This is a genomic window from Actinomyces denticolens, assembly GCF_002072185.1.
GTDB lineage: Bacteria > Actinomycetota > Actinomycetes > Actinomycetales > Actinomycetaceae > Actinomyces > Actinomyces denticolens.
Genome location: NZ_MVIW01000007.1, coordinates 1 through 57,671 on the forward strand (window position 1 = coordinate 1; position 57,671 = coordinate 57,671).

Here is a 57,671-nt window from a genome sequence, read left to right on the forward strand (position 1 = left end):
CTCGCGGGGCTCGGTCCAGCTCCCGGGCTGGCCGGTCTCGGGGTCGGGGACCTGGTCGAGCGTGACGGCGTCGGGGTCGAGGCCCTTGCGCTCGGCGTACTCCTCGATGAGCTGGTCGGCGCGGTAGCGCTTGTGGGTGTGCAGGGACTCGACGAGCGGGTCGGTGAAGGCGCCCACGTGACCGGAGGCGACCCAGGTCTCGCGGGGCAGGATGACCGAGGAGTCCAGGCCCACGACGTCGTCGCGGGAACGGACCATCGCCAGCCACCACTGCTTCTTGATGTTCTCCTTGAGCTCGACGCCGAGCGGCCCGTAGTCCCAGGCGGAGCGCGTGCCGCCGTAGATCTCGCCGCAGGGGAACACGAAGCCGCGGCGCTTGGCCAGATTGATGACGCGATCGAGTGTGGAGGAGTTCTGTGCCACCGGGTGTCTCCTGAATCATTCCGTCGTTGTCCGCACCTGGATGGTGGGAACGAGTGCCGACAGTCTAAGCGCAGCGCAGCGCCTCCCCGGCGACGCCCCGCCCGGCCTGCCGGGAGGCGGTCCTCGCCTGTGACGGGCATTGCCGCGCCGAGGCGCCGGTCGGTGAGATGATGAGGGCGGGCCGGCGCTGGGCGCGCTCTCCCGCCAGGCCCCGGTATCCCTTGAGCACTGGCGCGATCGCGCCGACGATGAGAATCGAGGACTCATTGTGAGCAGGACGGCGGACGGCACCCCCTCCAGGTCCACCGCGGGCTCGACGGCGGCCAGGCCCCGCGCCACGCGCCAGCGCGCCGCCGTCGCAGGGATCCTTCAGCGCACCGCCGAGTTCCGCTCCGCCCAGCAGATCCACGCCGCCCTGGAGGCGGAGGGCACGAAAGTGGGGCTGGCCACGGTGTACCGCAATCTCACGGCCCTGGCGGACAGCGGACAGGTGGACCAGGTCCGCAGCGCCGACGGCGAGGTCCTCTACCGCTCCTGCGAGCGGGTGGGGCATCACCACCACATCGTGTGCCGCAACTGCGGGCGCACCGAGGAGGTCGCCGGAGAGGAGCTCGAGGCCTGGATCGAGAGGGTGAGCGCGGCCGCCGGGTTCACCCAGATGGAGCACGTGGCGGAGTTCTTCGGGCTGTGCCGGGACTGCTCGGCGCGCGCCGAGGGCGACGACGCCTGACAGACCCGCACTGACCTGCACTGACCCGCACTGGACTGCGCTGGACTGCATTGACTCGCGCCCACAGGATAATGACAATGAGTCCCGTGAGTGCTTCTCATCTCCGCCGCGCCTGCGCCATCGCCGGCGCGCTCGCCCTGACCGCCTCACTCGCCGCCTGCGGCGGGGACTCCACCTCCTCGAGCTCCGGGAGCCCGGACGGCGCGCTGAAGGTGTCCACCTCCTTCTACCCCGTCGAGTACCTCGCCAAGACCATCGGCGGGGACCACGTCACCGTCACCTCCGTGACCCCCACGAACGTCGAGCCGCATGACTACGAGCTCGCCCCCGCCGACGTCACCGCCTTGAACGACGCCGATGTCATCGCCTACGTCGCCGGCTTCCAGCCCTCGATGGACGACGCCGTCGCCCAGGCCTCCGGGCCCGCCGTCGTCGAGCTCTCCGCCTCGGTGGACCTCACGCATCACGACGGCGTCGAGGAGGAGCACGAGGACGGCGAGGGGGCCCACGACGATGCCGGCGCCGGAGAGGCCGCCGACCCGCACTTCTGGCTCGACCCGACTCGCATGAGGTCGGCCGCCACCGCCATCGAGGCGGCCCTGGCGACGGCCGACCCCGACCACGCCTCCGATTACGAGGCCAACCTCGCCACCTTGACCACCTCGCTCGACGGCCTCGACTCCAGTTACAGGACAGGCCTGGCCCAGTGCCGGCGCACGACTCTCGTCACCTCCCACGCGGCCTTCGGCTACCTCGCCGAGGCCTACGGGCTCACCCAGGTCTCCATCTCCGGGGTGGATCCCGACTCCGAGCCGAGCCCCGCGGACCTCGCGGGCGTCAAGAAGGTCGTCCAGGACACCGGCACGACGACGATCTTCACCGAGGAACTCGTCTCCCCCGCCACCGCCCAGACCGTGGCCGACGAGACCGGCGCCACTACCGCCGTGCTCAGCCCGATCGAATCCGCCCCCTCCGGCGGCGACTACGCTAGCGCCATGACGACGAACCTGGAGGCGCTGCGCACCGCGCTGTCCTGCCAGTGACTCCCCGCCCAGCCGCGGACCCGCATTCAGACGGCCCGCGCCAGCCCGTGCCGGCCCGCGCCGGCCCGCGCCGGCCCGCGCCGGGGATGGAAAGGATCGCATGAAGCATCCTCGCTCCGCCCAGGAGCCGACGACGACGCCGTCCGGGACCACCCGGGCGGCGTCGTCCGGTGCGCCCATCATCGAGGTCGACGACCTGAGCGTCGTCCTCGGCTCCGCCCTCGTCCTCGACCACGTCGACCTGACCGTGGGCGCCGGTGAGTCCGTCGCGCTCCTGGGGGCGAACGGCTCGGGCAAGTCCACCCTCGTCAAGGCGATCCTCGGGCTCCACCCCGCCCACTCGGGCAGCGCGCGCCTCCTCGGGCACGACGTCGCCCGGCGCTCCAGCATCGACTGGCGCCGCATCGGCTACGTCCCCCAGCGGGTCGGGGCGGCCGCCGGGGTGCCCGCCACCGCCCTGGAAGTGGTGCGCTCGGGCCTGCTCGGACCGCGCCGTCCCCTCGCCGATCGGGGTCGGCGCGCCCGGGCGGTGGCGATGGAGGCGCTCGACGCCGTCGGGCTGGCCGATCGCGCCGACGACCACGTGCAGGTCCTCTCCGGGGGCCAGGCCCAGCGCGTCCTCATCGCCCGGGCCCTCGTGCGCCGCCCCGACCTGCTCATCCTGGACGAGCCCCTGGCGGGGATCGATCGCTCCAGCCGCGAGTCCCTGGCCGCGATCCTGGCCTCCCAGCGCTCCGAGGGCCTGACCCTGCTGACGGTCCTGCACGAGATGGGCGAGCTGACGGGGATCGTCGAGCGCGCAGTGGCCCTGGAGGAGGGGCGGGTGGTGTTCGACGGTCCCGCCGGCCCCATGGCGTCGACCACGTCCAATGAGGGGAGTCACTGCTCATGACCACCGCCGTCGCGGGACTCGGCGCGGCCAGTGCCCTCAGCGCCCTGGCCGCCCCCGCCGTTCCCGGCCCGCTGGCCGAGATGCTGTCGGCCCCCTTCATGCAGCGCGCCCTCATCGTCGCCGTGCTCGTGGGGCTCATCGCACCGATCGTCGGGACCTACCTCGTCCAGCGCGGTCTGGCACTGCTCGGGGACGGGATCGGGCACATCTCGCTCACCGGCGTCGCCCTGGGCTGGCTGGCCGGCTCCGCCGCGGGCACGAGCCCCCGGGATGCCTGGGCGGTCCCCGGCGCCATCGCGGCCTCGGTACTGGGGGCCGTCCTCATCGAGCTGATCCGCGCCCGCGGGCGCACGCGCGGCGACGTCGCCCTGGCCATCCTCTTCTACGGCGGCATCGCCGGGGGCGTCATCCTCATCAAGGTCGCCGGAGGCACCTCGACCAATCTCAACTCCTACCTCTTCGGGTCACTGTCCACGGCCTCCCGCTCCGACGTCGTCCTCACCGTCATCCTGGCCCTGCTCGTCCTGGCGGTGGGGGTGGGCCTTCGCGGCCCGCTGTTCTCCCTGTGCCACGACGAGGAGTTCGCCCGCTCCATCGGCCTGCCCACGGGCCTGCTCAACATCACGATCGCCGTCATGGCGGCGCTGACGGTGAGCGTGTCGATGAGGGTGGTGGGCTCGCTGCTCGTCTCGGCCGTCATGATCGTCCCGGTGGCGATCGCCCAGCTCCTCACCCACTCCTTCGGCCGCACCATGGCGCTGGCCATGGGCATCGGCGTGGCGTCCTGCGTGGCCGGACTCGTCATCACCTACATCATCCCGGTCTCGCCAGGAGCGATGATCGTCGTCCTCCTCGTGGGCGGATACGCCCTCACGGCGCTCATCGGTGCGATGATCTCTGCTGTTCGCTCCGCACCCCGCCGTCAGGAGGCAGTTGATGATCGACGAGCGCCCGGGCCGATCCCCCCGCGCTGACAGACCCGTCCCCGCGCGGCCCCTGCTCGTGGCCGTGTGCCGCGAGCCCGGGCCCATCGCCGACGACGAGCTCGCCACGCTCATCGAATGGGGCGGTCTCGACCCCGAGCGCGGCATCGAGACCATTCATCTCCTGGAGGCGGGCGCCCCCGAGCCCGAGGAGATCGACCTGGACCGCTACTGGGCGGTGGCGATCACGGGATCCCCCTTCGGCATCCGGCCCGATCCGGCCCACGACGCCGCCCACCCTCCCGCCGGGGGGCCGGCGGCGCTGGAGCGGATGCGCCGTCGCGCGGTGGCGCTGGCCGGGAGGCTCGTGGCCGAGGACCGTCCCACCCTCGCCCTGTGCTTCGGGCTCCAGGCGATCGCGCTCGCCCTGGGCGGCGGCCTCACGAGCACCCAGGCCGAGGACCTGAGCGCGCCGCGCCTGAGCCCCACCGAGGCCGGGCTCGCCGATCCGGTCGCGGGCAGGCTCCCCGCGGCGCTACGGGGCTATGTGGGGCACGCCGACTCCCTCGCCATCGGGCCCGATGGCACCCTTCCCGGCGGCGGAACGATCCTGCTGACCGGCACCACATGCCAGGTGCAGATGGCGCGCTGGGGCGAGCACGTGTACGGCACCCAGTTCCACCCGGAGATCACCACCGCGGGCATGCGCATCCGCATCGCCCAGTACGGGGGCGCCTACTACCCGCCCGAGGAGCGCGCCGCCGTCATCGAGCGCTGCGACAGCGCCGACGTCACCGGCGCCAACGCGCTCATCACCGCCTTCGCCAGCCGCTACGCGCACAGCCCCATCACGTAGGAGGGACCCGCCATGTCCCTGAGATTCGCAGCCTCGGACCGCTCCACCATCGGGGTGGAGTGGGAGTTGCAGATCATCGACCCCGCGACGCTGTGCCCCATGCCCTGCGCCCCGGAGATCCTCGCCGAGTTCGCCCACGCCCACCCGGCCCATGGCCGGATCCATGCCGAGATGCTGCGCAACACCCTCGAACTGGTGAGCAGGCCCCGGCGGACGGTCGCCGGGTGCGCCGAGGATATGGGCATCGCCCTGGACATGCTCGCCCCCTTCGTCGAGGCGCATGAGGCCGTGCTGGTGGGATCGGGCACGCATCCCTTCGTCTCACCGGCCAGCCAGGGCGTGTCCGAGTCCGAGCGCTACGGCGCGCTGGTGGACCGCACCCGGTACTGGGGCCGTCAGATGCTCATCTTCGGCACCCATGTGCATGTGGGAGTGGAGGATCGGGCCAAGGTCCTGCCCATCGGCGAGCACCTGCTCGCCCACCTGCCCCATTTGCAGTCGCTGGCGGCGGCCTCGCCGTTCTGGGATGGGGAGGACACCGGCTACGCGGACAACCGCGCCTGGATCTTCCGCCAGCTGCCCCACGCGGGCCTGCCGGAGTGGCCGGAGGATTGGGAGGGGCTGGAGGCCCTCACGGAGTCGATGATGCGGGCGGGGGCGATCAGGAGCTTCAACGAGCTGCGCTGGGATGTGCGCCCCTCCCCCGGCTTCGGGACGATCGAGGCGAGGATCTGCGACGCCTCCTCCAACCTCCTGGAGGTGCGGGCGATCGCCGCGCTCACGCAGTGCCTCGTGGAGTCCGCCTCGCAACGGCTCGATGAGGGGCTCCCCCTGGCCCGCCTGCCCCGGTGGTTCCTGGCGGAGAACAAGTGGCGCTCGGCCCGTTACGGACTGGACGCGACCATCGTGATGAGCCCCGACGGCGAGCAGATGCCCCTGCGCCAGTCCCTGAGCACCCTCGTGACCGAGCTCGAGCCGGTGGCGCGGCGACTGGGCTGCCTGGACGATCTGGCGCTGGTCGAGGGTGTCCTCGGCGGCGGTGCGGGGTACGAGCGCCAGCGGCGGGCCCACGACGACGCCGGTCTGGGAGGCGTCGTCGAGCAGCTCATCGGTGAGATGAGGGCGGGGCGCCCACTGCCCTGAGGCGGCGGCCGACCGGCGCTACTGCCCGCTCCCCGTCTCGCCCGCGATGGCGTCGATCGCTCCCCCGAAGCGGCGGTTCCTGGAGGCGTAGGCGACGCAGGCCCGCCACAGCTCGGCCCGGTCGAACTCGGGCCAGGGCAGATCGGTGAAGTAGAGCTCGGCGTAGGCCGAGGACCACATGAGGAAGTTGGAGGTGCGCTGCTCACCGGATGTGCGGATGAAGAGATCCACGTCGCGCATGGCCGGGGAGTAGAGGTGCCGCTGGATCGTCTTCTCCGTGATTGAGCCCGGCTTGAGGCGGCCGGCGGCGATCTCCTCGCCGATGGCGCGGGCGGCGTCGGCGATCTCGGCGCGGCCCCCGTAGTTGAGGCACATGTTGAGCACCATGGTGGAGTTGCCCGCGGTGATGCGCTCGGCGCGGCGCACCTCCTTGAGGACGGACTTCCACAGCCTGGGCTCGCGGCCGACCCACCGGACCTGCACGCCCCAGGCGTTGAGGTCGTCGGTCTGGGCGCGCAGGACGGTGCGGGCGAAGCCCATGAGGAAGCGGACCTCGGCGGGGCTGCGGCGCCAGTTCTCCGTGGAGAAGGCATAGACGCTCATCTCCTTGAGACCGAGCTCGACGCCGCCGGCGATGACGTCCATCATGGTGGCCTCGCCGACCCGGTGCCCCTCGGTGCGGGTCAGGCCCCGGCTGTTGGCCCAGCGGCCGTTGCCGTCCATGACGAGGGCGACGTGCTCGGGGAGCGCAGCCGCGGGGATGACCGGAGGAGTCAGCCCGTCGCGGTGCAGCGGAACGGATTCGGGCGCGGCGGTGGGGTCGGGGGCAGGAGGCATATCAGGCTCTTTCGACGAGGGCGAGGGAGCGCAGGCGGCGCTCCAGGTGCCAGGTGGTGTAGGCGGAGACGAGGCCGGAGGCCTGGGCGCGATCCCGGGTGGTCGAGGCGTCGGCGAGGGGCCAGTCGCCGGACAGGAGGGCCCCCATGAGCGCCATGGCGCTGGGGTCGACGGTGACGCTCCCGGCGGGTCGGCAGCTCTCGCAGACGGCACCGCCGGCCTGGACGTGGAAGGCGGTGTGGGGCCCGGGGGCACCGCAGATGGCGCAGTCGAAGCACGATGGCGCCCAGCCGGCCAGGGCGAGGGCGCGCAGGAGGTAGGAGTCGAGGACGAGGCCGGGGGCGTGGCGCCTGCGGGCCAGGGCGGCGAGGGCCCCGTAGAGGAGGAGGAACTGCTGTGGGGATTCGCCGGTGCCGAGGTCGCCGTCGTCCTCGGTGAGGCGCTCGGCGGTCTCGGCCATGGTCTGCGCGCAGGTGAACATGGCGTAGTCGGTGGCGATGGGGCGGCTGAAGGGGTCGAGGGTCTCGACCTGGGTGACGACGTCGAGGCTGCGCCCGGCATGGAGCTGGACGTCGATCATGGAGAAGGGCTCGAGGCGCGCGCCGAAGCGGGAGGTGGTGCGCCGCACGCCCTTGGCAACGGCCCGGACCTGCCCGTGGTGGCGGGTGAGCATGACGATGATGCGGTCGGCCTCACCCAGCTTGTGGGTGCGCAGGACGAGGGCCTCGTCGCGGTAGAGCCTCTGCACGGGCCAGATCCTCTCACGCGCCGCGCCGTCCCGGGGCGAGGCGGAGCCGTGCCCCGCCCCGGGGGCCGTCCAGTGGGCGGCCTCAGCGCAGGGCGCGGTTGACGGCGGAGATGATCGCCTTGAAGGATGCGGTCGTGATGGAGGGGTCGATGCCGACGCCCCACAGGACCTGGCCGTCCACCTCGCACTCGACGTAGGAGGCGGCGGTGGCGTCGCGGCCCTCGGACAGGGCGTGCTCGGCGTAGTCGAGGATGCGGATGGACACGCCGGTCTGCTCCAGGGCGGAGGTGAAGGCGTCCACGGGTCCGTTGCCGGAGGCGGTGAGCAGGCGCTTGTCCCCCCCATCGGTGAGAGTGACGGTGAGGATCGAGTCCTCATCATGGGTGGAGGTGAGCGTGGCGCCCTTGAGCTCGAAGCGGCCCCAGGCCGTCAGGTCCTCCAGTCCGTCGCGGTGGATGACGGCGTCGATGGGCAGGTACTCGTCGGCGAAGATGCGCCAGAGCAGCGTCGCGTCGACCTCGCCGCCGTAGGTGTCCGTGTGGCGCTGGATGATGCGGGAGAACTCGATCTGGAGACGGCGCGGCAGGTCGAGGTTGTGGCTGTTCTTGAGCAGGTAGGCGACCCCGCCCTTGCCGGACTGGGAGTTGACGCGCACGACCGCCTCGTAGGAGCGGCCGACGTCGTGCGGGTCGATCGGCAGGTAGGGCATGGACCAGGGCACTGCGATCTCGGCGGCATCGCCCTCCAGTCCCTCGGCGCGCCTGGCCTCGACGGCCTTGGCGCGCGCGGCGAAGCCCTTCTTGATGGCGTCCTGGTGGGAGCCGGAGAAGGAGGTGTAGACGAGGTCCCCGGAATAGGGCGTGCGCGGGGGGACGTCCATCTGGGTGGAGCGCTCGACGACGCGGCGCACCTCATCGATGTCGGACAGGTCGAGCATGGGGTCGACGCCCTGGCTGAAGAGGTTGAGCGCCAGGGTGACGAGGTCGACGTTGCCGGTGCGCTCACCGTGACCGAAGAGGCAGCCCTCGACGCGCTGACCGCCCGCGAGCAGGCCGAGCTCGGCGGCGGCCACGCCCGAGCCGCGGTCGTTGTGGTTGTGCAGGGACAGGCAGACGTGCTCGCGGTGGGACAGGTGGCGGCTCACCCACTCGATCTGATCGGCGTAGACGTTGGGGGTGGCGCGCTCGACGGTGGCGGGCAGGTTGAGGATGATCTCGCGCTCCTCGCCCGGCTCCCAGGCGCCCATGACGGCCTCGCAGACCTCCAGGGTGTAGTCGCGCTCGGTGTCGACGAAGATCTCCGGGGAGTACTCGTAGCCGAAGATCGTGTCCTCGGTGAGGATCTTCTCGGCGCGGGCCATGACCATGCGGGTGCCGTCGACGGCGAGCTCGCGGATGTCGTCCTTGCCCATGCGGAAGACGACATCCCGGAAGAGCGGGGAGAGCGCGTTGTAGAGGTGGACGGTGGCGCGCGGGATGCCGACGCAGGCGTCCAGGGTGCGGTCGATGAGGTCCTCGCGGGACTGGGTGAGGACGGAGATGGTGACGTCCTCGGGAATGGCGCCGTCGTCGACGAGGCTGCGCACGAAGTCGAAGTCGGTCTGGGAGGCGGCGGGGAAGCCGACCTCGATCTCCTTGAAGCCGATGCGCACGAGGAGGTCGAAGATGGCGCGCTTGGCCTCGGGCCCCATGGGCTCGATGAGGCTCTGGTTGCCGTCGCGCAGGTCGGTGGACAGCCAGCGGGGGGCGGCGGTGAGGCGCTTGGTGGGCCAGGTCCGGTCCGGCAGGTCTGCGACGACGGTGTCCTGGAAGGGGCGGTACTTGGCGAAGGGCATGCCGGAGGGCTGCTGGGGCGCGGGGAGTGCAGTGCGCATGGTGGTGGTTCCTGTCAGTGGTGGCGATCGGGCGCGGTTGGGCGCCCGGCGGCTGGCAGCGCGGATCGCCGCGGCGGGGTGCCGGCCTTTCAGGCCCCGCCGCGGCGGCTAAGCAGGAGGCCGTGGCCCGGGCATGCGACCCGGCGCACCCCTGGCATCCCTGCTGGCGTGGCTCGCTTCACTGACATGGCCCCGACCGTACTCCAAAGGCGACGCCCCGTCAGGACGAACCACACTCCGGACCCGTCGCCGCACCCCCTTCGCCGAGACCGGTCGAAAACGTCACCGAGACCGGCCCGCCGCTCACGCCCCTCCCGATCACCCTCCCCGCAATCATCAGACTACTTGCATGAAATGTAGTATTACTACTATATTCTGACGTAGACCTATCGATTGTTCGAGGAGACGCCGATGAGCGCAGCCATCTCAGTGGAGGGCCTTGAGTTCTCCTACGGCGCGGGACCTGTCCTGCGCGGCATCGACCTGACGATCAGCGCCGGGGAGGTCGTCTGCCTGCTCGGCCCCAACGGCGTCGGCAAGACCACCCTCGTGGAGAACCTGCTCGGCTCGCTCGCCCCGGACGCCGGAACGGTCCGCGTCCTGGGCGCCGATCCCCGGCGGGTCGGCGCGCACTTCTGGTCACGGGTGGGCCTGGTGCAGCAGAACTGGTCGGACCACGCCAAGTGGCGCGTCGCCGACCAGCTCGAGTGGATCCGCGCCATCCACGCCACCCAGTCCGGCGACCTGCTGACCGTCGAGGCGGTGCTCGACGCCGTCGGGCTGGCGGACAAGGCCAGGAGCAGGCTCTCCCACCTCTCCGGTGGGCAGCGGCGCTCGATCGACGTCGCCGCCGCCCTCATCGCCCGTCCCGAGGTCCTCATCCTCGATGAGCCGACCACCGGCCTGGACCCCGTCTCCAAGGCGCGCCTCCACGACGTCATCCTCGACCGGGTCGACGACGCCGCGACCGTCCTCATGACGACCCATGACCTCGCCGAGGCGGAGCGGATCGCCTCCCGTGCGCTCATCATGAGCGAGGGCCGGATCCTGGCCGCCGGAACCGTCACCGAACTGCGCGAGAGCCTCACCCATGACGCCGAGGTCACCTGGACGCAGGACGGGCGTCGGCAAGTCCGCTCCACGCCATCCCCCGAGCGCTTCCTGGCCAGTACGGACCTGGCGGCCATCAGCGACCTCACCGTCACCCGCCCCACCCTCGAGGAGACCTATCTGGCCCTCGTGCGCAAGGAGGAGTCATGACCACCCCACTCGCCATCGCCCGCGCCGTGGGGCGCCAGATCGTCGGCGATCTCCGCCCCGTCATCCTGGGCAGCGGGATCTTCTCCGCGCTCGGCTCTGCGGCGGTCTTCGTGATCGCCGGCGCGGTCAGCACCAACCCGTTCGAGGACACCTCGATCGCCTTCGGCGCCATGATGATGGCCGGGGCCGTGGGCGCCATCAGCGGATTCATCCCCCTGCAGATCGCTGCCGAGACATACAACGACCGGGTCGGCGGTGCTCTGGTGAGGGTGAGGATCCTCCCCCACGGCCCACTGGTGTGGTCCCTGGGAAAGCTGGCGACCTCCCTGATACAGACGCTCCTCATCCAGGGTACGATCCTGATCGGCGCGCTCCTGGCGGTGCGCTCCCTGCCGATCGGCCCGTCCCAGGTCGTCGTCTCCCTGCCTCTCATCCTGCTCGCCTCGGCCGCCTCCGCGCCCCTGGGGTTCGTGGCGGCCGCCGCCTCACGGGGCATGTACTCCATGCTGCTCGTCTTCCTCGGGATATCGGCGCTCGTGCTCACCGGCGGCTTCCTCTACCCCCTGCCGGCCATGCCCACCTGGCTGCAGGCCGTCCAGCAGGCCCTCCCCACCTATTGGGCGGGGCACCTGAGCCGGTGGGCGCTCGTGGGCGATCCCGCTTGGGAGATCGGCGGCACCTTCCACCCGCTGCTGGCAGTAGGCGTGCTCGTGGGGTGGATGGTCATCGGCTTCGCCTGCGCACCCTTGATCGTGCGCCACTCCTTCCGCAAGGAGACCATCGGTAACCTTGCCCGCATGCAGTCCAAGCTCCGCTCCCAGTCAGGCCTGTGATGAGCGACGAGTCCGTCCACAACCGGATCGCCCTGCTGCGCACCGACCGGAGGATTTCCCGCCGGGACCTCGCCGAGGCGCTGGGGGTCCACTACCAGACGGTCGGTTACCTGGAGCGCGGCGAGTACGCCCCGTCCCTTCACCTGGCGCTGCGCATCGCCCGCTACTTCGATGTCCCCGTGGAATCGGTCTTCTCCCTGGAGGAGTTCCCCCCGCTGACGTGACACGCGGCGATCCGCACTCCGCCGCGCGCTCTTGCGCCCTCGTGCCCCAGAAACCGTCTCGGCCCGGCCTTGCGCCCTCGAACTGCGAGGATGAGGGCGCAAGGCCGGGCCGAGACCGCAAGAGCGGACCGAGACCGCACGGCCGGGGTCAGGCCGCAAGGCCGGGGCGAGACCGCTCATGCCAGGCGAGCGTCGCCCCAATGCCGCATGCGCCGTTCCAGCGGGTGCTCGATGAATCGGTACAGCGCCCAGGCCAGGACGAGCGCCACCGCGAGCACCGGCGGATACCACATGAGACTCCCAGCGCTCTGGGGCTGAAGCCCGACGACGCCGCGAACCGCATACATGGCGGTGGCGTGGACGAGGTAGAAGGCGAAGGACCAGGTCCCCAGCCTCACCGCGAGCCGATGGCGGAGCCAGGAGCGTCCCTGGGCCAGGTCGCGGTTCGCGATGCCGAGGATGAGCAGGGCGAACAGGACGGCGAGGACCTGCAGCTCGAACCGCTGCGCGGTAACCGACCAGGCGTCTGCCCACCTGTAGTGACGTGATAGGACGCACCAGCCGACGAAGGCGATGGTCGTGCTGTAGCCCATCCATGGGCGGGCCCACCGGCCGACGCCGAGCTGCACGAGCCGGGCCATTACCATTCCCAGGGCGAACTCCCCCAGCCTCGCGACCGGTGGCGGCAGGCGCGCGGGCCAGCTCGCCGGGGCATGAAGAGCCGCCGCCCGATGCGCCATGATGAGCACGACGACGCTCACGAGCAGGACGAGGACCCCTGGCTCGCGCATCCGCCTCAGCCCTCGGTGCGCCCAGGGATGCAGGAGGTAGAAGAACGCCTCAACGCCGAGGGTCCAGGCCGCCGGATTACCGGAGAAGAGGATGATGGGATCGTTGGACCAGCTCTGCAGCAGCATCAGTGACAGGAGCAGGGGCGCCGCGGCGAGTTCCTTGACCCAGGGCTGACCGGGATCAGGCGCCTGGGAGTAGAACACCGGGATGGCCAGCAGGAGCGCGGCGACGTGAGCGGGGTGGATGCGGGCGAAGCGCCGCCAGTAGAAGTTGCGCGCCGTGGTGCCGGACTGGCCCGCGGACCAGGTGAGCACGAAGCCGGACAGGACGAAGAAGAAGGCGACGCCGTGGTTGCCGAAGCGGGCGACCTCGCCGAGCAGCGGCACAGGGGCCAGATTCCTCATGTGGTAGAGGAAGACGGCGAAGGCCGCCCACCACCGCAGGCCTGTGAGGGAATCCAGGCGCCTCATGGCAGGCAGACCGGGATGGGCGGATATGTTCTCGGGGAGAAGAGCATGGCCAGACGATACATGCGCGCTGCCTCCCGCGCCCTCGTGCCCCAGAAACCGTCTCGGCCCGGCCTTGCGCCCTCGAACTGCGAGGATGAGGGCGCAAGGCCGGGCCGAGACCGCAAGAGCGGACCGAGACCGCACGGCCGGGGTCAGGCCGCAAGGCCGGGGCGAGACCGCTCAGATCAGGTCGGCGGCGAGGTCGAGGGGTGTGCCGAAGCGGTGGTTGGTGATCGCGATGGACTGCTCGCGGAGGAAGGGCAGGAGCTCGGTGTGCGGGCAGGGGGTGACCGCCCCCGTGTAGAGGGCGACATCGGGGCTGCCGATGGTCAGCGACGTCGCCTCCTCCCAGACGGAGGCCTCGGGAACGCCGCGCGGAGCGAGGATCCGCACGCGCGCGCCCAGGGAGTCCGAGGTGCCCAGGTCCGCCAGGCGGGCGCTCCACACGCCCTCGGGCTCCAATTCCACGCGCACGCCCGCCGCCTGGGCGGCGGCGGTCAGGGCCGTCTGCAGCGGCGCCTCCACGGAGAGCTCCACGTCGGCGCCCGCGAGCACGCCCGCGGCGAGGACGCGCACGAGGTCGACCGTCTCCACGCCGAGCACGGAGCGCACGATGACGGGGGTCGGCCGGTAGCGCAGGATATTGCGCTCGCAGGCCAGCCCCGTGGCATCGAGCGCCCGGCCGTAGCGCTCCTGCCAGGCGGCGGCGTCGGCGGCGAGGGCACGGCGCAGCCAGGCGGCGTCGGCGCGGACGAGCTCGTGGCGCACGGCCTCGAAGAGCCCCGTGACGCGCTCGTCGACGTCGGCCAGTGAGCCGCTCCCGACCTCCGCCTCGGCGCTCTCCTCCGGGCGGACCTCCCCCAGGCCGAGCAGGTAGGAGGGACCGCCGGCCTTCGTGGTGGCGCCGATGGCGGAGCGCTTCCAGCCGCCGAAGGGCTGGCGGCGCACGATGGCGCCGGTGATGCCGCGGTTGACGTAGAGGTTGCCAGCCTCGATTCCGTCGAGCCACTGGGCGAGCTCGGCGGGGTCGAGGGTCTGCAGCCCGGAGGTCAGCCCGTAGTCGACGGCGTTGACCACCTCGATCGCCTCTGCGAGCGTGTCCACCCGCATGATGCCGATGACCGGCGCGAAGTACTCGGTGAGGTGGTACTCGCTGCCGGGGGCCACTCCGGCGCGGATGCCGGGGCGCCACAGGCCCCCGCCCAGGTGCTTGGGGGCGAGCACCCAGTGCTCCCCGTCCCCCAGGGCGGTCAGCCCCCGCTGCGCCTTGGGGTCGTCCGGGACGACGATGGGCCCCACCTGGGAGTCCAGGTGCTCCGGCCCCTTGACCCGCAGGGAGGCGGTGGCGTCCACGAGCTGGCGGGCGATGCGCTCGGACCGGCCCGCCGAGCCGACGAGCACGAGGAGGGAGGCGGCCGAGCACTTCTGGCCGGCGTGCCCGAAGGCCGAGGCGACGGCGTCGCGCACGGCGAGGTCGGGATCGGCCGAGGGGGTGATGATGATGGCGTTCTTGCCGCTGGTCTCCCCCAGGAGGCGCATGGAGGGCTTCCAGGAGCGGAAGAGGCGGGCGGTGTCGTAGGAGCCGGTGAGGATGACGCGCTCGACGCCCTCATGGGTGACGAGACGCTGGGAGACGTCGCCGTCGTCGATGGGGGCGAGCATGAGGACGTCCTGCGGCACCCCGGCGGCGTGGAGTGCTCGCACGATCTCTGCGCCGCAGCGTCGGGCGGGCGGGGCGGGCTTGAGGACGACGGCGCTGCCCACGGCCAGGGCGGCAACGACTCCCCCGGTGGGGATGGCCAGTGGGAAGTTCCAGGGCGAGGCGACGACGCTCACCCGCGCGGGGGTGAAGCGGGCGCCGGTGAGGCAGCCGGGATCGGCCAGCTCCAGGGCCATCCGCGCGTAGTGGCGGCAGAAGTCGATGGCCTCGCTGACCTCGGGGTCGGACTGGTCGATGGTCTTGCCGGTCTCGGCGGCGGCCACTTCGATGAGCTCGGCCCGGCGGGAGGCGAGGATGTCCCCGGCGTGGTCGATGATGGCGGCGCGCTCGGCGGCGGGCCGGGCCGCCCAGGCCCTCTGCGCGCTCGTGAGCCCGGCGATGGCGCTGTCCACGTCCTCGATGGTGGCCAAGAGGGCCTCGCCGGCGCGCACGTCGTCGATGCCGCGCTTCGAGCCGGGGATGGCGGCGGCGATGCGGCGCGCCCATTCGCGGTTGGCGGGCAGGGCCGGGTCGGAGTCCGGGGTTGGGGCGTACTCGGGCAGGGGCCCCGGGGCGGGCGGCCCGGGAACGGGGGCTCCCTGCTCGGCAAGGCGGTTCTGGGCTCGGCGGGGCGTCGGCACGGGGGCGTCGGGGTCGAGGTCGGCGAGGGCGTCGAGGAAGCGCTGCTGCTCGCGGGCGAAGACAGCGGGGTCGGAGGCGAGGTCGAAGACTCCCGACATGAAGTTCTCGGGGGCGGCGTTCTCCTCGAGGCGGCGCACGAGGTAGGAGATGGCGACGTCGAACTCGCCGGGGTCCACCACGGGCACGTACAGGAGGAGCTGGCCGACATCGCGGCGCACGACCTCGGCGATGCCGGTGGCCATGCCGGAGAGCATCTCGAACTCGACGTCGTCCTGGACGCCGCGGGCGGAGCGCAGTTCGTAGGCGAAGGCGATGTCGAAGAGGTTCTGGCCGGCCACGCCCAGGCGGATGTTGGCCAGGCGCTCCGGCGTCATGGCCCACTGAAGCATCCGCTTGTAGTGGGTGTCGGTGGCCTGCTTGCTGGGCCAGGTGACCGGCTCCCAGCCGTGGATCTCGGCGTCGACGCGCTCCATGGACAGGTTGGCGCCCTTGACGATGCGGACCTTGATCCTGCTTCCGCCGGAGGAGACGCGGGCGGCGGCCCATTCCTGGAGGCGCTCCATGGCGGCCAGGGAGTCGGGCAGGTAGGCCTGCAGGACGATGCCCGCCTCGTAGTCGCGCAGGTCGGGCTGGTCGAGGATGGCGGTGAAGACCTCGATGGTCAGGTCGAGGTCCTTGTAGTCCTCCATGTCGAGGTTGAGGAAGGTGCCGTGGTCGCGGGCGGTGCGGTACAGGGGCGTGAGGGCCTTCACGCCGTGGGCGACGACCTCCTCGTGCCCCCAGGGGTTGTGGGGGCCGGTGACGGCGGAGACCTTGATGGAGACGTAGTCGACGTCGGCGCGCGTGACGAGGCCCGTGACGGCGGCGAGGCGCCGCTCGGCCTCCTTCTCCCCCAGGACGGCCTCGCCCAGGAGGTTCACGTTGAGGCGGTTTCCGCCCTTGCGCAGGCGGGCGAGGGCGGGTCCGAGGTTGGCCTCGGTGGCGTCGACGACGAGGTCGCCGACGAGCTCGCGGAAGGTGCGGCGGGCGATCTTGGCGGCGGTACGCGGGGCCAGGCGCGCGGCGCGCCCGCCGACGCCGGTGGCGGCGCCGAGCAGCTTCGGCAGGAAGCTGGTGCGCTTGGCGGCCAGGCGGGCGAGCGCGGCCCCGGCGACGTCGAGGTCGGCGGGGCGCACGACGTCGTCGGTGAAGCGGGTGGTGAACTCGAGGCCATCGGGGTCGGCCAGGATGCCGGCCAGGAGGGAGGCACTGCGCGGGACGGGCTCGTGGGCGGAGGCGTCGGCCCAGCGGCGGGCTCGGGCGGTGGCGCGCTGGCCGATGGCCCAGAGGTCGTCGGGGCAGGCGCGGGTGCGGGCGGGGATCGTCGGGGCCGGGTCGTCCTGGGTCGCCATGTGCGGCTCGCTCTCACTCGATGATCAGGGACTGATCCAAGTGTGCGGCACGGCGCCGCGACGTGCAGGACTTTCGGCCCTGAGCGTCGCGGGTCCTTGTCCGAGCGGGCCGCGGAGGCCCCTCGGCGGCCCGTCGGCGCCGGGGCTCCTGGGGTGCGCGGCTAGAAGCCGAGCTTGGCGAGGGCCTTGGGATCGGACTGCCAGTCCTTGGCGGTGCGCACGTGGAGGTCGAGGTAGATCTTGCGGCGCAGGTAGTCCTCGATGCCGCGGCGGGCGCGCACGCCGATCTCCTTGAGGCGGGCCCCGCCCTTGCCGATGACGATGGCCTTCTGGGAGTCGCGCTCGACGACGAGGCTGACGCGCACCTGCATGCGGTTGCCGGCGCCCTTGACGGGGCCGAGGCTGCCGGGCGTGGTGCCGCGGGGGTCCATGACCTCGTCGACGATGACGGCCAGGGAGTGCGGGAGCTCATCGCGCACCCCCTCCAGGGCGGCCTCGCGGACGAGCTCGGCGATCATGAGGTCGCGGGGCTCATCGGTGATCTCACCGGTGGGGTAGAGCGGCGGCGAGGGCGGGAGGTGGCCGGCGAGGACGTCGGCGAGGACGTCGATCTGCTCGCCGCGCGCGGCGGCGACGGGCACGATGTCAGCCCAGTCGCCGAGCTCGTTGACGGCGAGGAGCTGGGCGGCCAGGGCCTCCTTGCCCACGGTGTCCGACTTGGTGACGACGGCGACGACGGGGGCCCGCAGATCGGCGATGTCGCGGGCGATGAAGCGGTCGCCGGGGCCGATCCTCTCATTGGCGGGGATGCAGAAGGCGATGACGTCGACGTCGGTGAGGGTCTCGCGGACGAGGTCGTTGAGGCGCTTGCCCAGGAGGGTCTTGGGGCGGTGCATACCGGGGGTGTCGACGAGGACGATCTGGGCGTCCTCGCGGTGGACGACGCCGCGCACATTGTGGCGGGTGGTCTGGGGGCGGTCGGACATGATGGCGACCTTCGTGCCGACCAGCGCATTGGTGAGCGTGGACTTGCCGGCGTTGGGGCGCCCGATGAGGCAGGCGAAGCCGGCGCGGAAGCCCTCGGGGTAGTCGGGCAGGGCCGGCCCCGCGGCGGCGTCGCCGGCATCCCCCGCGCCGTCGGCGCCGTCGTCGGCCTCGGCGCCGGGCAGGGCGTTCTCACCGGCCATGAGCTCGGTGTCGGAGGGGAAGCGGATGGGCTCGGCGGGCCCGGTGAACTCAGTGGGCTCAGTGAACCCAGTGGGCTCGGCGTTGTCGTTCTCGGTGTTCTGGCCGGTCATGGGCGGTGATCGCTCTCGTCGTCGTGGGGGTTGGGGGTGCGGGTGGCCAGGAGGGTGGCGACCTGCCGGCGCCTGCCGGAGGCCTCTCCTGCGGTGAGACGGATGCCCTGCCAGTCGCCGACGGCGCCGGGCAGGGGGACTCGGCCGATGGCCTTGGTGAGCAGGCCGATGGCGGTGTCGACGTCGTCGTCGTCGATCTCGAGGCCGAAGAGCTCCCCGAGCTCGTCCAGGCCGAGGCGCGCGGGGAGGCGGTAGGCTCCGTCGCCGAGGTCCTCGACCTCGGGCTCGGCGTGGTCGTGCTCGTCGGTGAGCTCGCCGACGACCTCCTCCAGCAGGTCCTCCATGGTGACCAGGCCGGCGATGCCGCCGTACTCGTCGACGGCGAGGGCCATGTGGAAGCGGCCGGACTGCATGTCGCGCAGGAGGTCGTCGGCGGCCTTGGTCTCCGGGACGTAGACGGCCTCGCGGGTGAAGTCGACGACGGCGCGGGGCTCGTACTCGGGGTGCTCGGCGAGGCGGCGCAGGACGTCCTTGAGGTAGAGGATGCCGCGCACGTCGTCGGCATCGTCGCCGATGATGGGGACGCGGGAGTACCCCGAGCGGATGAACAGGCGCATGGCGGCGGCCATGGGCTCGCCGGCCTCCATGGTGACCATGTCGGGGCGGGGCACCATGACCTCGCGCACGAGGGTCTGGCCGAGCTCGACGACGCTGCGCATCATCTCGCGGTCCTCGTCCTCGATGGACTCCGATTCGCCGATCTCGTCGATCATCTCGCGAAGGTCCTGGGTGACGGCCTCACGGGCCTCGGCCTCGGTGAGGGTGGAGGCGCGCCCGAAGTGGGACTCCAGCCAGCGCCAGGGGGCGCCGAGGGCATCGACGCGGCGCAGGAGGCCGGCGAGGACGAGGAGTGCCCCCTCGGGGTCGCGGCGCCCGAGACGGCGCGGGGAGATGCCCACGACGAGCCCGAGGAGGACGGCGTTGACCCCGGTGGCGGCGAGGAGGACCTGCCACCAGGAGGTGAGCAGGCCTGCGACGGCGAGGGTGACGAGGACGGCGGCGAGCATGTCGACGCCGATGCGCGCCGCGCCGATGGTGCCCAGGACCTCACCGCGGCGCTCGGCGAGGGCCAGGACTCCGGCGGCGCCCCGGCGACCGTCCTCGACGAGGTCCTCGGCGGCGGCGCGGGTCATGCGGGCCAGGGCGGCCTCCCCGGCGGAGAGGGTGGCGCCCAGGGCGAGGATGAGGACCGAGGCGGTGATGAGCAGGGCGACGGGGGTGCCGGTCATGCGCCCCTGCTCGCGAGGAAGGTGAGGAGGAGGGTGCGCTGGAGGTCGAACATCTCCTTCTTCTCCTCGGGCTCGGCGTGGTCGTAGCCGAGCAGGTGGAGGATGCCGTGGGTGGCCAGCAGCAGCATCTCCTCCGCGGCGGAGTGCCCCGCGGCGATGGCCTGCTTGGCGGCGACCTGGGGGCAGATGACGATGTCGCCGAGGGTGCCGGCGGGGGCGGGGTCGTCCTCGTCGCCGGGGCGCAGCTCGTCCATGGGGAAGCTCATGACGTCGGTGGGGCCGGGCAGGTCGAGCCAGCGGACGTGGAGCTCGGCCATGGGCTCGGGGTCGATGAAGAGGATGTTGAGCTCGGCCAGCGGGTTGACGTGCATGGCGGCCAGGACGTGGTCGGCCAGCGCGGCGAACTCGGCGCCGTCGATGGCGACATCCGTCTCGTTGTTGATCTCGGTGGTCATGCGCGGCTCCTGGCGGGGGCGTGGTGGGTGGGGCGGGCGGCGCGGTGCCCGCGGGAGCGGTGGGCGGCGGCCCCGGCGCTGCCGGTGGGGCCGGCGCGGTCGGCCCGCAGGGCCTGGGCGGCGGCGGTCTCGGCGTCATAGGCGGCGTAGGCGTCGATGATCCGGCCGACGAGGCGGTGGCGGACGACGTCGGCGGCGCCGAGCTCGCAGAAGGAGATGCCGTCGACGCCGTCGAGGATCCGGCGCACGACGACGAGGCCCGAGGGGCGCGAGCCGGGCAGGTCGATCTGGGAGATGTCCCCGGTGACCACCATCTTGGAGCCGAATCCGAGGCGGGTGAGGAACATCTTCATCTGCTCGGGTGTGGTGTTCTGGGCCTCGTCGAGGATGACGAAGGCGTCGTTGAGGGTGCGCCCGCGCATGTAGGCCAGGGGCGCGACCTCGATGGTGCCGGCGGCCATGAGCTTGGGCAGTGCCTCGGGCTCGAGCATGTCGTGGAGGGCGTCGTAGAGGGGGCGGAGGTAGGGGTCGATCTTGTCGGTGAGGGTGCCGGGGAGGAAGCCTAGGCTCTCGCCCGCCTCGACGGCGGGGCGGGTGAGGATGATGCGGGAGACCTGGTGGCGGGCGAGTGCATCGACGGCCTTGGCCATGGCGAGGTAGGTCTTGCCGGTGCCGGCGGGGCCGATGCCGAAGGTGATGGTGGCATCCTCGATGGCGTCGACGTACTTCTTCTGGCCGAGCGACTTGGCGCGGATGGTGCGGCCCCGGGCGGTCAGGACGTCCTCGGCGAGGATGTCGGCGGGGCGGGCGGCGGCGGCGAGGAGGCCGATGGCGCGCTCGACGGCGTCAGCGGTCAGCGGCGTGCCGGCGCGGGCGACGTCGATGAGCTCGGAGAGCAGGAGGACGACGGTGTCGACGACCGCTGGATCGCCGGTGACGCGGATCTCGGTCTCGCGCACGAGGATGTCCGCGTCGGGAAACCCCTTCTCAATGGCGCGCAGGACCTCGTCGCGCACGCCGAGCAGGGCGACGAGGGCGAGATCGGGGGGCAGGACGAGGGTGCGGGTGACCTCTGCGGGGAAGGCCGTGGGCGGGGTGGCGCCGGGCGCGCCGGGGCCGGGGCGGCGCGCGGCGTCGCCGGGCGTGGCCGACGAGGTGGTCTGCGGCGCGTGGGCAGCCGCTACTGGGTCGATGGGCGCGTTGGTCATCGCGGCCGATCCTACCGGGGCGGGCAAGGGCGAGCGGACGGCGCGGACCGGAGCGCTGTCCGGCCCCGGTGGCCACCACCACGAGTTCGTCCCTTTTCCGCCGATTCCACCCCTTACGTACCGAAGCCGGCTTCAGAGGCACGAAGTCGGCGGTGGGGATGATGAGCCTGGTCAGTACCTCTGACCAACCCGCCCCGGTGGTACCCTCATCGCGTTGCGCAGCGCCGCGAAACCCCGCGTCGCGGCAGGTCAGGGAGCATCAGGAGCTAGCAACTATGGCATTCCAGTGGAAGCGCACCGGGTCGGCACTGCCTTAGCATCCGAGCGGCAAAGCCCGCACGAGTTCCATCTCGCTATTGTTGACGATTATATTCAGAGCGGCGTTAGCCGCAGCTTCCACCATACCCGTAATATCTCATCTACTGCTCTTCACGTTTTCAGCCGATCTCCCAGCCTCTTCAACCTCCGCGACCGCCGCCGCACGGGATTCATCCTGGGCATCGCCCGGCAGTTGAGGGCACCGTCTGGCCGTCTGGGGCGTCGGTGGGCCGTCCGGAGCATCGCGGGGAGCGCTGCCCTGGACGGCCCGGCGGTGCTCTGGACGTTCCAGCGCTGCTCCGGAGGGCCCGGCGCTGCCCTCGATGAGTGGGGAAGCGGGGGCACTGCGACCGCCAAACGCCATCACCTTCCACAACCTGACCCGACCGCACCCCACCAACGAGTCCATCAACCCCGGCCAGGACGACCCAGACCAACAAAACACACCCTATGAGCCAGGTGGGAGGACATCTCGTCGAACTCTTGGAAGCACGGCCGCCGAGAGGCGCCGACGCGGATGAGAATGACAGGGATGCAACATGCCCGGATTCGGTGGACTGCGCCGGGAAACTGTTCCGCCCGTCGATCGGGGCCCTTGCGGCTCTGCTCAGCCTCCTGATGCACCGCTGAATCGGCATCCCGCCACTGGGGGCCATCCGGCGGCCTCCGGGTGACTCCCTGCTATTGGGCCCCGGTCACGAGAGGTACGTCCACTGCGGATCAGCAACCTGGGATCGCCGCGGTACTACAGCGCCATCGCGAGCGTACCGGCCGTCAGCAGGGCGAGGCCGGCCAGGTAGCGACGGCTCAGGCGCTCGCGCAGGATGAGGACGGAGAAGACGACCGTGACGAGGATGCTCAGCTTGTCGATCGGCACGATGACGCTCGCCGGGCCATCCTGCAGCGCCCGGTAGAAGCAGAGCCACGACGCCCCGGTCGTGAGCCCCGAGGCCAGCACCAGCGCCAGCTCGCGCCGGGGCAGGGAGCGCAGGGGACGGCGTCGTCCTCCCACGGCGACCATCGCCCATGCCATGACCAGGACCACGGCCGTACGGATCGCCGTCCCCAGGTTCGACTCCACGCCGACGATCCCGAGCTTGCCAAGGATCGCCGTCAGCGCGGCGAACACCGCCGACCCCAGCGCGTAGACCAGCCACCCCCGGGAACCCGGTCGCCCGGGATCGGGTCTCGCGGCGTCGGAGCGCTCCAGCATGAGCAGCGTGCCCACGACCATGAGGACCACGCCCGCTCCCCCGAGCGCCGTCAACGGCTCGCCCAGGAGGACCACCGCGAGCAGCACCGTGAGCACGGTGCTCAGCTTGTCTATCGGGGCGACCCTCGAAGCCTCCCCGAGCTGGAGGGCCTTGAAGTAGCACAGCCATGAGGCCCCTGTGGCCAGCCCGGAGGCGACGAGCCAGCCGAGGGTGGCGGCATCGATGCTCGCGATCTGAGCCTGCGAGCCCCGGAGGAGCACCATGGCGCAGGCCGCCACCAGCACCACGGGCGTGCGCAGGGCGGTGGCCAGGGTGGAGTCGATCTGCCGGATGCCCGCCTTGGCGAGCACCGCCGTCAGCCCGGCGAACAGGGCCGAGCCGCAGGCGAACACGATCCACATGAGCCCAGGCTAGCCCGCCCGGTCTCCCAGCAGCCCCACGAGTTCGTACTTTCGGTGACGAGTTCGGCGGGCGGAGGGACGAACTCGTCACCGAAAGTACGAACTCGACGAGGCGCGCGCGTGCCGGCAGTGCCTTCCGTGATCGCTCGGCGGCAGCGCCTCCCGGTCCTCAGCGGGTCCTGCGGGGCATCGTCAGCGGGGCGGCGGTGAGCAGCACGAGTCCGATCACCGCCAGCACCACGGCGTCCATGACGAGGCCCTGCGTCACCGCCGCCCCCGCCTGGACCTCGCCGACGGCGTTGACCGCCCAGCTCATCGGCATCGCCTGGCTGACCGGTTCCAGGGCCGACGGCAGCTGGCCGCGGGGGACGAGCATCCCGCACAGGAAGACCTGCACACCGATGAGCAGGGGCATGAACTGCACCGCCTGGAACTCCGTGCGCGACAGCGCCGATACCAGCAGCCCCATCGCCACGCCGACGAAGGCGTCCAGCAGCGCGGTCAGGATGATCCAGATCCAGTTCCCGGCGATCGTCACGCCCAGCGCCCAGGCGCACACGGCGGAGAGCACGAGGGCCTGCCCCACCGCGATCACCGTGAAGGCCGTCGCGTAGCCCATGAGGAGGTCGGCGCGCCGCATCGGCGTGGTCCACAGGCGCTCCAGGGTCCCGCTCACGCGCTCCTTGAGCATGGTGATGCTCGTGACCAGGAACATGACGGACATCGGCAGGATCGCGATCATCTGCACGGCCACCCGGTCGAACAGCGCGTCCCCGCCCGGGTAGTCCCTGTAGATGAAGTACAGGAGCGTCACCAGCAGCGCCGGGACCGCCAGGATGAGGGCGATCGTGCGCCTGTCATTGAGCAGTTGGGACAGGACTCGCCTGACCGTGGCGGCATAGGTTCGCATTTTCATCGGTTCATCTCCTTGCTCGCGGTGCCGACACTGCCGGCCCGCCCGACACCGCCGGCCCGCCCGGTGCTCTCGGCCGACTCGGCCTGACGGATGATGGTGAGGAAGGCGTCGTCGAGCGTCTCCGCCCCGGTGCCGGCCAGGAGCTCCGGCGCGGTGGCCTCGGCCAGGATGCGGCCCTCCCGCATGAGCAGGACGCCGTCGCAGCGGAAGGCCTCATCCATGACATGACTGGAGACGAGGATCGTGGTGCCGCCCTCGGCGATGCGGCGGAAGGCCGCCCACAGATCCTCCCGGGTGACCGGATCCAGGCCGACCGTCGGCTCGTCGAGCACCAGCAGCTCCGGGGCGGCGACGAGCGCGCAGGCCAGCGAGACCCGGTTGCGCTGACCGCCGGAGAAGGTGCCCACCAGCCTCCCTGCGATGCCGGAGATGCCGACCTCCGCCAGGACCTCGTCGACGCCCCTGGCGCGCGGCCCGGCCAGGCGGGCGAAGTAGGCGACGTTCTGCCGAGCGCTCAGGTCCGGGTAGATCGAGGCCTCCTGGGTGAGGTAGCCGATGCGGCCGCGCAGCGATGCGCTGCCCGGCACGGCCCCGAGGACCTCCAGATCCCCCGAGTAGCGCTGCACTCCGACGATCGAGCGCATGAGCGTCGTCTTCCCGCAGCCCGACGGCCCGAGCAGGCCGGTGATGGAGCCCGGGGCCAGAGCCAGGTCGAGGCCATGGAGGATCTCGTTGCCGCCGCGAGTGACCACGAGGCCGGTGGCGCGCACGGCGGGCGCGGGCGCCGACGGCTCTGGAGTGGGGCCCTCTGATGAGGCATTCTCATTTTTCATCATGTGATGAATATACGGGCGCGGGCCCGCATCGTCAAGAGTCATCACTGGAGCCCGCCGCTTCCCGTCAGGCGGCCGACGAGGGCAGGTCCCCCGTCGCGTAGCGCTGGATGGTGGGGGCGATGAACGCCACTGCCTCCTCGATGTCGAGTGAGGCGATCTCATCGAGACGGGCCACCCAGCGCGCCATGCCGAATCCGATGAGCTGGCTGACGATGAGCTGGCCGCGCAGCTCGGGCCGGTCAGGGGCGAGCTTGTCCATGATGCTGCCCAGGATGCCGGTCACGATGAAGTCGCGGAAGGGCGCCAGGCTCTCGTCATCGCTCATAGCGGCTCGGATGACGGCGGAGAAGCGATCACCGCCGAGCCCGTCCCACAGGCCGACGAAGGAGCGGACGATCCCCTCCCCCAGCTCCTCGGGGGCGAGGCGCGAGACGGCCTGGGCCCGCTCGGAGATATCGACGGCGCCGGTCCCGGCCGCCGACGCGACGACTGCCTCGGCGAAGAGCTCGGCGCGATCCCTGAAGTAGTGGTGGACGAGGGCGGGATCGACGCCGGCATCCCGGGCGACGCCGCGCAGGGAGGTGCGGTAGCCGTCCCTGGCGAACGCCGCGCGGGCGGCGACGAGGATCGCCTCGCGCGCGTCCGGGCTCCCGGCGGGCCTGCGCCCGCGCGGGCTCATCGCCGCCCCCTCACAGGTGATACCGGCATCGACAGCATGGCCGCAGTATGCCCCATGGGCGTTGGTCGACGCCGAGCATCCCCGCGGCTCACCCCCAGAGACCGGCCCGTTGGGCGAGGACGGCCAGGGCCACGGGGCCGGCGGAGGCCGTGCGCATGACATGCGGGCCCAGGCGCACCGTCATCGCGCCCGCGTCCTCCAGGGCGACGACCTCCTCGGCACTGATGCCGCCCTCGGGACCGACGATCACGCCCACCACGCCGTCTCCGGGCGGCGCCGCGCCGCTGATGGGCGCCGTCGCCTCCTCATGCAGGACGAGCACTGCTCCCCCGTCGTCGACGACGCCTCTCACCCACGCGGCGAGACCCGCGGTTCTCCTGGGCTCGGCCACCTCCGGCACGCGGGCCCGGCGCGCCTGCTTGGCGGCCTCACGGGCCGTGGCCTCCCAGCGCGCCCGCCCCTTGGCGGCCTTCGGCCCCGCCCACACGGAGATCGAGCGCTCCGCCTGCCAGGGGATGATGAGATCCGCCCCGACCTCGGTGGCGGTCTCCACGGCCTGCTCGTCGCGGCCGCCCTTGGCCAGGGCCTGGACGAGGGCCAGCCGCACGGGCGGCGCCGCCTCCGCCGCGCGCTCGATCACCCTCACAGCCAGGCAGTCCTTCGCGCCTCCCTCACCGGCGGCTGTCACCTCGCAGACCAGGCGCAGGCCCATCCCATCCACGAGATCCACGCGCTCACCGGTGCGCAGCCGCCGCACCGCGACGGCATGACGGGCCTCCGGGCCGGTGAGGACGAGGGCGTCCCCCGGCCCGGCCACCGCGGCTGCGCCATCGGGTTCAAGGGTCTCGGGGCGGTAGAGGAAAACAGGCGCGGTCACGATCCCAGCCTACGGCCCCGCTCCCGACCCATCGACGGGCAGCGGTGCTAGCGTCCCGACCATGACCCCCGACCCGCAGGACATCCCCTCCGCCCCAGGCGCGCCCGCTCCCGACCAGCAGTTCACGACAGCGCTCACGCCCGAGGACTTCGCCCGCAATCTCGCGGCGGTCCGCTCCCGCCTGAAGGCCGCCGCCGAACGCGCGGGCCGGCAGGTCTCTGAGATCCGTCTGCTGCCGGTCTCGAAGACCGTCCCGGAGGAGCGGCTGCGCTCCGCCGTCGCCGCGGGCATCACCCAGATGGGCGAGAACAAGGTCCAGGAGGCCAAGCGCAAGAGCGAGAACCTGGCGGACCTGCCCATCCACTGGGCGCTCATCGGCCATCTCCAGACCAATAAGGCCAGGGACGCGGCGGCCTTCGCCCACGAGTTCCAGGCCCTGGACTCCCTGCGCGTGGCGGAGGCCCTCGACCGCCGTCTCCAGGCCCTGGGCCGCCCCCTGGACGTGTACGTGCAGGTCAACTCCTCGGGCGAGACCAGCAAGTTCGGCCTGGAGCCCGCGGACGTGCCCGCCTTCCTGGCGGCGCTGCCCGCCTATTCCTCCCTGCGGGTGCGCGGGCTCATGACGCTGGCCGCTCACACCGACGATGCGGCCCGCGTCCGCGCCTGCTTCTCCACCATGCGCGAGTTGCGCGACGCCGGGCTCCAGGCGGGCACCGTGGGCGACGGCCTGCTGTCCATGGGCATGAGCGGCGACTTCGAGATCGCCATCGAGGAGGGATCCACCTGCGTGCGGGTGGGTCAGGCGATCTTCGGGGCGCGTCCCGGCCCCGATGCCCAGTACTGGTCGGGGGCGCGCCAGGCCTGACCCGACCCCGGGGCCCGCCCCGGCGGGCCCTCCCTCCCCGCGGCGGCTCAGCGCCCGGAGAACTTCTCCTTCAGGCGCCCCATGACGGACTCGTCGCGGTGGGACAGCTCGCCCTCCTCCCCGCGCAGCTCGGCGAGCTGGCGCAGCAGGTCGCGCTGCCGGTCATCCAGGCGGGTGGGCGTCTCGACGACGATCTCCACATTGAGGTCCCCGCGCCCGGAGCGGCGCAGGCGCCCCACGCCCAGGCCCTTGAGGGCGAGGACCTCACCGGGCTGCGTGCCCGGCTTGACGACGACGTGCTGGTCGCCGTCGAGGGTGGAGATGTCGAACTCGGCGCCGAGCGCGGCCGCGGTCATGGGGATGCGCAGCTCGGTCCAAAGGTCGTCGCCCTCACGGCGCAGGTTCTCGTGCTCGACCTCGTGGAACTCCACGTAGAGATCGCCGGCGGGGCCGCCCGCGGGCCCGGCCTCGCCGCGCCCGGACATGCGCATGCGCGTGCCGGTGGACACGCCCGCGGGGATGCGGATCTCGATGTCCTGGCGGGTGCGCTTGCGGCCCTCGCCGGAGCACTCGGGGCAGGGGGTGACGATGACGGTGCCGTAGCCGTGGCAGGTGGTGCACGGGGATGTGGTCATGACGTTGCCGAGGAAGGAGCGCGCCATGTGCTGCACCGAGCCCGAGCCGTTGCAGGACGAGCAGGTCACCGGAGAGGTGCCGGGCGCGCAGCAGGAGCCCTCACAGGCGGGGCAGGTGATGGAGGTGTCGAAGGGGACGGTGCGGGTGGCGCCGAAGGCGACGTCCTCCAGCTCGACGTCGACGCTCAGGAGCGCGTCCTGGCCGCGGCGCGCGCGGGATGCGGGCCCGCGGGATCCGGCGGCCGCCCCGAAGAAGGAGCTGAAGATGTCGGCGAAGCCCCCGAAGTCCCCTCCGCCGAAGCCGGCGCCGCCCCCGCGCACGGCGTCCTCCCCGCCGAGGTCGTAGAGCTCTCGCTTCTCGGGGTCGGACAGGGTCTCATAGGCGGTGGAGACGAGCTTGAACTCGTCCTCGTGCCCGGGGCCGGCGACGTCGGGGTGCAGTGCGCGGGCCTTCTTGCGGTAGGCCCTCTTGATCTCGTCGGCGCCGGCCCCGCGGGTCACGCCGAGCACCTCGTAGTAGTCGCTCACAGTCGGGTCCCTTCGGTCGTCAGTCGGTGGTGGTCGGTGGTGCGGTGCGGATGGCGCGGCGGCCGCTCAGTCCTGCGGTCCGGCGAGGAACCGGGACAGGTAGCGGGCGACGGCGCGCACAGCGGCCATGGTGGCCGGGTAGTCCATGCGGGTGGGGCCGATGACCCCCAGGTGGGCGACGGCGTCGCCGACGCCCGGGCCGTACCCGGCGGTGACGACGCTGGCCTCGGCCAGGGCGTCCTCGTGGTTCTCCGAGCCGATGCTCACGCGCATCCCGGAGGCGTCGGCCGAGTCCCCTGAGAGCAGGCGCAGGAGGACGACCTGCTCCTCGATGGCGTCCAGGAGCGGTCCCACGGTGGTGAAATCGGGGGTGGCGCGGGCCAGATTCGCGGTGCCGGCCACGGCGATGCGCTCCTCGGCGTCGGGGCGCAGGGCGGCGACGAGCTCGCCGGTGACAGCGGCCAGCAGCGCGCGCTCGTCGAAGGGGGCCTGCTCCGCCAGGCCCGCCAGCACGGGGGCGACGTCGTCGGCCCGCCGCCCCACGAGGGAGGCGTTGAGGCGGATCTTGAGATGCTCCAGGGCGACGGGGTCGATGACGCCGCGCGCGCCGTCGTCCCCCGGGTCGGAGCGGTCGCCCATGAGGGTGATGGTGCGCTGCTCGACGCGCCCGGTGTCCGTGATGATGACCATGAGCAGGCGCGTGGGCGCCAGGGCCACGAGTTCGAGGTGGCGCAGCGCGGTCAAGCGCAGGCTCGGGTACTCGACGACCGCCAGCTGCCCGGTGAGCTGGGCCAGGACCCGCACGGTGCGGACCACCACCTGCTCCAGGTCCACCGCACCGGTCAGCAGCGCGGAGATGGCCGCGCGCTCGGGGGTGGACAGGGGCTTGACGCGGGCGACCTCGTCGACGAAGAGGCGGTAGCCCTTCTCGGTGGGGACGCGGCCCGCGCTCGTGTGGGGCTGGTGGATGTAGCCCTCGTCCTCCAGGGCGGCCATGTCGTTGCGGATGGTGGCCGGGGAGACGCCGAGGCGGTAGCGCTCGACGAGGGCGCGCGAGCCGACGGGCTCACGAGTGCGCACATAGTCCGTGACGATGGCGGACAGGACTTTGAGACGGCGGTCATCAGCCATGGCGCTGCCCTCCTCCCGGCTCTCATGCGTTAGCACTCTCGGTCGACGAGTGCCATCCTACGCCCGGCCCGGCGGGTCTCCCGTTCGCCCAGCGTGAGCCTCGCTACCGTGCCCGGCGTGACTCCAGTTCATCCCCACCGCCCCCAGGCCGTCCCCGGTGCGACGGCGGCCCGCCGCAAGGCCCTGCGCGAGCAGGGCGCCGCCCGCGCGCAGCAGCACGCGGCGGGGGCCGCGAGGACCGCCGCGCCCAGGTCGGCCCCCGCGCCGTCGATGTCCGACCGCTACGGGGGCGACGTGCTCGCCGCGGACCCGCATCGAGTGGGCCCGCGCGCCATCCGCCCGGAATCGGTCCATGTGGCCGTCGAGCGCGGCATGGTGCTGGAGGACCGTGAGACCGGCTTCGTGGGGGCGGCGGTTGCCGTGGAGAAGTCCGGGGGGCGCCGGATCGTCGTCCTGGAGGACCGCCACGGCACGCGGCGCGGCTTCACGCTGGGCCCGGGCTTCTGGCTGGAGGGGCGCCCCGTCATCCTCGACCCCCCAGCGCCGGCGCGCCGTGCCCCGAGCGCCCCGGTGAGCGCCGGCGGGAGGCGCCTGACGGCGTCGGGCTCCTACGCGGTGGAGGGCGAGCGCGCCCGCACGGCCCGCGCCTCGAGGATCTGGGTGGAGGGCAGGCACGACGCCGAGCTCGTGGAGAAGGTCTGGGGCGATGACCTGCGCCATGAGGGCGTCGTCGTCCTCATGCTCGACGGCGTGGACAACCTCGAGGAGGTCATGGCGCAGTTCGCCCCGGGGCCGGCCAGGCGGGCCGGCGTCCTCGTGGACCACCTCGTGGCCGGTTCCAAGGAGTCGCGGATCGCCGAGCGCGTCCGCTCCATGCCTGGCGGGGACAACGTGCTGGTGCTGGGCCACCCGTATGTGGATGTGTGGCAGGCGGTGCGCCCCGAGAGGGTGGGCCTGCGCGCCTGGCCCGAGATCCCGCGTGGAACGGACATCAAGCACGGGACGCTCGCGGCGCTCGGCTGGCCGCACGCCACTCAGGCGGATGTGGCGCGGGGCTGGCAGCGGATCCTGGCGACGGTGCGCTCCTACAAGGATCTGGAGCCGAGCCTGCTGGGCCGCATGGAGGAGCTCATCGACTTCGTCACCGCCCCCGGCACCGCCTGAGGGGTCCGCCGGCCGGCTCGCCGGGGCGGGCCGCGCCCCATTGTGGCGCGTCACGATCGCCAGGTGACCTATTGGAGAGGCAGAATTGATGGGTCGTCCATCCTGACGGCACCGATGAAGGAGCACAACGATGTCCTCTGCCGACCAGCGCCCCCTGGGATTCCTCTCCGCGCCCCCCGCGCTGCCCCGCCTGCCCGATCATGAGATCGCGCCCACCTACAGGAGGTGGAGGGCCAGCGCCTTCATGGGGATCTTCATCGGCTACGCGGGGTTCTACCTGATCCGCAACAACGTGTCGCTCGTGGCCTCGATCCTCAAGGATCACGGCATCATGAGCGCCTCGGATATCGGACTGGTGGCCAATGCGGTGCTCTTCGCCTACGGGCTGTCGAAGTTCTTCATGGCAATGCTCTCCGACCGCGCCAACGCCCGCTACTTCATGCCCCTGGGACTGGCGCTGTCCGCCATCATGAACCTGTTGATCGCCTTCGTTCCGGCCCTGACGGCCTCGGTGGGACTGTTCGCGGTCCTCATGTTCATCAATGGCTGGTTCCAGGGCATGGGATGGCCCCCATCCGGGCGCGTCCTCGTCCACTGGTTCTCCACGCGCGAGCGCGGCTGGAAGACCTCGATCTGGAACTGCGCGCACAACGTGGGAGGTGCCGGGGTCGGCCTCATCTCCGCCTGGGCGCTGGATTCCTTCGCCTCCGACGACGCCGACTGGACCCCCGCGTTCTGGGCGCCCGCGCTCGTCGCGCTCGCGGTCGCCGTCGTCGCGTTCCTGCTCATCCGCGACCGCCCCGAGGCCATGGGCCTGCCTCCGATCGAGGAGTACGCCGACGATCCCGCCAAGGTCGAGGCCGACGAGGGCAAGGAGGACTGGCGCTCGCTGCTGTTCAACCACGTGCTGAGGAGCCGCGTCATCCTGCTCCTGGCGGTGACCAACGTGTTCGTCTACACGCTGCGCTACGGGGTGCTCAACTGGATCCCGGTCTACCTGACCGACTACATCCATGGCGCGAACGTGAAGGACGGAATCCTCGGATTCGCGATCTACGAGGGCGCGGGCATCGCCGGCACGCTCCTGTGCGGGTGGGTGTCCGACCGCGCGTTCCGCGGCTGGCGCTCGGGCGCGGGCATCCTGTTCCTCGGCGGCGTGGGGGTGGCCCTCGTCATCTACTGGCAGCTGCCGCCGACGGCCCCCATGGGCCTGTTCTACCTGTTCATCGCGATCATCGGCGGGCTCATCTACGGGCCGGTGATGCTCATCGGGCTTCAGGCGATCGATCTGTCCCCGCGCAATGTGGCCGGCACGGCGGCGGGCTTCACCGGCCTGTTCGGCTACCTGCTGGGCGCGACGCTCGCCTCCAGCGGCGTTGGCCGCCTCATCGACTACGCGGGCTGGAATGTCACCTACATGTGCCTCGTGGGGGTGGCCGTGGTCGCCGTCGTCCTCATGATGATCGTGGGCCGCGATGAGCGCCGCCTCCTGCAGGAGCGCTCCGCGCACGTGGGCGAGGGCTGAGCGCGGAGGAGAGCGGGAGGCGCGGCGGCCGGTCCTTAGAGGACCGGCCTCCGCGCCTCCGCCTGCTCGCCCCTGCCCGCTCGGATCCCTCTCAGGCGTCCTGGATGGCCAGGCGGCGGCCGCGCAGGATGAGGGCGGCGTCCCAGGCGAGCAGGGCCGCCGTGAGCAGGCCGCCCAGGAGCTTGACCCACAGGGGCTGGGCGATGAAGAGCATAACCATGGCGGCCAGGATCGGCACGAGGCGCGTGGCGGTCTGCACGACGTAGCCGCCGAAGGAGGGCATGGCGACGTCATCCGACTCGGCCACGGACTTGACCATGAAGTTCGGGCCGTTGCCGATGTAGGTGATGGCGCCGCAGAACACCGAGCCGAGCGCGATGGGCACGAGGTAGAGCTCGGGGACGCCCGCGACGAGCGCGCCGCCCGGGGACTCCACGACCTTGCCGACCTCGAAGAAGGTGACGTAGGTGGGGGCGTTGTCGAGCACGGAGGACAGGCCGCCGGTGAAGACGAAGAAGGTGATCTCGTTCATCGGCAGGCTCGGGGCGATCTCGTCCAGGTACTCCAGGGCAGGGATCATGGTGAGGAAGATGCCGACGAACAGGGCGGCGACCTCCGCGATGGGCCCCCAGGTGAACTGGTTGTCCTCGTAGCGCACGCGCTTGTCCCCCAGGAAGTAGGCGGCGGCCGCGGCGCCGATCATGATGACCTCGCGGATCGGCAGCCAGTCGCCGAGGGTCGCGTGGCCCTCCTCGATGGCGTGGACGTCGATGGAGGGCGCCAGTGCCACGGCGGCGATGATGACGGCGAACCAGATGAAGTTCACGGTGCCGCGCAGCCCCAGGGGCTCGACCTCGGACTTGTCGCGCTTGATGTTGGAGCTGGGCTCCTGGGAGTGGAAGTAGGTGTCCAGGGCGAAGTAGGACACCAGCAGCATCCCGTTGACGAACAGCCACTCGCGGAAGAGGTGGAAGGTCCAGGTGAAGGGGACGCCCCGCAGGAAGCCGAGGAAGAGCGGCGGGTCGCCCAGCGGCGTGAGCAGGCCTCCGCAGTTGGCGACGATGAAGATCGTGTACAGGACCGTGTGGACGCGGTAGCGCCGCTCGCGGTTGGTGGCCAGCAGGGGGCGGATGAGCAGCATGGCGGCTCCGGTGGTGCCCACGAAGGAGGCCAGGACGCCGCCGATGGCCAGGAAGATCGTGTTGTTGCGGGGCGTGGCCTCGATATCGCCCTTGAGGTAGATGCCACCGGCGACGACGAAGAGCGAGAGCAGCAGGGCGATGAACTGCCCGTACTCGACGACGGCGGCGAAGACCCTCTGCCAGCCCAGGGCGTGCCACATCCAGGCGGCCACCGGCAGGCCGAGGGCCGAGGCCAGGATGAGCTGATTGCGGTTCCTCTCCCACCAGTGCGCGGTGGCGGGGATGAGGGGGAGGGTGGCGATGCTCGCGAGCATCGCCACGAACGGAAGGGTGGACCACCAGGGCAGGTGCACAACGTCTCCTCTGATTCTCGGCTTGTCCGCCACCCACCATAGCCGACAGCGTTAAACCGCCCCGTCTCAATCCACCCATCCGGACAGCGCGCCGCGGGCCTGCTCGACCAGCGCGGCCACGCAGCCGGGCGCGTCATTGCCCCAGGGGATGTAGTGGAAGTCCCCTCCCCCGGCGGCCGTGAAGGTCCTCCGGTTGAGCTGGTCGATCTCCTCGAGGGTCTCCAGGCAGTCGGCCATGAAGCCGGGGCAGATGACGTCGACGCGCGGGCAGCCGGCCGCGCCCAGCTCTGCGGCGGTGTCGATGGTGGCCGGCCCGATCCACTTCGCGGGCCCGAACACGGACTGGAAGGTGATGCGGATGAGGCCCTCGGGGGCGGCGAGCCGCGCGGCGAGGAGGTCGGCGGTGCGCTCGCACTCGGAGCGGTAGGGGTCCCCGGCGTCGTGCATGGCCCGGGGGATGGAGTGGAAGGACAGCAGGAGGCGCCCGCCGGCGGCCGGGTCGGGTGGGCCATGGCGCTCCCAGTGGTTCTCGATGGCGGTGGCCAGGGCCTCGATGTAGGCCGGGGAGTCCGGGAAGGAGCGGATGGTGCGCAGCTCGGGCTGATCTCGGCCGGCGAGGATGAAGCGGGCCGCCTCGTCGATGACGCTGCCCTGGCTGGAGGCGGAGTACTGGGGGTAGGCGGGCAGGACGGCGATGCGCCGGCAGCCCGCCTCCATGAGCTCGCCCATGACGCGCCTGAGGGCCGGCTCGCCGTAGCGCATGGCGATGCGGACCTGGACGGCGTCGCCGAGGGCGCTCGCGAGGAGCTCGCCCTGGCGCTCGGTGTGGTGCATGAGGGGCGAGCCGGAGTGGCTGGTCTCCTGGCCGGGGCGCCAGACGGTGGCGTACTTGCGGGCCGAGCGCGCCGGACGGATCGTCAGGACGATGCCCTCGAGGACGGGCCGCCAGAGGAGGGGATGGGTCTCGACGACGCGCCGGTCGGTGAGGAACTCGCGCAGGAAGGGGCGCACGTGCTTGGCGGTGGGGGCCTCGGGCGTGCCGAGGTTGGCCAGGATGAGCGCTGGGCGGGAATCAGGGCGGGGATGTGCGGGGGTCACGGGGTCCTCGACGGCGTGGATGGCTTCATGACGGAGCGACGCGATTCGTCACCTCCACGAGATTACCCGATCCCGGCCGGGCCAACCGGCGCGGGCGCCGGCGCGCGAAATGGCGAAGTTTGAGGATTGCTTTCCACCCGCGTCGCCCTAGCATCGCACGGATCCGTGGAATCGCGGGGCTCTTGACTGTTCAACAGCCTCGGATCTGCGAAGCAATCCTCAAATCTCGCCATATTCCAGCCGCTCGACAGCGCGCCCCCGCCGGTGTCAGTCTCAGGCGGTGAGGGCTCGGGTGACGGTGTCGGCCATGAGGCGGCCGCGCAGGGTGAGGATGGCTCGCCCGCGCAGGGCGGCCGCGCCGTCGAGCAGGCCATCGGCGACGAGCCGGCCCACCACGGGCACGAGTCCCCGAGGGGTGCGCCCGGCGCCGGAGCCCGGCTCATCGCCGCCCCCCTCAGCCGGCTCCCCCAGTTCCGTCAGGGCGATGCCCTCGCGCAGGCGGATGCCCAGCATGATCCGCTCCAGGAGCCGGGAGTCGGCGTCGATCACCTCGTGCCCGGCCACCGGGAGCCCTCCGTCGAGCGCCCGCGCCGCCCAGGCCAGGGGATGCTTGGCGTTCCACAGGCGCACGTCGCCCAGATGGCTGTGCGCCCCGGGGCCGGCGCCCCACCAGTCCCAGTCCTGCCAGTAGGCGCGGTTGTGCCGGCACTCGTGGCCGGGCAGCGCCCAGTTGGAGATCTCGTACCACTCGTAGCCGGCGCCCGCCAGGAGGCTGTCGGCCAGCTCGTACTTGGCGGCCTCATCGTCGTCACTGGGCATGGGCAGCTCGCCGCGCTGCACTTGGGCCCACATGCGCGTGCCCTCCTCGATGACGAGGCCGTAAGCGCTCAGGTGATCCGGGCCGATCTCCAAGACGGCCTCGATGGAGCGCTCCCAGTCATCCAGGGACTCCCCCGGCGCGCCGTAGATGAGGTCGAGGCTCGTGCTCAGCCCCGCGCGTCGCGCCCAGTCGACCACCAGTGGCACGCGGGAGGGCTCGTGCGTGCGGTCCAGGACCCTCAGCACATGGGGCACCGCCGACTGCATCCCGAAGGACACCCGGGTGAAGCCGGCCTCGGCCAGCGCCGCCAGGCCCGCCTCGTCCACCGAGTCCGGGTTCGCCTCGGTGGTCACCTCGGCGCCCTCGGCGAGCCCGAAGGCCTCCCTCACGAGTCCGATCATCGTGGCCAGGTCTGAGGGCGGGAGCATCGTCGGGGTGCCACCGCCCACGAAGACCGTGGCGGCCCGGCGCGCGGGAAGGCCCGCGTCATCCATCGCGGCGCGGGCGGCGCGCAGTTCGGCGGCCAGGGTGCTCACGTAGTCGCTCGCGGAGGCGCCCCGCCCCATGTCGAGGTTCGTGTAGGTGTTGAAGTCGCAGTAGCCGCAGCGCACCCGGCAGTAGGGCACGTGCAGGTAGACGGAGAACGGGCGCGCAGCGCCATCGGCGCTCCCGGGCCCCTCTGCCCCGCGCCGGGCTCCCGGCACCGGCGCGGCCACCTCGGGCGGCAGGCCGCCGACAAGGGGCGGCCCCACGGGCTGGGCCGGGCTCACGCCCCCGCCTCCCCCATGAGGTCGGCGGGGCGAGTGACCCGGGAGGCGCCGCCCGCGGGCCATCGCGCTGCGATCTGCCCGCAGACCGTCATGAGCACGAGCGCCGCCACCACGACGGCGAAGGGCGCCACCCAGCCCCCGGTCGCCTCGCGCATCCAGCCCACGACGATCGGTCCCACCGCAGCGGCGCAGTATCCCACCGTCTGGATCAGCGCCGTGGTGCGCCGGTTGTCATCCAGTGACTCAGCGCGCTGGATGACCAGGGAGAACAGGGCGGCGAAGAACGCTCCCTGCGCGATGCCGGACAAGAGGCACGGCACCAGCCAGGCGGTCGGCGCCACGATCATCGCCACCGGCAGCGCCAGCCAGCAGGCGCTCAGCACTCCCAGCATGCGCGCGCCGGACCAGCCCAGGGCCTCGAGCATGAGGGGCACGAGCATCGGGCCCGCGATCCCGGTCATCGCGAACACCGAGGATGCCAGGCCCGCGGCGGACTCGCTCATCCCGGCGGTCTGCGCGAGCGCCGTCGGCAGCCAGCCGGAGATCGCGTAGAAGGAGAGGACGTGCCCGGTGAAGGCCAGCGCCATCACCCAGGCCAGCGGACGGCGCCACACGGGCCCGCCCATCGGCGTCCGCCCCGAGGCGCCGGCGGCCCCACGATCGCTCCCGGCATCCTCGTGACCCCCGCCGGTCAGGGAGCGCTCCCCCACCCAGGCGCTCATGCCCGAGCGTTGCCGCAGGCCCTCACGCGGCGCAGTCGAGCCCGGCGGGTAGACCCACCACCAGGCGGCCGCTGCCAGGACCACGGGGATCACGGTCCACGCCAGGGCGGAGCCGCGCCAGCCGATCACCGCGGCGAGGGGGACGGCCAGGGCCGTCGCGGCCGTGACGAGGACATTGCAGGTGGCCGAGTACAGGCCCGTCATGAGCGAGGCCCGGTGCCAGAAGTCCCGGCCGATGACCATCGGCGCCACGAGGTTGCCGATGGTCAGCCCCGCGCCGATGAGCACGGTACCCGCGAAGGCCGCCGCCGCGCCCCCGGCGGAGCGGAGCACGGCCCCGGCGACCACTGCGCCCATCATCACCAGGCCCGAGGCATTGACCCCCATCCGCCTCACCACGAGCGAGGCCACCGGGGTGAGCAGGCCGAAGCAGAGCACCGGCACGCTGGTGAGCGCCCCGCGCGCCGCCCCGGACAGGCCCAGATCATCACCGAGGCGCTCCAGGAGCGGCGGGATGACGCCCACCGGCACCCGCAGAACGGCGCAGAGCCCCAGGAAGCCGAGCACGATGATGGCGAGCCACGCCCGCCTGGGCAGTCGGACCCCGCTCATCGGGCCATCAATCCGTCAGCCCCTCGGGCGCGAAGAGCTCGGGGGCGCCGTCGTCCAGGCGCTCCAGCGCGGTGGGGCGGGCGGCCGGGATCCACTGCTCCTCGGTGCGCACCGCCGTCAGGTCGCGGATCGTGCGGCCCTCGTCGATGCCTCGCTGCTCGAATCGGGTCATGGCGCGCCCGGCGAAGCGCTCCGACCATCCGCCGCGAGCGCCCGACGGCGAGCCGGGGTCCACCCCGTTGCCCGCGTCCCCGGCGACGGCGGTCGCCGCGCCCAGGTCGGGGCGCGCGCCGGCGTCGTCGTAGCGGAAGTAGGGGCCGGTCGAATCGGCCTCGATGCCCTCGGGCAGGGCGGAGGCGCCCTCCAGGACGTCGCGCATCTGCCAGGCGTAGTCCGCCCAGTCCGTGGCCAGGCGCCACACGCCGCCGGGGCGCAGCACCCGGGCGACCGAGTCGGCGAAGGCGGTGTTCACCAGGCGGCGCTTGCGGTGCCTGGCCTTGCGCCACGGATCGGGGAAGAACACCCACACCTCGCTCGCGCAGCCCACGGGCAGGGCGGTGGCCAGCAGCTCGGCGCCGTCGGCGGGCACGACGCGCACGTTGTGCAGGCCCTGGCGGTGGATCGAGGCGACGAGCCGGGCGATCGCGGTCTCCCAGACCTCGACGGCCAGGTGGTCGACGCCCGGGTGAGCGGCGGCGTGGGCGAGGATGGCCTCCCCCGAGCCCGAGCCGATCTCGACGACGAGGGGGCGGCCCGAGCCCTGGTGGCCGAACAGCGCCTCGGGGTCGAGGCGGAAGCCGGGGGCCACGGTGCGCACGGCGTCGCGCCTGGGCACGTCCACCACGTAGCGAGGGGCGAGCTCGGCCAGGGCCTCGGCCTGCGCCCCGCTGAGGCGCCCGCCGGCGCGGGAGTAGGAGCGCACTCGCGAGTGGATCGCGTGGGAGCGCGGTGGGTGCTGCTGCATCGGCCCGTCGCCCCCTCAGCCGATCCGCTCGTCGGCGGCGGCGGTCACGTACTTGCGCGTGAAGCCGGCCAGGCGGAGGTTCCCGAAGGCCTCGGAGGCGAGCATCGCCCGAGCATCGCGCGGATCGTGGTGGGCGAACCAGCGGTGGCAGGTGACGCGGTGCCCGGGGCTGGAGACGAGCCGGACCTCGTCGCCCGCGGCCACGCTCCCATCGCGCAGCACGGAGAGGTAGACGCCCACGCGGGCGCGCTCGGAGAAGACCTCCACCCAGTCGCCACGCCCCACGCCGCGAGCGAAGGTGGGGCAGGGGTTGCGCACGCCGGTGACCCTCACGAGGATGCCGCGCCGCTCCTGAGTCGGCTCCCCCTTGCCCGCCGCAGGGCCGATGGACAGGATCGCTCCGAGCTCGACGTCGTCGATACCGCCCGCGGAACTCGGCTCAACATCCATGTTCTCCCCCAGGTTCCCGGCGGCCAGGCCCCTCTCGGGGGCGAGGACACCGGCCCAATGCCGGGCCTCGGCGGCGTCCATGACGTAGAGGGCCTTGTCGAGGCCGCCGTGGTGCTCGCGATCCGCCTGCTGGTCCCCCAGGAGCCCGAGGGCGTTGACCGCCACGGGGCCGTTGACGGCGGCCTTGTGGATCGCGGAGACGCCGGGGGCGCCGCAGTCGGGGCGCAGGCGCGCGACGACGCACACGGCGCTCAGCACGCCCACGAGGTCGCCGTCGGAGAAGGGCGAGGGCTCGTCGCGGTGGCGCCCATCGGCACCCGCGTGCGGCTCGCCCAGCACCCGGGCGAGCCCGCGGGTGAGAACCAGATCAGCGCCGTCGTCCCTCATGACATCCTCCTGCTCCCCGCGGCCCGGCAGCCGATCGCGCCGAGCCGCCACTGGTGACGATTCTTCCTACTTGCCGTCCTTGCCGGTGGGATTGTCCGCGCCGAGCGCCGCGATGAAGGCCTCCTGCGGGACGTCGACGCTGCCGATCGCCTTCATCCGCTTCTTGCCCTCCTTCTGCTTCTCCAGCAGCTTGCGCTTGCGGGAGATGTCGCCCCCGTAGCACTTGGCGAGCATGTCCTTGCGCAGGGCGCGGATGGTCTCGCGGGCGATGATCCGCGAGCCGATGGCCGCCTGCACGGGCACCTCGAACTGCTGGCGCGGGATGAGCTCCTTGAGGCGCTTGGTGAGCTTGAGGCCGTAGGAGTAGGCGGCGTCCTTGTGGACGATGGCGCTGAAGGCGTCCACCTTGTCCCCATTGAGGAGGATGTCCACCTTGACCAGGTCCGCGGACTGCTCGCCGTCCATCTCGTAGTCCAGGGAGGCGTAGCCGCGGGTCCGGGACTTCAGGGCGTCGAAGAAGTCGAAGACGATCTCCGCCAGGGGCAGCACGTAGTGCATCTCCACGCGCGTCTCGGAGAGGTAGTCCATGCCCTGCATGGTGCCGCGCCGCGACTGGCACAGCTCCATGACGGTGCCCACGAACTCGCTGGGGGTCAGGATGGTCGCCCGGACCACCGGCTCCTGGACGTCGAGGATCTTGCCCTCGGGGTACTCCGAGGGGTTGGTGACGGTGTGGACGGCGCGGTCCTCGGTGGTGACCCGGTAGACCACGGAGGGTGCGGTGGAGATGATGTCGAGGTTGAACTCGCGCTCCAGGCGCTCCCGGATGATCTCCAAGTGCAGCAGGCCGAGGTAGCCGCAGCGGAAGCCGAAGCCGAGGGCCACCGAGGTCTCGGGCTCATAGGTGAGGGCCGCATCGTTGAGCTTGAGCTTGTCCAGGGCGTCGCGCAGCACGGGGAAGTCCGAGCCGTCCACGGGGAACAGGCCGGAGAACACCATGGGCTTGGGCTCCTGGTATCCGGCCAGCGGCTCGGCGGCCGGCGCGGCGGCGGAGGTGACGGTGTCGCCGACCTTCGACTGGCGCACGTCCTTGACCCCGGTGATGAGGTAGCCGACCTCCCCGGCGCCCAGCCCCGCCGTGGGGGCGGGCTCGGGGCTGATGACACCGATCTCGAGCAGGTCGTGGACGGCGGTGGTGGAGAGCATCTCGATGCGCTCGCGGGGCTTGAGGGCGCCGTCGACGACGCGCACGTAGGTGACGACGCCGCGGTAGGTGTCGTACACGGAGTCGAAGATCATGGCGCGCGTGGGTCCGGCGGGGTCGCCCACCGGCGCGGGGACGACCTCGACGATGCGGTCGAGCAGCTCGGGCACGCCGGCACCGGTCTTGCCGGAGACCCTCAGGATGTCTGCGGGCTCGCAGCCGATGAGCGAGGCGATCTCGTCGGCGTGGCGCTCGGGCTCGGCGGCAGGCAGGTCGATCTTGTTGAGCACGGGGATGATCGCGAGGTCGCCCTCGATGGCCATGTAGAGGTTGGCGAGGGTCTGGGCCTGGATGCCCTGGGCGGCGTCGACGAGCAGGACGGCGCCCTCGCAGGCCGCCAGGGAGCGGTTGACCTCGTAGGAGAAGTCGACGTGCCCGGGGGTGTCGATCATGTTGAGCGCATAGGGGCGTATGGCGCCGTCGGGGCCTGGCGCGCCCCAGGGCATGCGCACGGCCTGGGACTTGATGGTGATGCCGCGCTCGCGCTCGATGTCCATGCGGTCGAGGTACTGGGCGCGCATATCACGGGGGGCGACGACGCCGGTGGCCTGGAGCATGCGGTCGGCCAGGGTGGACTTGCCGTGGTCGATATGGGCGATGATGGAGAAGTTCCTGATCAGCGCGGGATCGGTCGCTGCCGGGGTGACGACGGCGGCCTGCTCGGGCGTGAGGATCGGTGACACGGATGCCTTCCGGACGGGCGCGGCGGGGCGCGCGGAACATACTGGGGCAGTCTCCCACGCCGCCGCCCGGGTCGGCGCGACCGAGGCCGGGTACGGGCCCGTAGCCTCAGAGATGACCGGCTGAAGTGGCGAGGTTTGAGGATCGCTCGGCCGAACCGAGGTGGTTGACCGATCAAGGACCGCATGATCCTGCGGATCTGGCCGCTGCTGGCTGGATGCGCGGGAGAAGCAATCCTCAAACCTCGCCATTCCCGTCGGCCGCGGATGGCGCTTCGCGCGTCAGGTGAGGCTCGGCTAAGGTGCGGAGCGTGATCGAGCGGATCCACGAGCTCCACTTCGCCTGGGTGCTCCTCTTCTTCTGGTGCGGCGCCATGGCGCGCTCGAACGCCATGTACTGGACCGGGCGGTGCCTGGGCGCGGGGGCCTCGCGGAGCCGCTGGGCCCGGATCCTGCGAAGCCCGGCGTACGCGAGCGCCCAGGACTGGGCGGCGCGCTGGGGCATCTGGGCGGTCCCGCTCTCCTTCCTCACCATCGGCGCGCAGTCGCTCATTCAGGTCTCCGCCGGGGTCGCGCGCGTGCCCGTGCCGCGCTACCTGCTGGCCACGGCGATCGGCGCCCTCGCGTGGGCCGGGATCTACACGACCATCGGCATCGCGGTGCTGACCGGGTGGATGACGAGCCCCACGGGACGCTTGATGACAATCGTGGCCCTGGCGGCCGTGGCCGTCGCCATCCTGCTGCGCAGGAGGGGGCTGGGCAGGAGAGCCCCCGCATCGGAATGAGCCCGGGCCCATGGCTCGGGGAGGCGCGGCCGCCTCGGCGCGTCGGGGACGCCGAGGGGAGCTCGGCGCCTGCGCTCGCCGGCCCCTCACCCCCATCCCACGATATGAGCGCCGCCACGTCGGATTTGCCGCCCGCTTCCCGGCTCCCCTACCGTTCCTCCCATGACGACGACGCGCACCCGCTGCTGGTGGTGGCTCCCCTGAGGGCGAGCCACTGATACGTCGTACCCGACGCCCCGCTCGCCACGAAGGCGGGCGCGAGAGCGCGAGGAGTCCCCGGGCCCGCCTTGAGAGCATAACCACCCCTCCAAGGAAAGAGCCCCGCATGAGCACCGCAGACGCCGCCCAGTCGGCCCCCACCGCCCACGACGCCGCGCCCCTTCCCGGCGCCGCCCCCACCGCCGGCCGCGTCCCGACCGGCCCGCTCGGCCCCGACGCCCCGGGATACACCGCCCCGGCCCCCGGCACGGACGTCCCCCGCCGCACGCTGCTGCCGGCCTTCTTCGGGCGCTTCGGCGGCCAGGAGGTCCCCGATTTCCTCCTACCCGCGCTCGACGAGCTCGAAGCCGCCTACACCGAGGCCGTCGACGATCCCGGCTTCCTCACCGAGCTCGAGGACCTGCGCGAGGGATACCTCGGCCGCCCCACGCCCCTGTACGAGTGCCGCGGCCTCTCGCGCCCCGGGACCCGCATCATCCTCAAGCGCGAGGACCTCGTCCACGGCGGTGCCCACAAGGGCAACAACGCCCTCGGGCAGGCCCTCCTGGCCAAGCGCATGGGCAAGACCCGCCTCATCGCGGAGACCGGTGCGGGCCAGCACGGCACCGCCACCGCGATGGTCGCCGCCCTGCTGGGCATGGAGTGCACCATCTACATGGGCGCGCACGACGTCGAGCGCCAGCGCCCCAATGTGGAGCGCATGGAGCTCATGGGGGCCAGGGTCGTCCCCGTGACCACCGGCTCGCAGGGTCTCAAGGACGCCGTCGACACCGCCCTGACGCAATGGTGCGAGCGCCTGGAGTCCACCGCCTACGTCCTGGGCTCGGCCACCGGCCCCCACCCCTTCCCCACGATCGTCCGCTACTTCCAGTCGGTGATCTCCATCGAGTCCCGCGCCCAGATGCTCGCCCGCTACGGGCGCCTGCCGGACGCCGTCATCGCCTGCGTGGGCGGGGGCTCCAACGCCATCGGCGCCTTCAGCGAGTACCTGGACGACGACGTCGAGCTCATCGGCGTGGAGCCCGCGGGCAAGGGCCTGAGCACCGGCCTCCATGGCGCCCCCATCTGCGCCGGCCGCACCGGCGTGCTCCACGGCACCCGCTCCTACGTCATGCTCGACGACGACGGCGCCGTCCTGCCCTCCCATTCCATCTCCGCCGGCCTCGACTACCCCTCCGTGGGGCCCGAGCACGCTTATCTGGCGGACACCGGGCGGGCCGAGTACGTCGGCATCACCGACGACGACGCCCTGGCCGCCTTCCGGGAGCTCTCCCGCTCCGAGGGGATCATCCCCGCCATGGAGTCCTCCCACGCCATCGCCGAGGCGCTGCGGATCGCCCGCGAGCGCGAGGCCGGTGGTCGGACCGGGGAGATGCTGCTCCTGGTCAACCTGTCCGGGCGCGGGGACAAGGACATGCACGAGGTCCGCGAGCACCTGTCCTGACCCGCCCCGGGGATGATCGGAGACGATGAGGAGCGATAAGACGCGATGAGGAGCGCAGCATGACTGTCACAGGCACTGCGGGATCGGCGGAGTCCGCGGATCCGATCCGGCCCGCCGAGCCCACGGTTCTGACCCGAAAGGTCCACTGCCCCGACGATTCCGGGGCGCTCATGAGGCGCCTGGTTGAGGCCGGCGCGATCGCCACCACCGCGGACGGCGCGGACGGTGCCCGCAGGCCGGTGGACGTCGTCCTGCTGGAGAGCGCGGACATCACCACGGGGTCCTCGCGCACGACGGTCCTCATGCTCGAGGCGAGCGCGCGACTGACCTGCGAGGGGGACCAGGTGGTCATCGAGGCCCTGGACCGGGCCCGGCCCGACGGGGAGGCCGCCGTGGCGCGCGTGCGCGCATCCCTGGCGGATCGCGTCGTCGAGGAGGGGCCCGGCCGTCTGGCGGTGCGGATCCCCTCACCGGCCGACGACGCCGGGATGGAGGAGCGGGAGCGGCTGACGGCCCCCTCGACCCTGGATCCGCTGCGCGTGCTCGCCTCCCAGGAGGTCGACCACCCGCACCTGCCGCTCGTGGCGGGAGTATTCGCCTTCGATTACCTGGCGGGCTTCGAGCAACTGCCGCAGGTGGCCGCAGGACCGAACACCTGCCCGGACTACCTGTTCCACGCCGCGCGCATCCTCCTGGTCATCGATCACCCCACCGGTGAGGCGGCACTGGTGGGGGCGAGTGCGGATGCCGATGATCTCGCGCGCAGGATCGACGAGCTGGCCACCGTCATCGACGCCGCGGGGCCCGCGCCGGTCCCGGATGCGGGCGGGCCCGCGTCGCCGGCGGGAGGCGCCGGCCCAGTGGCCGGCCCAGCCGCCCGCCCGGTGGCCCGCGCCGTGCCCAGCATCTCGGACAGCGATTTCGCGGGGCTCGTGGCCGGGCTCCAGGAGTCGATCGCAGCCGGGGACGTCTACCAGGTGGTTCCGTCGCGGGCGTTCACGATCGACTGCCCGGATGCGCTGGAGGCCTACCACGCGCTGCGCGAGTCGAATCCGAGTCCCTACATGTTCTACGTGGCGACTCCCGGCTTCGAGCTCCTGGGCGCCTCCCCCGAGTCCGCCCTGCTGCACAGCGCGGCCACGGGCGAGGTGGCCATCCGGCCCATCGCCGGCACTCGCCCGCGCGGGCTGGCCCCGGACGGCTCCGTGGACCATGAGCGGGACACCCGCCTGGAGTTGGAGCTGCGCACGGACGCCAAGGAGATCGCCGAGCACGTCATGCTCGTGGACCTGGCGCGCAACGACGTCGCCCGAGTCAGCGCGCCGGGCACCCGGCGAGTGCGCGAACTGCTGCGCGTGGACCGCTACAGCCGCGTCATGCACCTGGTCTCGGAGGTGTCCGGGCAGCTGGACCCGGGCCTGGACGCCCTGGACGCCTTCCGCGCCTCGATGACCATGGGCACGCTCACCGGTGCTCCGAAGCTGCGGGCCGCCGAGCTCATCCGCGCCACCGAGGGCGTGCGGCGCGGCTCCTACGGGGGCGCGGTGGGCTATCTGCGCGGCGACGGCGAGCTCGACACCTGCATCGTCATCCGCTCGGCCTTCGTGGCGGGCGGACGGGCCCTGGTGCAGGCCGGCGCGGGCGTCGTCGGCGCCTCCGATCCGGCCGCCGAGGCGGCCGAGACCGTCCACAAGGCCGGCGCGGTGCTGGCTGCCGTGGCGGCCGCCCGGGGCGCTGAGCTCGTCATCGAGACCGGGGAGGCCTGAGATGCGCGTCATCCTGCTGGACAACCGCGATTCCTTCGTCTACAACCTCGTCGACCAGCTCGCCGTACTGGGCGTGGGCACCGAGGTCTATCGCAACACGGTGCCGGCTTCCGCGGTCCTGGCCGCGTTGGAGCCGACGGCGCGGGAGACGGCCGCGGGCCAGCGCCCCGCCCTGGTCCTCTCCCCCGGCCCCGGGCACCCCCGCCAGGCGGGTTGCATGATGGGGGTCCTGGGCGCCGCCCTGGAGCGCGGCCTGCCGACGCTGGGCATCTGCCTGGGCTTCCAGGCCATCGTCGAGGCCTGCGGTGGGAGCGTGGGGAGGGTCGAGCCGGTCCACGGCCGATGCACCCGCGCGGAGGTCACGTCCGCCGGGCGCGCCGATGCCGCCTTCGCCGTGCTCGACGGCGGGCCCCTGGATGTCGCCCGCTACCACTCGCTCGGCACGCGCGAACTGCCCGCCGACCTGGAGTGCCTGGCCCGCACCAGCGACGGGATCGTCATGGCCGCGCGCCACCGACGACGCCCCGCCGTCGGCCTCCAGTTCCACCCCGAGTCCATCCTCACCCCGGCCGGCCCCGCGATCCTGCGGGCCCTCATCGCCGGATTGACCACCACGACCGCAAGCGCAGGAGAGAACCGATGACAGAGCCGACAACCGCGCCAGAGCCCACCACTGCCCCGGCCCCCTCGGCACCGGCCGTCGCCGGGGCCGAGGACGCCCACCGACTCCTGCGCGAGGTCATCCAGGGCCGCCGGCTCAGCCGGGAGGAGACCGGCATCGTCTTCGCCGCGCTCGGCGCCGGGGACCTCTCCGAGGCCGAGACCGCCGCCCTGCTCGCCGCCCTGCACTCCCGGGGCGAGACCGCCGACGAGGTCGCGGGAGCCGCGAGCGCCTTCCGCCGGGCCGCGCGCCCCTTCCCCGCCGTCGCCTTCCCGCTCGTGGACGTCGTGGGCACGGGGGGCGACGGCGTCGGCACGATCAACATCTCCACCGCGGCCGGGCTCGTCGCCGCGTCGATGGGCATCTCGGTGGCCAAGCACGGCAACCGGGCGGTGTCCTCCAGGACGGGGGCGGCCGACGTCGTCGCGGCCCTGGGCCTGCCCCTGGACGTCACGGCCGAGCAGGCCGTCGAGCTGCTGGCGCGCGACCACTTCACGTTCCTGTTCGCCCAGGCCTATCACCCGGCGATGAGGCACGTGGCACCGATCCGCAGGGCCCTGGCCACGCCCACGATCTTCAACGTGCTCGGCCCCCTGCTCAATCCCGCGCACCTGACCTACCAGCTCATGGGCGTGTGGGATCCCTCCATGCTCGACATGATCGCCGAATCCATGGTCAAGCTGGGCCGCAAGCGCGCCCTCATCGTGCACGGGGCGGGCACCGATGAGATCGCCGTCCACGGCGCCACGCAGGTGCGGGAGGCCACCCCCCGCGGGGTCAAGGCCTACGAGGTCACCCCGGAGCAACTCGGCGTGGCCCGCTGGGAGTTGAAGGACGTCCTGGGCGGTGAGGCCGCCGAGAACGCCGCCGCCCTGCGCGAGGCGCTCGCGGGCCGGGGAGAGCCGGCCCACCGCGATGCCATCGCCGTCAACGCCGGCGCCCTGCTCTACCTCGCGGGGCCCGCGGACAACCTGGCCGATGGCACCCGCATGGCCCTGGAGCAGATCGCCTCAGGGGCGGCCGGCGGGCACCTGGACTCCATGACCACCGCGGCGCAGCTGGCGGCCCGCTCCGGACGGGCCGGCGGGGCGAGCGGCGAGGGCGCTGAGATCGCTGAGGAGGAGCGGGCATGAGCGCCGGAGCGACCACGCGCAGCGCGCCGGCGCGCCCCGAGCGCGCGCCGATCGAGGAGCGCCTCATGGCCACCGGCACGGTGCTGGACGCGATCGTGGCCGGGAGGCGCCGGCGCCTGCCCGAGCTGCGCGAGCGCTTCGGCCACCTGGAGGCCTCGGCCCTGCCCCGTTCCGGGCGCTCCTTCGAGGAGGCCCTGCGGCGCCGCACGGGCCCCTCCGCCGGCCCGCGCCCGGCGATCATCATGGAGTGCAAGGCGGCCTCGCCGTCGCTCGGCTCGATCCGGGCGGACTACGACCCCGCCGCGCTGGCCTCCTCCTACGCCCCCTACGCGGCGGCGATCTCCGTGCTCACCGAGCCTGACCGCTTCAACGGCGAGTACGAGGACCTGGCCCGGGTGCGCGCAGCGGTGGACCTGCCGGTCCTGTGCAAGGACTTCATCGTCGACCCCGTGCAGGTGCTCGCGGCCCGTCACCTGGGGGCGGACGCGATCCTCCTCATGCTCTCCGTGGTGCCCGACGACGTCCACCGGGAGCTGGCGGGGCTGGCAGCCTCCCTGGGCATGGGCGTGCTCACGGAGGTCTCCACCCCCGGCGAGATGAGCCGGGCGGCCGCCCTGGGCGCGCGGGTCATCGGCATCAACAACCGGGATCTGCGCACGCTGGACACGGACCTGTCGCGCACCGAGGAGTTGGCGCCCCTGGCGCCGGCCGGGGCGGTCCTCGTGGGCGAGTCCGGGGTCCATGGGCCGGGGGACGTGCGGCGCCTGGCCGGGATCGTGGACGCCCTGCTGGTGGGCTCGAGCCTGTCGGGCTCGGCGGATGCCGGGGCCGCGGCCCGGGCGCTGGTGGAGGCCGTGCCGCTGCCGGGCGGGCCCTCCGGGGCGCGGGTCGGCGCCGACTCCCCGGCAGCCGAGGAGTCCCCGGTCTCCCCCGCGCTCAGGCGCGCGCGCCTGGCCGAGGCCGCTGCGGCGCCACCGGGCCCGGACGGCCGCTGGGAGCACCCGCGCCTCGACCCCTACTTCGGGGGGTACGGGGGCCAGTTCGTGCCCGAGCTGCTCATCCCCGCCCTGGATCAGTTGGAGGACGCCTTCATCGCCGCGAGCGCGGACCCCGCCTTCACCGCGGAACTCGATGAGCTCCTGCGCCGCTACCTGGGGCGCCCCACGCCGGTGACCGAGCTGCGCAACCTGCCGCTTCAGGGCAATGCGAGGATCCTGCTCAAGCGCGAGGACCTCGTTCACGGCGGGGCGCACAAGGGCAACCAGGTGCTCGGCCAGGCGCTCCTGGCCAAGCGGATGGGCAAGCGGCGCATCATCGCCGAGACCGGTGCGGGCCAGCACGGCACCGCCACCGCGATGGTCTGCTCGCTGCTGGGCCTGGAGTGCACGATCTACATGGGCGCCACCGACGTCGTGCGGCAGGCCGCCAATGTGGAGCGCATGGAGCTCATGGGCGCGCGGGTGGTGCCCGTGGCCAGTGGCGCGGGCACCCTCAAGGACGCCGTCAATGAGGCGTTGAGGGATTGGACGGCCTCGTTCAAGGACACCCATTACCTGCTGGGCACCGCCGCCGGCCCGCATCCCTTCCCCACGATCGTCCACGCCTTCCACCGGGTCATCTCCACCGAGGCCCGCGCCCAGGTGCTCGCGCTCACGGGGCGCCTGCCCGATGAGGTGATCGCCTGCGTGGGCGGGGGGTCGAACGCCATCGGCATGTTCTCCGACTTCATCGACGACGCCTCCGTGGGGCTCATCGGCGTCGAGCCCGCGGGCGAGGGCCTGGACCGCCGCCACGGGGCGCCGATCAACGCCGGCGCCATAGGGATCCTCCACGGCGCCCGCTCCTACCTCATGCGCGACGACGACGGCCAGGTCGAGGAGTCCTTCTCCGTGTCCGCCGGCCTGGACTACCCCGGGGTCGGCCCTGAGCACGCGCGCCTGTCCGATACGGGACGGGCCCGGTACGTCGGCATTACGGATGAGGAGGCGCTGGAGGCCTTCCGGCTGCTCAGCCGCCATGAGGGGATCATCCCGGCCCTGGAGTCCTCCCACGCCCTCGCCCAGGCCCTCAAGATCGCCGAGGCGGTCCCCGATGGCGCCGAGCCGCCCATCCTGCTCGTGTGCCTGTCCGGGCGCGGGGACAAGGACCTCGACCAGGTGCGGGCGCGCATGGGCGGTTCGTTCAGCGACGACGGCGCGGTGGCCCGGGCGGCCGGGATGCTGCGACGGATGGGCAAGCGCGGTGAGTACGAGGCCATGGCCACCCGGGCCGGGGCCGCGCCGGCGGCGCCCGGAGTGGGCTCGAGTGATGAGGAGGAGCGCTGATGGATCGCTACGAGTCGATGTTCACCGCCCTGCGCGAACGGGGCGAGGGGGCCTTCGTCCCCTTCGTCATGGTGGGCGACCCCAGCGCGGAGCTGTCCGAGGAGGTCATCGAGGCGCTCATCGCCGGGGGCGCGGACGCCCTGGAGCTCGGGGTGCCGTTCAGCGACCCCGTCGCCGACGGGCCCACGATCCAGCGCGCGCATATCCGCGCCCAGGAGGCCGGGGCCGCCCTGGCCGACTGCCTGGGGGTGGTGGCGCGCGTGCGCCGGCGCCACCCGGAAATGCCCATCGGCATGCTCATCTACGGAAACGTTCCCTTCGCCGTCGGCCTGGAGGCCTTCTACACCAGGTGCACCGAGGCGGGGATCGACTCGGTCCTGCTGCCCGATGTCCCCGTGCGCGAGTCGCCCGCCTTCTCCGCCGCCGCGGTGCGGGCGGGGATCGCCCCGGTGTACATCGCCCCGCCGTCGGCCGCGCCCCACACGCTCGACGCCGTGGCGGGCGCTTCGCGGGGCTACGTGTACGCGGTCTCGCGCGTGGGGGTCACCGGCGCCGAGCAGGCCGCCTCGACCGTGGGGCTGGCCGAGTCGGTGGCCAGGCTGCGGGCCGGTGCCGCGGCGCCGGTCATGCTCGGTTTCGGCATCTCCCGCCCCGAGCAGGTCGCCGAGGCGATCGCCGCGGGGGCCGATGGGGCGATCTCCGGGTCGGCGACGGTCCGGATCGTGGAGTCCCACGCCCCGGCCATCGCTGCGGCGCGGCCGGGCAGCCGCGCGAGGGAGGAGGCCGTCGAGGCGATGCGCGCGGAACTGCGCGGCTTCGTCGCCGCGATGAAGGCGGCCGCGCGGCCACGGTGAGTCGGCACGGGACGGGGATCGGGGCGGCCAAGGCCTCGTGACGAGGAAGGATGGGGAGAACGACCTGCCAATTGGCGAGCATGAACCTCTTCACAAGTGATGCCCGCCACGTTAGATTGATGGGGTGTCCTTAATCGTTTCGAGACATTGTGAGAGAAGGCCTGCCATGCGCCGAACACGTTCCATACCATCGTCCCCACTGCGCCGGATCCTCGGCCCCGTCCTGGCCCTGCCCATGGCGCTCGCCGCCCTGATCGCCGTCCCCGCCTCCGCGGCAACGACCGCTCCCAGCGGCGGCAATGACGACATCAGCGTCACCGGCTTCTACTCCCCCGGGGGCACCGGCTGCCAGGGCGCCGGCGATGCCGCCCACTGCCTCTTCTGGGGCGTGCGCATCCCTGACACCGTGGCACCGGGCAGGGAGATGACCCTGACCCTCGAGGCCGACTCCCAGCCGGGCCAGTGGACCTGGAACTGCCCCTCGGAGCTGGGGGTCGCCGGTGCGGCCGCCCTCTACACCAGCGACAACCCGGACGGGCCGATCCGCCGGTACGGGTCATCGGGACTCGGACTGCTCTCCCGCATCTACGACCCGTACTCCAAGCACGGCGACTACTCCGCCTCCGCCGACAGCGTCTCCTGCTCCCCCGGGCATCTGAGCCTGACCTACACGGTCGACTTCTCGGGGCGCCCCTCCGGCTCCTACCTCGACCTGAGCATCGGGACGCTGGTCAACGCCCCGGGGGACCAGGCGCGCGACTACACGCTCAAGCCGACCCTGACGACCACCGAGGACGCCACCCCTCACAGCCCCACGGCCACAGCGGTCAAGGAGCCGGCGAGCGCCACCCACGCCACAGTGACCACGAGCAAGCAGGACCTGCCCGCGGATGCGGCCAAGGACGCCGGCCGCTACACGGCCACCATCCACAACGACTCCACCACCGCCCTGTCGGGCTTCACGATCGCGGCCGCGAGCACGGAGGGCCCGGCCACGATCACGAGGCTGAGCTGTGATCTGACCGCCTTCGGGGGCAGCGTCGTCACCGCGGAGGGCTCGGCCACGAGCCAGGAGGTCTCGGGGGGCGGGGCCGCCATCCCAGCGGGCCAGGAGGCCACCTGCCAGGTGGACCTGAGCGGCGTCGTCGGGCACAACACCATCTCCACCTCCGTCACCGCCCAGGACGGCAAGATCTTCTCCTCCCTCTACGAGGATGAGCGCGCCCGCGGCGACGCCTCGGCGACGGTCGCCCAGAGCGGCGTCACCGTGCAGGGCCCGGACGCCACGCACTCGACGCCCCACGTCGTCGTCGACTACACCGTGACCCTCTCCAACACCACTGACGTGGTGGGCTGGACGCCGAATTTCACCCTGACCTCGAAGCCGCCGACAGGGATGAAGCTCGAGTACGCCGACCCCAGCGGCACCGCCTGGTGGCTGCACGACACCCTGTGGCCCGACGCCAATGGCACTATCCCCGTGGGCATGTCGAGCCCGCTGTACGGCAACTCCGACTACACGGTGACGCTGTCCGCCGTCTACTCGGTGGACAGCGCCGCGATCACCCCGGATGGCTGGAAGGCCCTGGGGACCTGCGACCCGAATGACCCGTCGAAGGGCCTGAGCGCCACGATCGACGTCAAGGGCAACGACACGATCGACACGGCCTCCTTCCCCCTGTGCACCACCGTGGCCCAGGCGAAGAAGTAGGAGCGGCGGACCGACCAGCGCCGTCGGCGCGCTCCACCGGGGGCGTCCCCAGCCCGCAGCTGGGGACGCCCCCTCGCCCCCTCTCGCCCGGCAGCGGACTGTAGGGTGGCGCCCATGGCCAGCCTTCTCGACGGGATCCTGCGCGCGGTCGGCCGCGCCGCCACCGACGCCCTCGCCTCCACCCTGAAGCAGCGCGCGCGCCGCGCCGGCGGCGCCACTCGCCCCGGCCGCGGGGGCTCCGCTCATTCCCCGACCCCCACCGCCTCCCCCGCGCCCCGCCGCCGGAGAGGCGCGGCCCCCCGGACCACGCAGGCCCCCACCGGCGGGAGCGCCGGCATCCGGCCCTACGACGTGGCCTCCGCCGGGCTCCCCTCCTTCGACTACGCCCCCGCCCCCGACGGCGACGCCGACCCCGGCGAGGTCGTGTGGACCTGGGTCCCCTATGAGGAGGACGCCTCCCAGGGCAAGGACCGCCCCGTCCTGGTCCTGGCCCGCAGCGGGGATCGCCTCATCGTCGCTCAGATGACATCGAAGGACCATGACCGCGACGCCGCCCAGGAGGCGAGTCACGGCCGCTACTGGTTCGACGTCGGCCCGGGGGCCTGGGACCCGAGGGGCCGCCCGAGCGAGGTCCGGCTCGACCGCCTCCTCGCCGTCGAGCCCTCCGCCATCCGCCGCGAGGGGGCCACGATGGGGCGGGGGACCTTCGACGCCGTCGTCGCCGCGCTGCGCGAGCACTGGGGCTGACGAACGCGGGGAGGCCCGCAGGAGGAGCGCGACGCACCTCACGCCGCCCGCCCACCCGCGGCGGGCGCCGGAGTGCGCCGTTTTGCTAGAGTGCGTTCCTGGACCTCTGGCCTGGCCGGCTTCGGGGTCCGGCGACCGGGCATCGCCAGGTGCTTCCACCACCTTCTCACGCCCGTGGCGCGAACCCTCTTTCCGGCCAATGACCATCTGACGATCGAGAAAGCAGCACTGAGCAGTGGCGAACATCAAGTCCCAGATCAAGCGCATCAAGACCAACGAGAAGGCCCGGCTGCGCAACCAGTCCGTCAAGTCCGAGCTCAAGACCTACGTGCGCCGCGTGCGCCAGGCCGTTGAGGCCGGGGACAAGGCCGCCGCCGAGGAGGGCCTCAAGAAGGCCTGCCGCAAGCTGGACAAGGCCGTCTCCAAGGGCGTCATCCACAAGAACCAGGCCGCGAATCGCAAGTCGAAGCTGGCCAAGCGCGTCGCCTCCCTCTGAGGCCACCGCCTCCGGCGATCAGTGGCCCGGTGGGCCTCCCTCGTGGGGAGGCCCACCGGGCCGTTCCGCATCCGCCCACCGCTCCGCGCCCATTAGTGGCTGCGTCACACGATGGCACCAACGGCGCCGCGTCACGCCGTCGTCATACTCGCGGGGGTTACGATGGCGCGCGGCCTGCGGCCGAATCGGCCGGCAGGCGGTTCGACCACTGCGACCCCAGGAGCCCATATGCCCATGCGAATCGGATTCGACCGGGACAAGTACCTCAGGATGCAGTCCGAGCACATCGCGGAGCGGCGCAGGCAGTTCGGGGGCAAGCTCTACCTGGAGTTCGGGGGCAAGCTCGTCGACGACATGCACGCCTCCCGCGTGCTGCCCGGCTTCACCCCGGACAACAAGATCGTCATGCTGGCCGAGCTCATCGACGAGGTGGAGATCATCGTGGCCGTCAACGCCCGCGATTTCCAGCGCCGCAAGGTCCGCGCCGACCTGGGCATCGGCTACGAGGACGAAGTGCTGCGCCACATCGACGCCTTCCGCGACTACGGGCTGTACGTGGGCAGCGTCGTCGTCACCCAGTGGACCGATGACAACCACGAGGCGCAGGCCTTCAAGACCAAGCTCGAGCGGCTCGGCATCACGGTCTACCGGCACTTCCCCATCCCCGGCTACCCCGGTGACGTCGCCCGGATCATCTCGGCCCAGGGCTACGGGAGCAACGAGTACATCGAGACCGAGCGGGATCTCGTCGTCGTCACCGCGCCGGGGCCGGGCAGCGGCAAGATGGCGACCTGCCTGTCCCAGGTCTACCAGGACCACCAGAGGGGCCTGTCCTCCGGCTACGCGAAGTTCGAGACCTTCCCCATCTGGAACCTGCCGCTGGACCACCCGGTGAACATCGCCTACGAGGCCGCCACCGCCGACCTCGACGACGTCAACATGATCGACCCCTTCCACCTGGCCGCGCACGGGGTCCAGACCGTCAACTACAACCGCGACGTCGAGATCTTCCCCGTGCTCGTGCGCCTCTTCGAGCAGATGCTCGGGACGTGCCCCTACGCCTCCCCCACGGATATGGGCGTCAACATGGCCGGCCACTGCATCAGCGACGACGAGGCCTGCCGTGAGGCCTCCAAGCAGGAGATCATCCGCCGTTACTTCAAGGCCCTGGTCACGGAGAAGCAGGACGCGATCGACCCCGTCCAGTCCGAGCGGATCGCCCTGTCCATGGCGAAGGTCGGGGTGACGGTGGAGGACCGACCGGTGGTGCCGCCCACGCGAGAGCTGGCCGCCGCCACGGGCGCACCCGCCGCCGCGATCGAGCTGCCGGACGGTCGCATCATCACCGGCAAGACCAGTGCCCTGCTGGGCTGCTCCTCGGCGATGGTGCTCAACGCCCTCAAGGCCCTGGCGGGGATCGACGAGGAGGTGCTGCTGCTCTCGCCCGAGTCGATCGAGCCCATCCAGACGCTCAAGACGACCCACCTGGGCTCGCGCAACCCGCGCCTGCACACCGATGAGGTGCTCATCGCCCTGGCCGTGTCCGCCTCCACGGACCCGAACGCCGCGCGGGCCATGGAGCAGATCGCCACGCTGCGGGGCTGCGATGTGCACACCTCGACGATCCTGGGCAGTGTGGACGAGGGGATCTTCCGCTCCCTGGGCGTGCAGGTGACCAATGAGCCCGTCTACGCCACGAAGTCGCTGTACCGCAAGCGCTGAGGCCGCCGGGCGGGGGCAGTGGCCCGGGGTCAGTGACGAGTGGCCAGGCGCCCCCGGCGGGCGGAGCAGATCGCCAGGACGGCGCGCTCGACGGCGTGCTCGGGGTCGCGACTGGCGCCCTTGGTCTCGGCGTCGGCGCGGGCGACGGCGATGATCGCCGCGGCGAGAGCGTCGTCGGACCAGCCGGAGAGCTCCGCGCGGGCGCGCTTGGCCTGCCAAGGGGACATGCCGAGCTCCTTGGGCCCCATGCCGGGACGGCCGCCCGCGGCGGCGACCCGGGCGAGCTGGCGCAGCTTGACGGCCAGGGCGGACACGATGAGCACGGGCGCGACGCCGGTGGCCAGGGCGTGGCGCAGGAGGGTGACGGCCCTGGCGACGTTGCCGGAGATGGCGGCGTCGGCGACGCTGAAGCCGGTGGCCTCGATGCGGCCGGCGTAGTAGGTGTTGACGTGGGCGACGGTGATGGTGCCCTCTGTGTCGGCCATGAGCTGGGCGACGGCGCTGGTGAGTTCGCGCAGGTCGGAGCCCAGGGCGTCGACGAGCGCCCCGATGGCCTCGGGCTCGATGCGGCGGCCGGCACGGCGCGCGTCGGCGTTGACGAGGGCCGCCTTGTCCCCGTCCTTCTTGATCGGCTCGCAGGTCACGACGGGGTATGGGGAGGCGCCGAGGGCGTCGAGGAGCTTCTTGCCGCGCTGGCCGGAGTTGTGACGCAGGATCACGACGACGTCGGGGTCGGGGGCGGCGACGTAGGCGAGCAGGTCGGCCAGGAGCGCATCCGTCATCTGCTCGAGATTGGGCACGTGGACGAGCCTGGGCTCGCCGAAGAGCGAGGGCGAGACGAGGGTGTCGAGCATGTGGGGCTCGTAGGTGGCAGCGTCGAGGCGGACGACCTCCGTGGTGGGGTCCTTGGCCCGGGCCTGGGCGAGGAGCCGGTCGACGGCGCGCTCGCCGAGGAGCTCCTCCCCGCCGCGCACGAGGACGACGGGGGCGAGCTCCACCTGGTCCCACGACGGCCCCGCGGGACGGGGGCGCTTCGAGGCGGCGGGTCGTGCGGGCGGCATGCCCCAAGCCTGCCACAGCCCCCGTCTCCTCCCCCGCGCTTCCCCTCCCCTCTCTCGCCGAGACCGGTTGTTGTTGTCATCGAGACCGGTTGAAGTGGTGGTCGAGACCGGTTCCTTGTCCACAGGGTGGGGTTGGTGGGGGTTGTGTTGGCTGGTTTGTCCACAGATTGGTGGTGGGGTCTGGTGCTGGGGGAAGGTTGGTTCTAGGGTTGGGGTTCGACGGCGATGCCGCCGTCGTCTGGGGCCGACCTGGGGCCTCGAGCTGTTGTCCCCCTGGTCCGTGTCCGCCCATCCGCCCCCCTCTTTCTTGGAAGGCCCCAGATCCCATGGCTCCCGTGTCCTGCCGCTCTCCGGTCCGCGCCGTCGGCGCCGTAGTGCTTCGGCGGCGCCGCTCCAGCGGCCCTGCGCCCGGCCGATGGCGCCGGGGTCTTGAGGCGCTGAGAAGACGCTGGGCGCTCCCGGTCGCCCTGACCCTACTGGCCTGCTGCGCCCCGGGCCCGGGGCTGCTGGCGGCCTGCGCCAACGACGCTCCTGCGCCTGAGGTCAGCGGAACGCTGCCCACGCGCTTCTTCTCCACCCCCGAGGCCAGCACTACCGCGACACCCACCACCAGCGCCGGCGCACCGGTCTCGCTCGGCCCCGAACTGGCCGCCCAGAGAGCCACCGCCCTGGCCGAGCCCAAACCGGTCAAACCGCCAGAGGCGAGCGAGAACACCCAGCAAGGCGCCGTCAACGCCGTCGTCCACTTCTTCAACCTCTACCGCTACGCCTTCATCACCGGCGACACCACCGACCTGGCCGCCATGAGCGAAGAGAGCTGCGTCTTCTGCCAATCGGCCATCGACAACGCCACCAAGCTCCACGAAGGCGGAGGCTGGGCCAACCCCTGGGACATCACAATCCAAGACATCAGTTACACGCCACCTGGGGCAGGAAAAGAGCACTCGGCCGTCCAAGGAAATCTAGTGATGGGAGCATCCACAACCATCAACAGTGCCGGTGAGCCCACTGAAGAAGGCAACGAAACGGCAAGAATATTCGTCGTCCTTCGCTACAGCGACGGAGAGTGGATCGTTCGAGGGGTGTCAGTCGAATGATGAGAAAGCTATTCGTCGCGACAGCGTCACTGTGCATCTTGACGACTGTCCCGACAAGTCCCTCGGAAGGAACCGATGAAAACTCAAGCCGAAATATCCACGCACAAGGAAATGATGATCACGTTACCCTTGAAACTGAAACCTACGAGGAGGTCCCAGTTTCGGGTGGGGCACCTGCGTCTAATGCAGGCGACGACAACGTCTCACCCAGCATCCCTGACTCAGGTGTGAG

General features: G+C 72.0%; 48 protein-coding genes and 1 pseudogene. 24 read left to right on the top strand and 25 right to left on the bottom strand.

The window, feature by feature from the left end; genetic code table 11:
• Positions 1-423 (bottom strand): annotated as a pseudogene (locus B1H55_RS03050) (glycine--tRNA ligase); the annotation flags it as partial.
• Between the two features lie 268 nt (positions 424-691).
• Between B1H55_RS03050 and B1H55_RS03055 the strand changes: the two are divergent.
• The 6 genes from B1H55_RS03055 to B1H55_RS03080 all read left to right on the top strand — a co-directional run bounded on the left by B1H55_RS03055 (position 692) and on the right by B1H55_RS03080 (position 6,010).
• Positions 692-1,153, top strand: coding sequence for a Fur family transcriptional regulator (locus B1H55_RS03055; RefSeq protein ID WP_073451704.1), 462 nt, complete (start codon positions 692-694; stop codon positions 1,151-1,153).
• A gap of 77 nt (positions 1,154-1,230) precedes the next feature.
• Positions 1,231-2,196: a metal ABC transporter substrate-binding protein gene (locus tag B1H55_RS03060; protein WP_231952930.1), complete on the top strand. Its 966-nt coding sequence runs from the start codon at positions 1,231-1,233 to the stop codon at positions 2,194-2,196.
• Positions 2,197-2,296: 100 nt separating this feature from the next.
• Complete coding sequence (locus B1H55_RS03065; protein WP_077240283.1) at positions 2,297-3,088, top strand: metal ABC transporter ATP-binding protein; 792 nt, start codon at positions 2,297-2,299, stop codon at positions 3,086-3,088.
• Positions 3,089-3,168: 80 nt separating this feature from the next.
• Entirely contained in the window at positions 3,169-4,062 is an 894-nt protein-coding gene (locus tag B1H55_RS03070; protein WP_073451995.1) for a metal ABC transporter permease, read from the top strand.
• The gene (locus B1H55_RS03075) at positions 4,025-4,867 is read left to right on the top strand and encodes a glutamine amidotransferase-related protein (protein ID WP_077240284.1); all 843 of its coding nucleotides are present in this window, start codon (positions 4,025-4,027) and stop codon (positions 4,865-4,867) included. Before B1H55_RS03070 ends, B1H55_RS03075 begins: the two co-directional genes overlap by 38 nt.
• 12 nt (positions 4,868-4,879) lie before the next feature.
• Positions 4,880-6,010, top strand: a complete 1,131-nt coding sequence (locus B1H55_RS03080) for a carboxylate-amine ligase (RefSeq protein ID WP_073451697.1) — start codon at positions 4,880-4,882, stop codon at positions 6,008-6,010.
• 18 nt (positions 6,011-6,028) lie between these two features.
• Here B1H55_RS03080 and uppS read toward each other — a convergent pair whose 3' ends face one another.
• The 3 genes from uppS to leuA form a co-directional block, all read right to left on the bottom strand.
• Positions 6,029-6,847: a polyprenyl diphosphate synthase gene (gene uppS, locus B1H55_RS03085; protein WP_073451695.1), complete on the bottom strand. Its 819-nt coding sequence runs from the start codon at positions 6,845-6,847 to the stop codon at positions 6,029-6,031.
• Between the two features lies 1 nt (position 6,848).
• Positions 6,849-7,595 (bottom strand): DNA repair protein RecO, encoded by a 747-nt coding sequence (gene recO / locus B1H55_RS03090; protein WP_073451693.1) that lies wholly within the window; start codon positions 7,593-7,595, stop codon positions 6,849-6,851.
• An 82-nt stretch (positions 7,596-7,677) separates the two neighbouring features.
• Positions 7,678-9,468 carry a 2-isopropylmalate synthase gene (gene leuA / locus B1H55_RS03095; RefSeq protein ID WP_073451691.1) on the bottom strand — a complete coding sequence of 597 codons (1,791 nt, stop codon included), beginning with the start codon at positions 9,466-9,468 and terminating at the stop codon, positions 7,678-7,680.
• Positions 9,469-9,879: 411 nt separating this feature from the next.
• Between leuA and B1H55_RS03100 the strand changes: the two genes are divergently transcribed.
• The 3 genes from B1H55_RS03100 to B1H55_RS03110 are packed head-to-tail and all read left to right on the top strand — an operon-like array spanning position 9,880 to position 11,785.
• Complete coding sequence (locus B1H55_RS03100; RefSeq protein WP_077240285.1) at positions 9,880-10,728, top strand: ABC transporter ATP-binding protein; 849 nt, start codon at positions 9,880-9,882, stop codon at positions 10,726-10,728.
• Positions 10,725-11,561: an ABC transporter permease gene (locus tag B1H55_RS03105; protein WP_073451687.1), complete on the top strand. Its 837-nt coding sequence runs from the start codon at positions 10,725-10,727 to the stop codon at positions 11,559-11,561. The genes B1H55_RS03100 and B1H55_RS03105 overlap by 4 nt, the downstream gene beginning before the upstream one ends.
• Positions 11,561-11,785, top strand: coding sequence for a helix-turn-helix transcriptional regulator (locus B1H55_RS03110; RefSeq protein ID WP_073451685.1), 225 nt, complete (start codon positions 11,561-11,563; stop codon positions 11,783-11,785). The genes B1H55_RS03105 and B1H55_RS03110 overlap by 1 nt, the downstream gene beginning before the upstream one ends.
• 176 nt (positions 11,786-11,961) lie before the next feature.
• Here the strand turns inward: B1H55_RS03110 and B1H55_RS03115 are convergent, their stop codons facing one another.
• The 11 genes from B1H55_RS03115 to B1H55_RS03165 form a co-directional block, all read right to left on the bottom strand.
• Positions 11,962-13,047 (bottom strand): acyltransferase family protein, encoded by a 1,086-nt coding sequence (locus B1H55_RS03115; protein ID WP_073451683.1) that lies wholly within the window; start codon positions 13,045-13,047, stop codon positions 11,962-11,964.
• A gap of 219 nt (positions 13,048-13,266) precedes the next feature.
• The gene (locus B1H55_RS03120; RefSeq protein ID WP_073451681.1) at positions 13,267-16,818 is read right to left on the bottom strand and encodes a bifunctional proline dehydrogenase/L-glutamate gamma-semialdehyde dehydrogenase; all 3,552 of its coding nucleotides are present in this window, start codon (positions 16,816-16,818) and stop codon (positions 13,267-13,269) included.
• A gap of 161 nt (positions 16,819-16,979) precedes the next feature.
• Positions 16,980-18,116 carry a GTPase Era gene (gene era / locus B1H55_RS03125; protein WP_077240286.1) on the bottom strand — a complete coding sequence of 379 codons (1,137 nt, stop codon included), beginning with the start codon at positions 18,114-18,116 and terminating at the stop codon, positions 16,980-16,982.
• A complete protein-coding gene (locus B1H55_RS03130) occupies positions 18,113-19,405 on the bottom strand; it encodes a hemolysin family protein (RefSeq protein ID WP_073451678.1) in 1,293 nt (430 codons plus the stop codon). Before B1H55_RS03130 ends, era begins: the two co-directional genes overlap by 4 nt.
• The gene (gene ybeY, locus B1H55_RS03135) at positions 19,402-19,860 is read right to left on the bottom strand and encodes an rRNA maturation RNase YbeY (protein ID WP_073451676.1); all 459 of its coding nucleotides are present in this window, start codon (positions 19,858-19,860) and stop codon (positions 19,402-19,404) included. The genes B1H55_RS03130 and ybeY overlap by 4 nt, the downstream gene beginning before the upstream one ends.
• A complete protein-coding gene (locus tag B1H55_RS03140; protein ID WP_197702460.1) occupies positions 19,857-21,068 on the bottom strand; it encodes a PhoH family protein in 1,212 nt (403 codons plus the stop codon). The genes ybeY and B1H55_RS03140 overlap by 4 nt, the downstream gene beginning before the upstream one ends.
• A 1,063-nt stretch (positions 21,069-22,131) precedes the next feature.
• Positions 22,132-23,001 carry an EamA family transporter gene (locus tag B1H55_RS03145; RefSeq protein WP_077240288.1) on the bottom strand — a complete coding sequence of 290 codons (870 nt, stop codon included), beginning with the start codon at positions 22,999-23,001 and terminating at the stop codon, positions 22,132-22,134.
• Between the two features lie 169 nt (positions 23,002-23,170).
• Positions 23,171-23,917 (bottom strand): ABC transporter permease, encoded by a 747-nt coding sequence (locus B1H55_RS03150; RefSeq protein ID WP_077240289.1) that lies wholly within the window; start codon positions 23,915-23,917, stop codon positions 23,171-23,173.
• Positions 23,914-24,750 carry an ABC transporter ATP-binding protein gene (locus tag B1H55_RS03155; RefSeq protein WP_370427851.1) on the bottom strand — a complete coding sequence of 279 codons (837 nt, stop codon included), beginning with the start codon at positions 24,748-24,750 and terminating at the stop codon, positions 23,914-23,916. Before B1H55_RS03155 ends, B1H55_RS03150 begins: the two co-directional genes overlap by 4 nt.
• 67 nt (positions 24,751-24,817) lie before the next feature.
• On the bottom strand, positions 24,818-25,432 hold the full coding sequence (locus B1H55_RS03160; RefSeq protein ID WP_073451669.1) for a TetR/AcrR family transcriptional regulator: 615 nt from the start codon (positions 25,430-25,432) through the stop codon (positions 24,818-24,820).
• Between the two features lie 88 nt (positions 25,433-25,520).
• Positions 25,521-26,309 (bottom strand): 16S rRNA (uracil(1498)-N(3))-methyltransferase, encoded by a 789-nt coding sequence (locus tag B1H55_RS03165; protein ID WP_077240291.1) that lies wholly within the window; start codon positions 26,307-26,309, stop codon positions 25,521-25,523.
• A 61-nt stretch (positions 26,310-26,370) separates the two neighbouring features.
• Between B1H55_RS03165 and B1H55_RS03170 the strand changes: the two genes are divergently transcribed.
• Positions 26,371-27,174 (top strand): YggS family pyridoxal phosphate-dependent enzyme, encoded by an 804-nt coding sequence (locus B1H55_RS03170; protein ID WP_077240292.1) that lies wholly within the window; start codon positions 26,371-26,373, stop codon positions 27,172-27,174.
• A 47-nt stretch (positions 27,175-27,221) separates the two neighbouring features.
• Here the strand turns inward: B1H55_RS03170 and dnaJ are convergent, their stop codons facing one another.
• Positions 27,222-28,337, bottom strand: coding sequence for a molecular chaperone DnaJ (gene dnaJ / locus B1H55_RS03175; RefSeq protein ID WP_073451663.1), 1,116 nt, complete (start codon positions 28,335-28,337; stop codon positions 27,222-27,224).
• 66 nt (positions 28,338-28,403) lie between these two features.
• Positions 28,404-29,468, bottom strand: a complete 1,065-nt coding sequence (gene hrcA / locus B1H55_RS03180; protein WP_077240293.1) for a heat-inducible transcriptional repressor HrcA — start codon at positions 29,466-29,468, stop codon at positions 28,404-28,406.
• Between the two features lie 108 nt (positions 29,469-29,576).
• Between hrcA and B1H55_RS03185 the strand changes: the two genes are divergently transcribed.
• Positions 29,577-30,632 carry a DUF3097 domain-containing protein gene (locus B1H55_RS03185; RefSeq protein ID WP_080461567.1) on the top strand — a complete coding sequence of 352 codons (1,056 nt, stop codon included), beginning with the start codon at positions 29,577-29,579 and terminating at the stop codon, positions 30,630-30,632.
• Positions 30,633-30,762: 130 nt separating this feature from the next.
• Positions 30,763-32,157, top strand: a complete 1,395-nt coding sequence (locus B1H55_RS03190) for an MFS transporter (protein WP_073451657.1) — start codon at positions 30,763-30,765, stop codon at positions 32,155-32,157.
• Between the two features lie 91 nt (positions 32,158-32,248).
• On the opposite strand, the gene B1H55_RS03195 is transcribed toward B1H55_RS03190, so the two are convergent.
• From B1H55_RS03195 to lepA, 7 genes are all read right to left on the bottom strand, one after another.
• A complete protein-coding gene (locus B1H55_RS03195) occupies positions 32,249-33,652 on the bottom strand; it encodes a sodium:proton antiporter (RefSeq protein WP_073451655.1) in 1,404 nt (467 codons plus the stop codon).
• A gap of 66 nt (positions 33,653-33,718) precedes the next feature.
• Positions 33,719-34,750 (bottom strand): ferrochelatase, encoded by a 1,032-nt coding sequence (gene hemH, locus B1H55_RS03200; RefSeq protein WP_231952928.1) that lies wholly within the window; start codon positions 34,748-34,750, stop codon positions 33,719-33,721.
• Positions 34,751-35,023: 273 nt separating this feature from the next.
• Positions 35,024-36,340: a radical SAM family heme chaperone HemW gene (gene hemW / locus B1H55_RS03205; protein ID WP_172575548.1), complete on the bottom strand. Its 1,317-nt coding sequence runs from the start codon at positions 36,338-36,340 to the stop codon at positions 35,024-35,026.
• The gene (locus tag B1H55_RS03210) at positions 36,337-37,674 is read right to left on the bottom strand and encodes an MFS transporter (RefSeq protein WP_077240296.1); all 1,338 of its coding nucleotides are present in this window, start codon (positions 37,672-37,674) and stop codon (positions 36,337-36,339) included. Before B1H55_RS03210 ends, hemW begins: the two co-directional genes overlap by 4 nt.
• A 7-nt stretch (positions 37,675-37,681) precedes the next feature.
• On the bottom strand, positions 37,682-38,638 hold the full coding sequence (gene trmB / locus B1H55_RS03215) for a tRNA (guanosine(46)-N7)-methyltransferase TrmB (protein ID WP_073451649.1): 957 nt from the start codon (positions 38,636-38,638) through the stop codon (positions 37,682-37,684).
• 15 nt (positions 38,639-38,653) lie between these two features.
• Positions 38,654-39,475, bottom strand: a complete 822-nt coding sequence (locus B1H55_RS03220) for an MOSC domain-containing protein (protein WP_073451647.1) — start codon at positions 39,473-39,475, stop codon at positions 38,654-38,656.
• 66 nt (positions 39,476-39,541) lie between these two features.
• Positions 39,542-41,422, bottom strand: coding sequence for a translation elongation factor 4 (gene lepA / locus B1H55_RS03225; protein ID WP_073451645.1), 1,881 nt, complete (start codon positions 41,420-41,422; stop codon positions 39,542-39,544).
• Positions 41,423-41,730: 308 nt separating this feature from the next.
• Between lepA and B1H55_RS03230 the strand changes: the two genes are divergently transcribed.
• The 11 genes from B1H55_RS03230 to B1H55_RS03280 all read left to right on the top strand — a co-directional run bounded on the left by B1H55_RS03230 (position 41,731) and on the right by B1H55_RS03280 (position 55,281).
• A complete protein-coding gene (locus tag B1H55_RS03230) occupies positions 41,731-42,204 on the top strand; it encodes a DedA family protein (RefSeq protein WP_077240297.1) in 474 nt (157 codons plus the stop codon).
• A gap of 325 nt (positions 42,205-42,529) precedes the next feature.
• Entirely contained in the window at positions 42,530-43,867 is a 1,338-nt protein-coding gene (trpB, locus tag B1H55_RS03235; protein ID WP_080461568.1) for a tryptophan synthase subunit beta, read from the top strand.
• A 59-nt stretch (positions 43,868-43,926) separates the two neighbouring features.
• Entirely contained in the window at positions 43,927-45,633 is a 1,707-nt protein-coding gene (locus B1H55_RS03240) for an anthranilate synthase component 1 (protein ID WP_077240299.1), read from the top strand.
• A gap of 1 nt (position 45,634) precedes the next feature.
• Positions 45,635-46,276: an anthranilate synthase component II gene (locus B1H55_RS03245; protein WP_077240300.1), complete on the top strand. Its 642-nt coding sequence runs from the start codon at positions 45,635-45,637 to the stop codon at positions 46,274-46,276.
• Entirely contained in the window at positions 46,273-47,427 is a 1,155-nt protein-coding gene (gene trpD / locus B1H55_RS03250) for an anthranilate phosphoribosyltransferase (RefSeq protein ID WP_077240301.1), read from the top strand. The genes B1H55_RS03245 and trpD overlap by 4 nt, the downstream gene beginning before the upstream one ends.
• Positions 47,424-49,751: a tryptophan synthase subunit beta gene (gene trpB, locus B1H55_RS03255; RefSeq protein WP_077240302.1), complete on the top strand. Its 2,328-nt coding sequence runs from the start codon at positions 47,424-47,426 to the stop codon at positions 49,749-49,751. Before trpD ends, trpB (B1H55_RS03255) begins: the two co-directional genes overlap by 4 nt.
• Positions 49,751-50,605 (top strand): tryptophan synthase subunit alpha, encoded by an 855-nt coding sequence (gene trpA, locus B1H55_RS03260; RefSeq protein WP_077240303.1) that lies wholly within the window; start codon positions 49,751-49,753, stop codon positions 50,603-50,605. Before trpB (B1H55_RS03255) ends, trpA begins: the two co-directional genes overlap by 1 nt.
• Before the next feature lie 166 nt (positions 50,606-50,771).
• Complete coding sequence (locus tag B1H55_RS12135) at positions 50,772-52,316, top strand: hypothetical protein (RefSeq protein WP_143221365.1); 1,545 nt, start codon at positions 50,772-50,774, stop codon at positions 52,314-52,316.
• A gap of 114 nt (positions 52,317-52,430) precedes the next feature.
• Complete coding sequence (locus tag B1H55_RS03270; RefSeq protein ID WP_080461569.1) at positions 52,431-53,063, top strand: type II toxin-antitoxin system PemK/MazF family toxin; 633 nt, start codon at positions 52,431-52,433, stop codon at positions 53,061-53,063.
• 235 nt (positions 53,064-53,298) lie between these two features.
• Positions 53,299-53,559: a 30S ribosomal protein S20 gene (gene rpsT / locus B1H55_RS03275; RefSeq protein ID WP_017178374.1), complete on the top strand. Its 261-nt coding sequence runs from the start codon at positions 53,299-53,301 to the stop codon at positions 53,557-53,559.
• A gap of 234 nt (positions 53,560-53,793) precedes the next feature.
• Complete coding sequence (locus B1H55_RS03280) at positions 53,794-55,281, top strand: DUF1846 domain-containing protein (RefSeq protein WP_073451991.1); 1,488 nt, start codon at positions 53,794-53,796, stop codon at positions 55,279-55,281.
• Between the two features lie 29 nt (positions 55,282-55,310).
• Here the strand turns inward: B1H55_RS03280 and holA are convergent, their stop codons facing one another.
• Positions 55,311-56,342, bottom strand: a complete 1,032-nt coding sequence (gene holA / locus B1H55_RS03285; RefSeq protein ID WP_073451626.1) for a DNA polymerase III subunit delta — start codon at positions 56,340-56,342, stop codon at positions 55,311-55,313.
• A 326-nt stretch (positions 56,343-56,668) separates the two neighbouring features.
• On the opposite strand from holA, the gene B1H55_RS12140 reads away from it, so the two are divergent.
• Positions 56,669-57,439 (top strand): DUF6318 family protein, encoded by a 771-nt coding sequence (locus B1H55_RS12140; RefSeq protein WP_143221366.1) that lies wholly within the window; start codon positions 56,669-56,671, stop codon positions 57,437-57,439.
• Positions 57,440-57,671 lie beyond the last annotated feature (232 nt).

Excerpts from the sequence above, each read along its gene's own strand:
- B1H55_RS03060 (WP_231952930.1), top strand. The coding sequence starts at position 1,231 with ATGAGTCCCGTGAGTGCTTCTCATCTCCGCCGCGCCTGCGCCATCGCC.
- B1H55_RS03065 (WP_077240283.1), top strand. The coding sequence starts at position 2,297 with ATGAAGCATCCTCGCTCCGCCCAGGAGCCGACGACGACGCCGTCCGGG.
- B1H55_RS03070 (WP_073451995.1), top strand. The coding sequence starts at position 3,169 with ATGCTGTCGGCCCCCTTCATGCAGCGCGCCCTCATCGTCGCCGTGCTC.
- B1H55_RS03075 (WP_077240284.1), top strand. The coding sequence starts at position 4,025 with ATGATCGACGAGCGCCCGGGCCGATCCCCCCGCGCTGACAGACCCGTC.
- B1H55_RS03080 (WP_073451697.1), top strand. The coding sequence starts at position 4,880 with ATGTCCCTGAGATTCGCAGCCTCGGACCGCTCCACCATCGGGGTGGAG.
- uppS (WP_073451695.1), bottom strand. The coding sequence starts at position 6,847 with ATGCCTCCTGCCCCCGACCCCACCGCCGCGCCCGAATCCGTTCCGCTG.
- leuA (WP_073451691.1), bottom strand. The coding sequence starts at position 9,468 with ATGCGCACTGCACTCCCCGCGCCCCAGCAGCCCTCCGGCATGCCCTTC.
- B1H55_RS03100 (WP_077240285.1), top strand. The coding sequence starts at position 9,880 with ATGAGCGCAGCCATCTCAGTGGAGGGCCTTGAGTTCTCCTACGGCGCG.
- B1H55_RS03105 (WP_073451687.1), top strand. The coding sequence starts at position 10,725 with ATGACCACCCCACTCGCCATCGCCCGCGCCGTGGGGCGCCAGATCGTC.
- B1H55_RS03110 (WP_073451685.1), top strand. The coding sequence starts at position 11,561 with ATGAGCGACGAGTCCGTCCACAACCGGATCGCCCTGCTGCGCACCGAC.
- B1H55_RS03115 (WP_073451683.1), bottom strand. The coding sequence starts at position 13,047 with ATGAGGCGCCTGGATTCCCTCACAGGCCTGCGGTGGTGGGCGGCCTTC.
- B1H55_RS03120 (WP_073451681.1), bottom strand. The coding sequence starts at position 16,818 with ATGGCGACCCAGGACGACCCGGCCCCGACGATCCCCGCCCGCACCCGC.
- era (WP_077240286.1), bottom strand. The coding sequence starts at position 18,116 with ATGACCGGCCAGAACACCGAGAACGACAACGCCGAGCCCACTGGGTTC.
- B1H55_RS03130 (WP_073451678.1), bottom strand. The coding sequence starts at position 19,405 with ATGACCGGCACCCCCGTCGCCCTGCTCATCACCGCCTCGGTCCTCATC.
- ybeY (WP_073451676.1), bottom strand. The coding sequence starts at position 19,860 with ATGACCACCGAGATCAACAACGAGACGGATGTCGCCATCGACGGCGCC.
- B1H55_RS03140 (WP_197702460.1), bottom strand. The coding sequence starts at position 21,068 with ATGACCAACGCGCCCATCGACCCAGTAGCGGCTGCCCACGCGCCGCAG.
- B1H55_RS03145 (WP_077240288.1), bottom strand. The coding sequence starts at position 23,001 with ATGTGGATCGTGTTCGCCTGCGGCTCGGCCCTGTTCGCCGGGCTGACG.
- B1H55_RS03150 (WP_077240289.1), bottom strand. The coding sequence starts at position 23,917 with ATGAAAATGCGAACCTATGCCGCCACGGTCAGGCGAGTCCTGTCCCAA.
- B1H55_RS03155 (WP_370427851.1), bottom strand. The coding sequence starts at position 24,750 with ATGAAAAATGAGAATGCCTCATCAGAGGGCCCCACTCCAGAGCCGTCG.
- B1H55_RS03160 (WP_073451669.1), bottom strand. The coding sequence starts at position 25,432 with ATGAGCCCGCGCGGGCGCAGGCCCGCCGGGAGCCCGGACGCGCGCGAG.
- B1H55_RS03170 (WP_077240292.1), top strand. The coding sequence starts at position 26,371 with ATGACCCCCGACCCGCAGGACATCCCCTCCGCCCCAGGCGCGCCCGCT.
- hrcA (WP_077240293.1), bottom strand. The coding sequence starts at position 29,468 with ATGGCTGATGACCGCCGTCTCAAAGTCCTGTCCGCCATCGTCACGGAC.
- B1H55_RS03190 (WP_073451657.1), top strand. The coding sequence starts at position 30,763 with ATGTCCTCTGCCGACCAGCGCCCCCTGGGATTCCTCTCCGCGCCCCCC.
- B1H55_RS03210 (WP_077240296.1), bottom strand. The coding sequence starts at position 37,674 with ATGAGCGGGGTCCGACTGCCCAGGCGGGCGTGGCTCGCCATCATCGTG.
- trmB (WP_073451649.1), bottom strand. The coding sequence starts at position 38,638 with ATGCAGCAGCACCCACCGCGCTCCCACGCGATCCACTCGCGAGTGCGC.
- B1H55_RS03220 (WP_073451647.1), bottom strand. The coding sequence starts at position 39,475 with ATGAGGGACGACGGCGCTGATCTGGTTCTCACCCGCGGGCTCGCCCGG.
- trpB (WP_080461568.1), top strand. The coding sequence starts at position 42,530 with ATGAGCACCGCAGACGCCGCCCAGTCGGCCCCCACCGCCCACGACGCC.
- B1H55_RS03240 (WP_077240299.1), top strand. The coding sequence starts at position 43,927 with ATGACTGTCACAGGCACTGCGGGATCGGCGGAGTCCGCGGATCCGATC.
- B1H55_RS03245 (WP_077240300.1), top strand. The coding sequence starts at position 45,635 with ATGCGCGTCATCCTGCTGGACAACCGCGATTCCTTCGTCTACAACCTC.
- trpD (WP_077240301.1), top strand. The coding sequence starts at position 46,273 with ATGACAGAGCCGACAACCGCGCCAGAGCCCACCACTGCCCCGGCCCCC.
- trpB (WP_077240302.1), top strand. The coding sequence starts at position 47,424 with ATGAGCGCCGGAGCGACCACGCGCAGCGCGCCGGCGCGCCCCGAGCGC.
- trpA (WP_077240303.1), top strand. The coding sequence starts at position 49,751 with ATGGATCGCTACGAGTCGATGTTCACCGCCCTGCGCGAACGGGGCGAG.
- B1H55_RS12135 (WP_143221365.1), top strand. The coding sequence starts at position 50,772 with ATGCGCCGAACACGTTCCATACCATCGTCCCCACTGCGCCGGATCCTC.
- B1H55_RS03270 (WP_080461569.1), top strand. The coding sequence starts at position 52,431 with ATGGCCAGCCTTCTCGACGGGATCCTGCGCGCGGTCGGCCGCGCCGCC.
- B1H55_RS03280 (WP_073451991.1), top strand. The coding sequence starts at position 53,794 with ATGCGAATCGGATTCGACCGGGACAAGTACCTCAGGATGCAGTCCGAG.
- holA (WP_073451626.1), bottom strand. The coding sequence starts at position 56,342 with ATGCCGCCCGCACGACCCGCCGCCTCGAAGCGCCCCCGTCCCGCGGGG.
- B1H55_RS12140 (WP_143221366.1), top strand. The coding sequence starts at position 56,669 with ATGGCTCCCGTGTCCTGCCGCTCTCCGGTCCGCGCCGTCGGCGCCGTA.